This window comes from Mycolicibacterium sp. TUM20985 (assembly GCF_030295745.1).
Classification (GTDB): Bacteria; Actinomycetota; Actinomycetes; order Mycobacteriales; family Mycobacteriaceae; genus Mycobacterium.
Window position 1 is genome coordinate 689,679 of the sequence record NZ_AP027291.1, and the last position, 57,176, is coordinate 746,854.

The 57,176-nt window shown below is 66.3% G+C and carries 55 protein-coding genes and 1 pseudogene (2 of these 56 cut by a window edge); 34 read left to right on the forward strand and 22 right to left on the reverse strand.

Annotated features, from left to right (window positions below; all coding sequences use genetic code 11):
• The 7 genes from ipdE1 to fadA6 all read left to right on the forward strand — a co-directional run.
• Positions 1–381: the end of an acyl-CoA dehydrogenase IpdE1 gene (gene ipdE1 / locus QUE68_RS03290; protein ID WP_284224507.1), read on the forward strand. 768 nt of this gene lie to the left of the window's left edge; 381 of the gene's 1,149 nt are visible here — the last part of the coding sequence; the start codon falls outside the window, past its left edge; the stop codon is at positions 379–381.
• Positions 381–1,169 carry a (5R,7aS)-5-hydroxy-7a-methyl-1-oxo-2,3,5,6,7,7a-hexahydro-1H-indene-carboxyl-CoA reductase gene (gene ipdF / locus QUE68_RS03295; RefSeq protein ID WP_284224508.1) on the forward strand — a complete coding sequence of 263 codons (789 nt, stop codon included), beginning with the start codon at positions 381–383 and terminating at the stop codon, positions 1,167–1,169. The genes ipdE1 and ipdF overlap by 1 nt, the downstream gene beginning before the upstream one ends.
• A gap of 72 nt (positions 1,170–1,241) precedes the next feature.
• Positions 1,242–1,907, forward strand: coding sequence for a response regulator transcription factor (locus QUE68_RS03300; RefSeq protein ID WP_286275147.1), 666 nt, complete (start codon positions 1,242–1,244; stop codon positions 1,905–1,907).
• Positions 1,904–2,932 carry a HAMP domain-containing sensor histidine kinase gene (locus tag QUE68_RS03305; RefSeq protein ID WP_286275148.1) on the forward strand — a complete coding sequence of 343 codons (1,029 nt, stop codon included), beginning with the start codon at positions 1,904–1,906 and terminating at the stop codon, positions 2,930–2,932. The genes QUE68_RS03300 and QUE68_RS03305 overlap by 4 nt, the downstream gene beginning before the upstream one ends.
• Positions 2,933–2,934: 2 nt before the next feature.
• Positions 2,935–4,479, forward strand: a complete 1,545-nt coding sequence (locus tag QUE68_RS03310; RefSeq protein WP_286275733.1) for a DUF4153 domain-containing protein — start codon at positions 2,935–2,937, stop codon at positions 4,477–4,479.
• A gap of 86 nt (positions 4,480–4,565) precedes the next feature.
• Complete coding sequence (locus tag QUE68_RS03315; protein ID WP_286275734.1) at positions 4,566–5,105, forward strand: TetR/AcrR family transcriptional regulator; 540 nt, start codon at positions 4,566–4,568, stop codon at positions 5,103–5,105.
• Positions 5,106–5,108: 3 nt separating this feature from the next.
• Positions 5,109–6,257 carry a steroid 3-ketoacyl-CoA thiolase FadA6 gene (gene fadA6, locus QUE68_RS03320; RefSeq protein WP_286275149.1) on the forward strand — a complete coding sequence of 383 codons (1,149 nt, stop codon included), beginning with the start codon at positions 5,109–5,111 and terminating at the stop codon, positions 6,255–6,257.
• A 95-nt stretch (positions 6,258–6,352) separates the two neighbouring features.
• Here the strand turns inward: fadA6 and QUE68_RS03325 are convergent, their stop codons facing one another.
• From QUE68_RS03325 to echA20, 7 genes are all read right to left on the reverse strand, one after another.
• Entirely contained in the window at positions 6,353–7,213 is an 861-nt protein-coding gene (locus tag QUE68_RS03325; RefSeq protein ID WP_284224513.1) for an endonuclease domain-containing protein, read from the reverse strand.
• A 118-nt stretch (positions 7,214–7,331) separates the two neighbouring features.
• Positions 7,332–8,072 carry a hypothetical protein gene (locus tag QUE68_RS03330; RefSeq protein ID WP_284224514.1) on the reverse strand — a complete coding sequence of 247 codons (741 nt, stop codon included), beginning with the start codon at positions 8,070–8,072 and terminating at the stop codon, positions 7,332–7,334.
• Positions 8,069–8,716 (reverse strand): SatD family protein, encoded by a 648-nt coding sequence (locus QUE68_RS03335; RefSeq protein WP_286275152.1) that lies wholly within the window; start codon positions 8,714–8,716, stop codon positions 8,069–8,071. The genes QUE68_RS03330 and QUE68_RS03335 overlap by 4 nt, the downstream gene beginning before the upstream one ends.
• Positions 8,717–8,740: 24 nt before the next feature.
• Positions 8,741–9,805: a (3aS,4S,5R,7aS)-5-hydroxy-7a-methyl-1-oxo-octahydro-1H-indene-4-carboxyl-CoA dehydrogenase gene (gene ipdC / locus QUE68_RS03340; RefSeq protein ID WP_284224517.1), complete on the reverse strand. Its 1,065-nt coding sequence runs from the start codon at positions 9,803–9,805 to the stop codon at positions 8,741–8,743.
• Positions 9,802–10,551 (reverse strand): cholesterol ring-cleaving hydrolase subunit IpdB, encoded by a 750-nt coding sequence (gene ipdB, locus QUE68_RS03345; protein WP_284224518.1) that lies wholly within the window; start codon positions 10,549–10,551, stop codon positions 9,802–9,804. The genes ipdC and ipdB overlap by 4 nt, the downstream gene beginning before the upstream one ends.
• Positions 10,548–11,465: a CoA transferase subunit A gene (locus QUE68_RS03350; protein ID WP_284224519.1), complete on the reverse strand. Its 918-nt coding sequence runs from the start codon at positions 11,463–11,465 to the stop codon at positions 10,548–10,550. Before QUE68_RS03350 ends, ipdB begins: the two co-directional genes overlap by 4 nt.
• Positions 11,462–12,220 carry a (7aS)-7a-methyl-1,5-dioxo-2,3,5,6,7,7a-hexahydro-1H-indene-carboxyl-CoA hydrolase gene (gene echA20 / locus QUE68_RS03355; RefSeq protein ID WP_284224520.1) on the reverse strand — a complete coding sequence of 253 codons (759 nt, stop codon included), beginning with the start codon at positions 12,218–12,220 and terminating at the stop codon, positions 11,462–11,464. Before echA20 ends, QUE68_RS03350 begins: the two co-directional genes overlap by 4 nt.
• Positions 12,221–12,273: 53 nt before the next feature.
• On the opposite strand from echA20, the gene QUE68_RS03360 reads away from it, so the two are divergent.
• Both QUE68_RS03360 and QUE68_RS03365 read left to right on the forward strand, forming a co-directional pair.
• Positions 12,274–13,065 (forward strand): SDR family oxidoreductase, encoded by a 792-nt coding sequence (locus tag QUE68_RS03360; RefSeq protein ID WP_454786212.1) that lies wholly within the window; start codon positions 12,274–12,276, stop codon positions 13,063–13,065.
• A 17-nt stretch (positions 13,066–13,082) separates the two neighbouring features.
• Positions 13,083–13,988, forward strand: coding sequence for an SDR family oxidoreductase (locus tag QUE68_RS03365; protein ID WP_284224521.1), 906 nt, complete (start codon positions 13,083–13,085; stop codon positions 13,986–13,988).
• Here the strand turns inward: QUE68_RS03365 and QUE68_RS03370 are convergent.
• The 5 genes from QUE68_RS03370 to QUE68_RS03390 form a co-directional block, all read right to left on the reverse strand.
• Entirely contained in the window at positions 13,976–14,440 is a 465-nt protein-coding gene (locus QUE68_RS03370; RefSeq protein ID WP_284224522.1) for a nitroreductase family deazaflavin-dependent oxidoreductase, read from the reverse strand. The two genes, QUE68_RS03365 and QUE68_RS03370, sit on opposite strands and share 13 nt — an antisense overlap.
• A gap of 39 nt (positions 14,441–14,479) precedes the next feature.
• Positions 14,480–15,151 (reverse strand): mycothiol-dependent nitroreductase Rv2466c family protein, encoded by a 672-nt coding sequence (locus tag QUE68_RS03375; RefSeq protein ID WP_284230632.1) that lies wholly within the window; start codon positions 15,149–15,151, stop codon positions 14,480–14,482.
• Between the two features lie 68 nt (positions 15,152–15,219).
• Complete coding sequence (locus QUE68_RS03380; RefSeq protein WP_284224523.1) at positions 15,220–15,675, reverse strand: nitroreductase family deazaflavin-dependent oxidoreductase; 456 nt, start codon at positions 15,673–15,675, stop codon at positions 15,220–15,222.
• 10 nt (positions 15,676–15,685) lie between these two features.
• Positions 15,686–16,075: a hypothetical protein gene (locus QUE68_RS03385; protein ID WP_284230634.1), complete on the reverse strand. Its 390-nt coding sequence runs from the start codon at positions 16,073–16,075 to the stop codon at positions 15,686–15,688.
• 2 nt (positions 16,076–16,077) lie between these two features.
• Positions 16,078–17,241, reverse strand: coding sequence for a steroid 3-ketoacyl-CoA thiolase (locus QUE68_RS03390; protein ID WP_284224524.1), 1,164 nt, complete (start codon positions 17,239–17,241; stop codon positions 16,078–16,080).
• 121 nt (positions 17,242–17,362) lie between these two features.
• Here QUE68_RS03390 and QUE68_RS03395 point away from each other — a divergent pair, with 121 nt between their 5' ends.
• The 16 genes from QUE68_RS03395 (at position 17,363) to QUE68_RS03470 (ending at position 35,318) form a co-directional block, all read left to right on the forward strand.
• Positions 17,363–18,607: a cytochrome P450 gene (locus tag QUE68_RS03395; protein WP_284232548.1), complete on the forward strand. Its 1,245-nt coding sequence runs from the start codon at positions 17,363–17,365 to the stop codon at positions 18,605–18,607.
• Positions 18,608–18,647: 40 nt separating this feature from the next.
• Entirely contained in the window at positions 18,648–19,664 is a 1,017-nt protein-coding gene (locus QUE68_RS03400) for an acyl-CoA dehydrogenase family protein (protein ID WP_284232549.1), read from the forward strand.
• Position 19,665: 1 nt separating this feature from the next.
• Entirely contained in the window at positions 19,666–20,829 is a 1,164-nt protein-coding gene (gene fadE29, locus QUE68_RS03405; RefSeq protein WP_284224527.1) for an acyl-CoA dehydrogenase FadE29, read from the forward strand.
• Positions 20,830–20,857: 28 nt separating this feature from the next.
• Positions 20,858–21,829, forward strand: coding sequence for a bifunctional MaoC family dehydratase N-terminal/OB-fold nucleic acid binding domain-containing protein (locus QUE68_RS03410; protein ID WP_284232550.1), 972 nt, complete (start codon positions 20,858–20,860; stop codon positions 21,827–21,829).
• Complete coding sequence (locus tag QUE68_RS03415; RefSeq protein ID WP_454786417.1) at positions 21,826–22,230, forward strand: MaoC family dehydratase; 405 nt, start codon at positions 21,826–21,828, stop codon at positions 22,228–22,230. Before QUE68_RS03410 ends, QUE68_RS03415 begins: the two co-directional genes overlap by 4 nt.
• Positions 22,227–23,396 (forward strand): lipid-transfer protein, encoded by a 1,170-nt coding sequence (locus QUE68_RS03420; protein ID WP_284224530.1) that lies wholly within the window; start codon positions 22,227–22,229, stop codon positions 23,394–23,396. Before QUE68_RS03415 ends, QUE68_RS03420 begins: the two co-directional genes overlap by 4 nt.
• A gap of 615 nt (positions 23,397–24,011) precedes the next feature.
• Positions 24,012–25,049 (forward strand): NAD-dependent epimerase/dehydratase family protein, encoded by a 1,038-nt coding sequence (locus QUE68_RS03425; RefSeq protein WP_284232556.1) that lies wholly within the window; start codon positions 24,012–24,014, stop codon positions 25,047–25,049.
• A gap of 5 nt (positions 25,050–25,054) precedes the next feature.
• Entirely contained in the window at positions 25,055–26,230 is a 1,176-nt protein-coding gene (locus QUE68_RS03430; RefSeq protein ID WP_284234667.1) for a DegT/DnrJ/EryC1/StrS family aminotransferase, read from the forward strand.
• Positions 26,230–27,027, forward strand: coding sequence for a glucose-1-phosphate cytidylyltransferase (gene rfbF / locus QUE68_RS03435; RefSeq protein WP_284224532.1), 798 nt, complete (start codon positions 26,230–26,232; stop codon positions 27,025–27,027). The genes QUE68_RS03430 and rfbF overlap by 1 nt, the downstream gene beginning before the upstream one ends.
• Positions 27,028–27,050: 23 nt before the next feature.
• Complete coding sequence (locus QUE68_RS03440; RefSeq protein WP_286275153.1) at positions 27,051–28,256, forward strand: class I SAM-dependent methyltransferase; 1,206 nt, start codon at positions 27,051–27,053, stop codon at positions 28,254–28,256.
• Between the two features lie 38 nt (positions 28,257–28,294).
• The gene (locus tag QUE68_RS03445) at positions 28,295–29,221 is read left to right on the forward strand and encodes a hypothetical protein (RefSeq protein ID WP_284232560.1); all 927 of its coding nucleotides are present in this window, start codon (positions 28,295–28,297) and stop codon (positions 29,219–29,221) included.
• 181 nt (positions 29,222–29,402) lie between these two features.
• Entirely contained in the window at positions 29,403–30,440 is a 1,038-nt protein-coding gene (locus tag QUE68_RS03450; protein WP_286275154.1) for a glycosyltransferase, read from the forward strand.
• Between the two features lie 36 nt (positions 30,441–30,476).
• A complete protein-coding gene (locus tag QUE68_RS03455; RefSeq protein ID WP_284232563.1) occupies positions 30,477–31,829 on the forward strand; it encodes a lipopolysaccharide biosynthesis protein in 1,353 nt (450 codons plus the stop codon).
• Positions 31,830–31,921: 92 nt separating this feature from the next.
• Complete coding sequence (locus QUE68_RS03460) at positions 31,922–33,010, forward strand: hypothetical protein (protein ID WP_284232564.1); 1,089 nt, start codon at positions 31,922–31,924, stop codon at positions 33,008–33,010.
• A 21-nt stretch (positions 33,011–33,031) separates the two neighbouring features.
• On the forward strand, positions 33,032–33,679 hold the full coding sequence (locus QUE68_RS03465) for a hypothetical protein (protein ID WP_284224539.1): 648 nt from the start codon (positions 33,032–33,034) through the stop codon (positions 33,677–33,679).
• Between the two features lie 88 nt (positions 33,680–33,767).
• Positions 33,768–35,318 carry a serine/threonine protein kinase gene (locus QUE68_RS03470; RefSeq protein WP_284232565.1) on the forward strand — a complete coding sequence of 517 codons (1,551 nt, stop codon included), beginning with the start codon at positions 33,768–33,770 and terminating at the stop codon, positions 35,316–35,318.
• 9 nt (positions 35,319–35,327) lie between these two features.
• Here QUE68_RS03470 and QUE68_RS03475 read toward each other — a convergent pair whose 3' ends face one another.
• The 3 genes and pseudogenes from QUE68_RS03475 to kstD form a co-directional block, all read right to left on the reverse strand.
• Positions 35,328–36,167 carry an MPT63 family protein gene (locus tag QUE68_RS03475; protein ID WP_284224575.1) on the reverse strand — a complete coding sequence of 280 codons (840 nt, stop codon included), beginning with the start codon at positions 36,165–36,167 and terminating at the stop codon, positions 35,328–35,330.
• Between the two features lie 75 nt (positions 36,168–36,242).
• Positions 36,243–37,103, reverse strand: a complete 861-nt coding sequence (locus QUE68_RS03480) for a MaoC family dehydratase (RefSeq protein WP_284224576.1) — start codon at positions 37,101–37,103, stop codon at positions 36,243–36,245.
• A 103-nt stretch (positions 37,104–37,206) separates the two neighbouring features.
• Positions 37,207–38,880 (reverse strand): annotated as a pseudogene (kstD, locus tag QUE68_RS03485) (3-oxosteroid 1-dehydrogenase); the annotation flags it as partial.
• Between the two features lie 71 nt (positions 38,881–38,951).
• Between kstD and QUE68_RS03490 the strand changes: the two are divergent.
• From QUE68_RS03490 to dmpG, 3 genes are read left to right on the forward strand one after another with little or no spacing between them, the layout of a single operon-like run.
• Entirely contained in the window at positions 38,952–39,737 is a 786-nt protein-coding gene (locus QUE68_RS03490) for a 2-keto-4-pentenoate hydratase (protein ID WP_284224577.1), read from the forward strand.
• 15 nt (positions 39,738–39,752) lie between these two features.
• Positions 39,753–40,670: an acetaldehyde dehydrogenase (acetylating) gene (locus QUE68_RS03495; protein WP_284224578.1), complete on the forward strand. Its 918-nt coding sequence runs from the start codon at positions 39,753–39,755 to the stop codon at positions 40,668–40,670.
• A complete protein-coding gene (dmpG, locus tag QUE68_RS03500) occupies positions 40,667–41,716 on the forward strand; it encodes a 4-hydroxy-2-oxovalerate aldolase (protein WP_286275155.1) in 1,050 nt (349 codons plus the stop codon). The genes QUE68_RS03495 and dmpG overlap by 4 nt, the downstream gene beginning before the upstream one ends.
• 204 nt (positions 41,717–41,920) lie before the next feature.
• Here dmpG and QUE68_RS03505 read toward each other — a convergent pair whose 3' ends face one another.
• Entirely contained in the window at positions 41,921–43,003 is a 1,083-nt protein-coding gene (locus QUE68_RS03505; RefSeq protein WP_286275156.1) for a hypothetical protein, read from the reverse strand.
• On the opposite strand from QUE68_RS03505, the gene QUE68_RS03510 reads away from it, so the two are divergent.
• The 3 genes from QUE68_RS03510 to QUE68_RS03520 are packed head-to-tail and all read left to right on the forward strand — an operon-like array spanning position 42,987 to position 47,750.
• Positions 42,987–44,393, forward strand: a complete 1,407-nt coding sequence (locus tag QUE68_RS03510) for an Ig-like domain-containing protein (protein ID WP_284224581.1) — start codon at positions 42,987–42,989, stop codon at positions 44,391–44,393. The two genes, QUE68_RS03505 and QUE68_RS03510, sit on opposite strands and share 17 nt — an antisense overlap.
• Positions 44,394–44,438: 45 nt before the next feature.
• The gene (locus tag QUE68_RS03515; protein ID WP_284224582.1) at positions 44,439–45,629 is read left to right on the forward strand and encodes a serine hydrolase domain-containing protein; all 1,191 of its coding nucleotides are present in this window, start codon (positions 44,439–44,441) and stop codon (positions 45,627–45,629) included.
• 30 nt (positions 45,630–45,659) lie between these two features.
• On the forward strand, positions 45,660–47,750 hold the full coding sequence (locus tag QUE68_RS03520) for a RecQ family ATP-dependent DNA helicase (RefSeq protein ID WP_286275157.1): 2,091 nt from the start codon (positions 45,660–45,662) through the stop codon (positions 47,748–47,750).
• Position 47,751: 1 nt separating this feature from the next.
• On the opposite strand, the gene QUE68_RS03525 is transcribed toward QUE68_RS03520, so the two are convergent.
• The 6 genes from QUE68_RS03525 to QUE68_RS03550 form a co-directional block, all read right to left on the reverse strand.
• Positions 47,752–48,417: an HAD family hydrolase gene (locus QUE68_RS03525; protein WP_284224584.1), complete on the reverse strand. Its 666-nt coding sequence runs from the start codon at positions 48,415–48,417 to the stop codon at positions 47,752–47,754.
• A 22-nt stretch (positions 48,418–48,439) separates the two neighbouring features.
• On the reverse strand, positions 48,440–49,927 hold the full coding sequence (locus QUE68_RS03530; protein ID WP_284224585.1) for a xylulokinase: 1,488 nt from the start codon (positions 49,925–49,927) through the stop codon (positions 48,440–48,442).
• Positions 49,928–49,936: 9 nt separating this feature from the next.
• On the reverse strand, positions 49,937–51,043 hold the full coding sequence (gene hisC, locus QUE68_RS03535) for a histidinol-phosphate transaminase (RefSeq protein ID WP_284224586.1): 1,107 nt from the start codon (positions 51,041–51,043) through the stop codon (positions 49,937–49,939).
• The gene (locus QUE68_RS03540; protein WP_284224587.1) at positions 51,040–52,524 is read right to left on the reverse strand and encodes an amino acid permease; all 1,485 of its coding nucleotides are present in this window, start codon (positions 52,522–52,524) and stop codon (positions 51,040–51,042) included. The genes hisC and QUE68_RS03540 overlap by 4 nt, the downstream gene beginning before the upstream one ends.
• A gap of 76 nt (positions 52,525–52,600) precedes the next feature.
• Positions 52,601–53,395 carry a GntR family transcriptional regulator gene (locus tag QUE68_RS03545; RefSeq protein ID WP_284224588.1) on the reverse strand — a complete coding sequence of 265 codons (795 nt, stop codon included), beginning with the start codon at positions 53,393–53,395 and terminating at the stop codon, positions 52,601–52,603.
• A 58-nt stretch (positions 53,396–53,453) separates the two neighbouring features.
• Positions 53,454–54,341: an IclR family transcriptional regulator gene (locus tag QUE68_RS03550; RefSeq protein ID WP_284224589.1), complete on the reverse strand. Its 888-nt coding sequence runs from the start codon at positions 54,339–54,341 to the stop codon at positions 53,454–53,456.
• Positions 54,342–54,467: 126 nt separating this feature from the next.
• On the opposite strand from QUE68_RS03550, the gene QUE68_RS03555 reads away from it, so the two are divergent.
• The 3 genes in view from QUE68_RS03555 to QUE68_RS03565 are tightly spaced (at most 3 nt apart) and all read left to right on the forward strand, a layout consistent with a single transcriptional unit that may run on beyond the window.
• Positions 54,468–55,595, forward strand: coding sequence for a hypothetical protein (locus QUE68_RS03555; protein WP_284224590.1), 1,128 nt, complete (start codon positions 54,468–54,470; stop codon positions 55,593–55,595).
• A gap of 3 nt (positions 55,596–55,598) precedes the next feature.
• Positions 55,599–56,381 (forward strand): SDR family oxidoreductase, encoded by a 783-nt coding sequence (locus tag QUE68_RS03560; protein WP_284224591.1) that lies wholly within the window; start codon positions 55,599–55,601, stop codon positions 56,379–56,381.
• Position 56,382: 1 nt separating this feature from the next.
• Positions 56,383–57,176 carry the 5' portion of a sulfotransferase family protein gene (locus QUE68_RS03565; RefSeq protein WP_284224592.1) on the forward strand. It continues 352 nt past the right edge of the window, so only the first 794 of its 1,146 coding nucleotides appear in the window; the start codon lies at positions 56,383–56,385; its stop codon lies beyond the right edge, outside the window.

Below are 57,176 nucleotides of genomic sequence, written 5' to 3' on the forward strand. Positions count from 1 at the left end.
GCCCGTGAACTGTCCGGCATCGTCGACTTGGCCAAGAACACCGGTGCCATCGACGATCCGCTGATGCGCGAGAAGCTGACTCGGTCATGGGTGGGTCTCAAGACCATGCGGTCCTATGCGCTGGCGACCATGGACGTGGAGCAGCCGGGGCAGGACAACGTGTCGAAGTTGTTGTGGGCCAACTGGCATCGCGAGCTCGGCGAGATCGCGATGGACGTCCAGGGCAAGGCAGCGCTGGTCCTCGACGGCGGCGAGTTCGACGAATGGCAACGGCTGTACCTGTTCTCGCGCTCGGATACCATCTACGGCGGCTCCAACGAGATCCAGCGCAACATCATCGCCGAGCGCGTGCTCGGTCTACCCCGGGAGGCCAAGGGCTAGTGGATCTTTCCATCGCGCCGAAGGAGATCGACGGTCACGGACTGTTGACCGGCAAGATCGTGCTGGTGACCGCGGCCGCGGGTACCGGCATCGGGTCGTCCGCAGCGCGGCGCGCTCTGGCCGAGGGTGCCGACGTCGTGGTGTCCGACTTTCACGAACGGCGCCTCGGCGAGACCCGTGAGGAACTGGCCGGACTCGGTTTGGGTCGGGTGGACGCGGTGGTGTGCGACGTGACGTCGACCGAGGCCGTCGACGCGTTGATCGCCGACACGGTCGCCAAGATGGGACGCCTCGACGTCCTGATCAACAACGCCGGCCTCGGTGGTCAGACACCGGTCGTCGACATGACCGACGATGAGTGGGACCGCGTCCTCAACGTCACGCTGACCTCCGTCATGCGTGCCACCCGCGCGGCGTTGCGGTACTTCCGCGATGCCGGGCACGGCGGTGTGATCGTCAACAACGCCAGCGTGCTCGGCTGGCGGGCGCAGCACTCGCAGTCGCACTACGCCGCGGCGAAGGCCGGTGTGATGGCTCTGACTCGTTGCAGCGCAATCGAAGCCGTCGAGTACGGCGTGCGCATCAACGCGGTCTCGCCGAGTATCGCCCGGCACAAGTTCCTCGAGAAGACCAGTAGCTCCGAGCTCCTCGACCAATTGTCTTCTGACGAGGCGTTCGGTCGCGCCGCCGAGCCGTGGGAAGTGGCCGCCACCATGGCGTTCCTCGCCAGCGACTACTCCAGCTACCTGACCGGCGAAGTGATCTCGGTGTCGAGCCAGCGCGCCTAGCGGTACCTTTCTCCACGCTTTCTTCACATTCACTGCCCGAAAGCGCCACAGCAGGCACCTACAGTCAGGTGCGTGAAGCGAATCCTGGTGGTCGACGACGAGCCGACCATCCTGGCCGCGGTGGCGACCCGTCTGCGCGCTGAGGCATTCGAGGTCGAGACGGCGGTCGACGGACCGTCTGCGGTCGAAGCGTCCGCGGCGACGGAGCCCGACCTCGTGGTGCTCGACGTGATGCTGCCCGGTTTCGACGGACTGGAGGTGTGTCGGCGCATCCAGGCGGATCGGCCGACGCCCATCCTCATGTTGACTGCCCGCAGCGACGAGACGGACATGTTGATCGGCCTGGGTATCGGCGCCGACGACTACCTGACCAAACCGTTCAGCATGCGCGAGCTCGTCGCCCGGGTGCGAGTCCTGTTGCGGCGCGTAGATCGTGCTGCAGAGGTGCAACCGTTGGTGCTCGTTGACCATCGAATCGATCTGCAGGCCCGACGCGTTCACCATGGAACCGAGGAGATCCACCTCACCAGGATCGAGTTCGACCTGCTGGCCTACCTGGTCAGCCGCCCGCGTGTCGCGGTGTCGAGGGAGACCCTGCTCGAGCAGGTCTGGGGGTGGACGTCCGGCGTGGAGACCCGCACGGTGGACAGTCACGTCAAGGCGTTGCGGCGCAAGCTCGGCCCCGGCCTGATCCGCACGGTCCACGGCGTCGGGTACGCGCTGGAGGTCCCGCGATGAGCGGGCGGCTCGCCGCCGTGTGGGACCGGTTGCCCCGGCCGCTGGACCCCTTCGCCTCGTTCAAGGTCAAGATGGGTTTGCTGGTCGGCAGCGCGATCACGTTGGCGGCCTTCACCTTCTGGATCGGCGCCAGTTGGCAGTTCCGCTACGCCCTGCTAGCGGCCTTGGCCACGTCACTGCTGATCACCCAGCTCCTCGCCCACGGTATGACGTCTCCGCTGCGACAGATGACGGCTGCCGCCGGCGCGATGGCGCGCGGTGACTACAGCCGTCGGGTGCGCGCGACGTCACGCGACGAAGTCGGGCAACTGGCCACGGCGTTCAACCAGATGGCGGCCGATCTCGGCGCCGAGGACGAGTATCGACGCGGCCTGATCGCCAACGTGTCGCACGAATTGCGCACGCCAATAACGGCATTGCGCGCTGTCCTCGAGAACGTCGTCGACGGCGTCGCCGATCCCGACGGCGACACCATGCGGATGGCTTTGGCGCAGACCGAACGGCTGGGTGAGCTGGTCGCCAACCTGCTCGACCTGTCACGGTTGGAGAGTGGAGTGGTTCCGCTGGAGCTCAAGGCCTTCCGCGCCGACGACTTCCTCCGTGAGGCCGTAACGCACGCCTCGGTGTCCACCGACGGTGTCGACGTCGTGGTGACGGCCATACCGCCGGACCTGGTGGCCGTGGCGGATCCCGCCCGCCTGCGGCAGGTGGTGGTCAATCTGGTGGACAACGCAATTCGGCACAGCCCGACCGGCGGCCGGGTGTCGGTGATCGCGGGCTCCGCCGAGCCGGCCGGATTGCGGCTGGAGGTCGGCGACGAGGGCCCGGGAATTCCGTCGAGCGAACGCGAACGCGTCTTTCAACGCTTCAGTCGCGGCGCCACCTCGGCGGGTGGTACTGGTCTGGGCCTGGCGATCGCTCGCTGGGTCGTCGAATTGCATGGCGGGACAATCGAAGTCATGAATGTGCGCGCGGGTTGCCGCATCGGCGTCACGATCCCGCAGACGAAGGAGCCGAGCACGTGACGATGACGGATCAGGGCTGGTACGCCCCGCAGGGACCGCCACGGGCGCCCGCCTTGCCGCCGATGCTCGGGCCGTTGCCGCCACGGCACGGCGAAGTGGGCTGGACGATCTGGCCGCACCGGGTGTGGCCGCTCGATCCGCTGGCGCGGGCCCCACGACGCGTCGTCCTCGCCGCGCTCGTGGTCGGCGGTCTCGGTACGGCGCTATGGCGCCCCACGGTGCTGAGCATCGGCTATCTCGTCGTGGGGGTGATGGTGTTCGTCGTCGTGTACGGCACCGGCGCTCGGCGGCCCACCAGGACGGAGTGGCTCGGCATGGAACTGACTCTGGCGCTGCTCGCGGTGCCCGCACTGCTCGCGGCGCAGTGGCTCGGGGTGCTGTGCGTCGCCGCGGCGTGGCTGGTGGCGTGGTGCACCCTGGGCGGCGGCCACACCTGGACCGCCGTGGTCACCGCACCCTTGCTGCCGTGGCTGCTCCCAGCCCGGGTGATGGCGTGGACGCGAAAGTCCTTGTCGGAGTCGACTCGTGATGGCGTCGCGGCACCGAAGTTGGTGCGGATCGTCACCGTGCTGGCGATCACGGTCGCGCTCGTCGCGGTGTTCGGCGGGCTGTTCGCCGCCGCGGACCCGGCGTTCGCGCACGTGATGAGCAACGTCGTGCCGTCGTTCGACGTCGGGGACGTCGTCGCGCGGGTCGTGGTCTTCGGGCTGGTGCTGGCCTTCGCTCTGGGCGGGGCGTACCTCGTGCGGTACGCGCCTCGCTTGGACGCCCTGGCGCCGGCGCCGGCGCGGACCATTCCGAGGTGGGAGTGGGCGGTGCCGCTCGGAGTGCTGGACGCCTTGTTCATCGCCTTCGTCATCGTCCAGGCCGCCGTGCTGTTCGGCGGTCACGATCACGTTCTCGAGACGGAGGGGCTGACGTACGCCGAGTACGCGAGACAGGGCTTTTGGCAGCTGCTCTGGGTGTCGGCGTTGACGCTGTTGGTGATCGGCGTCGTCATCCGCGTGGCCGGACGTCATGCCGCCGCGGACCGGCGATTGTTGCGGTTACTGGTCGGAACGACGTGCGCGACGTCGGTCGTGGTCGTCGTCTCGGCGATCCATCGCATGTGGCTCTATCAGCAGGCGTACGGGTTTAGCGTGCAGCGGGTCATGGTGATCGCGATCGAGTCCTGGCTCGGTGTGGTGTTCGTGCTCGTCGCCGTGGCGGGCATTCGGATGGTCGGCCGCTGGCTGCCTCGCGCCGTACTCGTCGCGGGGGCGCTGACATTGTTGACGGTGGCGGCGACCAACCCCGAACGGTTGATCGCCGAGAGGAACATCGACCGCTACGAGCAGACCGGGTTGCTGGACACCGACTATCTGTTGTCCTTGTCGCCAGACGTCGAGCCGGCCCTGGAGCGCCTGCCCGAAGCGGTGCGGCAGTGCGCGAGATACCGTGACGACGACCGGGACCCCTGGTACGCGTTCAACCTGTCGCGGTCCAACGCTGATCGCGACGGGACGCCGCCGGGCGACGCCTGCGAGTCGTATCGGGTCACCAGCTAGCCAAGCAAGCGCTTGGTCGATATGATGCCGGGGTGGACAAGGCGCTTCCGAGTCGCCGCGACGAGCTGCTCGACCTCGCCGCGGCGATGTTCGCCGAGCGCGGCTTGCGCGCGACCACCGTGCGCGATATCGCGGATTCCGCGGGAATCCTGTCCGGCAGCCTCTACCACCACTTCAAGTCCAAGGAGCAGATGGTCGAGGAGGTCCTGCGCGACTTCCTCGACTGGCTCTTCGGCCGGTACCAGGAGATCGTCGAGGCCGAGACCGACCCATTGAAGCGGGTCGCGGGGCTCTTCATGGCGTCCTTCGAAGCCATCGAGCACCGTCACGCTCAGGTCGTCATCTACCAGGATGAAGCCAAACGACTCTCGCCGCTGCCACAGTTCGCCTTCGTCGACGAGCGCAACCGCGAGCAGCGGACGATGTGGCTGGACGTGCTGAAGCAGGGCATCGCGGAGGGCTGCTTCAGTGCCGACCTCGACGTCGACCTCGTCTACCGCTTCATCCGCGACACGACATGGGTTTCCGTCCGCTGGTATCAACCAGGTGGACCCCTCACGGCCGAGCAGGTGGGCAGGCAGTACCTCGCCATCGTGCTCGGCGGAATCACGACTGAAGGAGTTTGACTCATGGGTGACGCGTACATCATCGACGCTGTACGGACCGCCGTCGGCAAGCGCAATGGATCGCTCTCGGGCGTGCACCCCGTCGACCTGGGTGCCGCCGCCTGGCGTGGCCTCTTCGACCGCAACGACGTCGACCCTGGCGCCGTCACCGACGTGATCGCCGGGTGCGTCGACGCCATCGGCGGACAGGCCGGCAACATCGCCCGGCTGTCGTGGTTGGCGGCGGGCTTCCCCGAAGAGGTGCCCGGTGTCACCGTCGACCGGCAGTGCGGTTCGAGCCAGCAGGCGATTTCCTTTGGGGCGCAGGCGATCATGTCCGGTACGGCCGACCTGATCGTCGCAGGCGGCATGCAGAACATGAGCCAGATTCCGATCAGCTCGGCGATGATCGTCGGTGAGCAGTTCGGCTTCACCTCGCCCACCAACGAGTCGAAGAGTTGGCTGCACCGCTATGGCGATCAGGAGATCTCGCAGTTTCGCGGGTCGGAGATGATCGCCGAGAAGTGGAACCTCTCCCGCGAGGAGATGGAGCAGTTCGCGCTGACGAGTCACCAGCGCGCGCAGGAGGCCATCCGCGCGGGGTACTTCGAGAACGAGATCATCCCCGTAGATGGCTTCGTCACCGACGAGGGCCCTCGGGATACCTCGCTGGAGAAGATGGCCGGGCTGAAGACGCTCGTCGAGGGTGGGCGGTTGACGGCCGCGATGGCGAGCCAGATCTCCGACGGCGCCAGCGCGGTGCTCATTGCGTCCGAGCAGGCCGTCAAGGATCACGGGCTGACGCCGCGTGCCCGCATCCACCACGTCAGTGCCCGCGGCGCCGACCCGGTGTACATGCTGACCGGCCCGATCCCCGCGACGCACTATGCGCTGGAGAAGACCGGGCTGTCGATCGAGGACATCGACACCATCGAGATCAACGAGGCGTTCGCCCCGGTGGTCATGGCGTGGCTGCAGGAGACGAAGGCCGACCCCGCGAAGGTCAACCCGAGCGGCGGCGCGATCGCGCTCGGCCATCCGCTGGGAGCAACGGGCGCCAAGCTGTTCACGACGATGTTGAACACGCTCGAGCGGACGGGTGGCCGCTACGGCCTGCAGACGATGTGCGAGGGCGGCGGCACCGCCAACGTCACGATCATCGAGCGCCTCTAGCCCCGCATCGCGCCCCGCGCCCCATCGCGCCGATTGTGTGGGTTCTGAGTGCAACGCTCAAGAGGCAATGCGAACGAGCCCCACACTCGATGAGCTCATAGTGGGCAGCCCGCGGCGCGGAGCTTGTCGCGGACACGGCGAAGGACGGCGTCCGGATGGGCGAGCATCTCGGCACTGACCCGGACGACGATCCAACCCGACGCCTCCAGCATCGCGAGGCGTTCGATGTCCCACGCCCGCTGCCGACGATCCGTCCAATGCTGCACACCGTCGTACTCGACTGCGACCTTCCATTCGCGCCAGCCCATGTCGACCCGGACTCGCACTTCGCCGAAGCGGTCCCTGAACTCGATCTGGGTCTCCGGTGTCGGGAAGCCGGCGTCGATCAAGGTCAGTCGCAGGCGGGTCTCCTGAGGCGACTCGGCGCCGCCGTCGACGAGTCCGAGCACTGACCGCAGGCGGCGAACTCCGCGGAGCCCGCGGTGGAGATCGGCGAGCGCGAGCACGTCGACCACTTCGACACCCGTCGCCCGGGTCAGTGCATCGAGGTGGACGAGCGCCCGTGGCACCGGCTGCGTGCGACCGATGTCGAAGGCCGTTCGCGCAGGTGTGGTCAGGTTCATGCCGTCGACGGTGACGCATTCCGACGAGTCGAGCGCGTAGGTGTGGCAGACGATGCCGGCCGGGGCGTGGCGGTCGAGCCGGCTGATCTCGGCGGGCTGGTCGGGATCGATCCATTTGGTTCCGTGCACTGCGGCGGCCGACAGCCCGACCAAGACGGCGCCGCCACCCGACCACAGCCAAGCCGCATGTGCCCGCGTCGATGCAGTGATCGGTGTGGTCCGGTGGACGTACACATTTCGGTAGATGGCCAGGTAGTCCTTCTCCAGGCGACGAGCGGTGACGACGCCGCGCCGCACCGCGTCCTGGCCGAGGAAGGGTAGTTGTTCTCGCATGCCCGAATGTTGGGACCGAGGCCGGACACCGACCCTCGACCGTGGGCGTTCTTCGTGCGTCCTCCGAGTGGGGTTGTGGACGAACCCCACACTGGGGATGAACGCACTCGCAGATGCGTCAGTGCACGGCCGCCACTAGCGCGAGACCCGCGAACGCCAGCATCCAGCTGGCCAAGCTGCCGACCAGAAAGTACTCGGTGACGTCGTCGATGCCGACGCGTTCGGGAGTGCCGTTCTTGTCGCGTTTCGCGCTGATCTCCGGGAAGCGAATGATGCTCTTGGCCGCGACGACGGCGGACGCCATGGTCAGCTGGCCGGCCAGCCCCAATCCGACGATCAGCAGACGCTCCATGGGACCGAGCAGCCGACCGCCCTTGAGCTGATCCGACGCCTGCGGCTGACCGACGGGTTTCACCGAGCCGACGGAGCCGAGGACGAGTCGCACCACGGCGTTTGCCGTAGCCAGCTGAGCCAGCATGACGCCGAGGACCATCAGCATGCGGTTCGGGCTGGCGTCCAGGCCCACCCACGTCAACCAGTGCGCGATCAGCCCGGCGACGTCGGATCCCAACGCGGACAACAGAAACAGCGTCACGATGGCGACGCCGAGCACCGTGAGCGGTAACGCCTGGTGTCGTCCCGACCGCTCGGCGCGATCGCACAGCAGCAGCCACGCGACGGCGGCGATCGCGGCGACGACGAGCAGGATGAGGTCGCCGACGTGCCACAGTGCGCCGATCAGCAGGCAGCCCACGATCGTCGACACGGCGACGACGGGCGCCGCCCACCGGGCACTGACGACACGCCGACCCAGGTCGCCCGCTCCCACCGCGATGAGGAAGACGGCCAGGGCGCTCACCGGATCTCCGAAAGCCGTTGCGACGCCGCGACGATGAGATCGAGACCGTCGCGGGCCGCGCGCTGGGACACCGCAGAGGGGCTGATGCCTTCCTCGGCGGCGAGTTCACGCTTGGAGCGCTGGTGCACGAGACCTCTCAGAATGCGAATGGAGCGTTCGTCGAGTGATCCAAGCAGGTGGTCCCGACAGAGGAGGGCGGCGTTGATCGGGTCCGCCGCCGGTCCCTCCGCGTCTGCGGTCCGGTATGACGTGCGGACCAGCGCGAACCCGGCCTGCCGCTGGGTGGCGGCCGTCCACTCGATCGCCTCGCGTGCCGCCCACCAGGCGGGGCCGTCCTGGATGCCGGTGTCGCGGTCGAGCATGGTGGCGTGCCCCCAACCGATGCCGAAGCGGATGTCGATGCCTCCCGCGACGGCCAGGCGAAGGGCGAGCGCGGCACTGATCGCTGCGCCGACGGTCGGGTAGCTGCCTTGGAACTCGTCGCCGACCGTGAACGCCGGGGCGTCGACCGCGTCTGCGGCGATGCCTCGCAGCGCCGTGCTGAGGGTCTGGTGCAGAGCGCGGCGGTCGGCAGCGTCGCGCGACCCGACGACATCGCCGATGACCGTTGCCTTGAATGAAGCTGACGCCTTCACCTTCGCCATATGAAGACTATAGCTTAACGCCGCTCAGTCGACGACGTGGCTCGCGGCCGCCCGCAGGTGCTTCACCGCATCGGCGACGATCGACTCGACGAGTTCGGCGCACGACGGCAGATCATCGAGGATGCCCGCCACCTGGCCCGAGGCCAGCACGCCCGCGTCGGTGTTGCCGTCGACCAGTCCGGCCTTCAGGAGCATGGGGGTGTTGGCTGCCATCACCACCTGCGACCAGGTCAATTCCTTGCCGCGCCGCATCGCCAGACCGTCCTTGACGATCGAACGCCACGTCATACCCGACATCTTCTTGAACTTCTGTGCGTTCAGCACCGCAGCGCTGAAACCGCGCACCGGTGAACCGCTTTCGAGCTTCTCCACCAACCCGGTACGCAGTACGCGGTGCGGCATGCCGTCGACCCGCTTGGACACCACGGTGGCGTCGAAGGCGGAGGCCAGGTAGCGCTGCTTGACCTCGTCGGGCACCGTCGAGTCCGACGTCAGCAGGAACCGGGTGCCCATCGCGACGCCGGCGGCGCCGTAGGACAACGCGGCTGCGAGGCCTCGGCCATCGAAGAAGCCGCCCGCTGCCACCACGGGGATGTCCACCGCGTCGAGCACCGACGGCAAGAGCAGCGTGGTCGCGACGGGCCCGGTGTGGCCTCCACCCTCGCCGCCCTGCACGATCACCGCGTCGGCTCCCCAGGCCGCAACCTTCTTGGCATGCTTGGCCGCGCCGACCGATGGAATGACGACCACGCCAGCGTCTTTGAGCTTCGCGATCAGCTCAGGCTTGGGTGCCAACGCGAACGAGGCGACGCGCACGCCCTCGCGGATCAAGAGATCGACACGTTCGCCGGCGTCACCGGCGTCGGCCCGCATGTTGATGCCGAAAGGCTTGTCGGTGGCCGCCTTGACCTTCGTCACGGCCGTCGACAATTCGTCGAGTGTCATGGTGGCCGACGCGAGGATGCCGAGACCGCCGGCGTTCGACGTCGCCGACACGAGTCGCGCACCGGCCACCCACCCCATGCCGGTCTGCACGACGGGATGGGCGATTCCAAGTAGTTCGGTCAGGGGCGTTCGCAACGAGCTCACGAGCGGACCTCCTTGTCCCGCAGACCCTTCGGATCGATCGTCTGCTGAATCAGCTGCAGCTCATCGCCGGAGGGCAGTCGGGAGCGGGCCGCCGAGTCGAGGCCATGCACCTCGAACGACGTGTTCTCCGCGACCTGCTCCGGTTCCACGCCCGGATGCAGTGAGATTGCTCGCATCTGATGGTCGGGTCCGCCGAAGTCGAAGACGCCGAGGTTGCTGACCACGCGGTAGACGTTGAGGAACCGGTAGGCGGGGTTGTCGGGGTCCACCTTGTTCCAGCCGACCCCCGACACGATGTCGACGGTGTCGCAGAACACCCGCGTGGAGTGATTGCCGACCCAGTAGCTGGTGGCGTGGTTGATGGCATTGCCCGGCGCGCCGCGGACGCCGAACATCTGCCGCGTCGGGTGCTGGATGGGCCCGAACGCCGAGAGGTTCTGATTGCCGTAGCGGTCGATCTGGTTGGCGCCCATCACGACGTGACGCCGGCCCCAGGAGAGCGTCTCGAAGACCCGGTTGAACGGCATCCATCCTTCGATGGCTGCGGCCGCGCCGATGGCGGGAGTGTCCGCGATCAGCCGAGCCTCACCGTCGGTCAACAGGATGTCGGGAGAGAACGTCAGCCGGGCCAGTCGCGCGCCGATCGACACGATCGTCGTCATCGGGCTCACCATGATTTCACCTGCGTCACGGAATAATTCGGCACACGCGACGGCGCACACCTCGGCGCGGGATGCGGAGATCATGCTGAACCTTCCTCGAACTTGCGCACTGCCGCTTGGTAATCGGCTTCACTGCCGGAGAGGTAGGTGTCGACGAACTGTGCCCACGTCTCGTCGGATGCCGCGGCCTCGGCGTAGTGACGTTGAAACTTCTCGTCGCGGCGGTAATCCGGTTCGTTGGTGGTGAAGTGGGCGCCGCCGGGTGCCTCCACGACCGTGTCGACCATCATCCGATTGATCAGCAGTGCCTGCGGTGGCACCGCCGCGATCAGGTCCTCGGTGGACACCACGCGTTCCACGGACAGGAAGCGCTTGTCGGCGGCCATCAGGAAGAGGTCGTCGAAGTAGGGGTCGATCCCGGCGTAGGCGGCGTTGCCGCGGGTGTCCCCGAGGTTCATGTGCACGAACGCGGCGTCCAATGTCAAGGCGGGCATGGCGATCAGCTCTTCGTAAGCGTCTTCCGGCGGGCGGGAGCGAAGTGACCCGGGAATGACAGAGGGAGTGGGGTACGGCGACGTGACCGTCTTGAGCTCGTCACCCCAGAAGGTGCGGACGTCGCTTCCGAGGCCTGCGCGGATGGGCAGGAAGGGCAGCCGCTGCGCCGCCGCCTGCAAACCGCACCGCACCATGCCCTCGTCCATCTCCCGCGCTTCGATCGCACCGGTGGTGCGGGCCTTGGCGAACCAGGGATCGTAGAAGGGCGGCGAGTCCAGTGATACGAAGCCGTAGTAGACCCGCTTCACCTTGCCCGCCGAGCAGAGCAGCCCGACGTCGGGACCGCCGTAGCTGACCACGGTCAGATCGGTGACGTCGGTGCGCAGCAGGGCCCGGATGAACGCCATCGGCTTGCGCCGCGAACCCCAGCCGCCGACGCCGATCGTCATACCGCTCTGGATCGACGAGACCGCGTCGTCCAAAGTGGCTCTCTTATCGGTCATTTGGTCTCCTTCTTCGACGTCCCCGCGAACGCGTCGCGGTGCTCGTCGGCGACGCCCGCGAGGTTCAGCTCGAACGTAAAGCCCTGCTCCATGCGGTAACTGGCGTTGACCTTCTGTACGTCGATCAGGTTCAACGCCTCCTTCGCCGCCCGGATGACGCGGGTGTCCTTGACGGCGATGTCACGTGCGACGCGCAGCGCCGCCTCGTCGAGATCGGCGCGCGGAACCACCTCGTGCACGGAGCCGAACTGGTGCAGCGTGGCGGCGTCGACGGTGGCGGCGGTGAAGAACAGCCGCCGCATCATGTGCTGCGGGACCAGGCGGGAGAGGTGCGTGGCTGCGCCGAGCGCGCCGCGCTCCACCTCGGGCAGGCCGAACGTGGCGTCGTCGGAGGCGACGATCACGTCGGAATTGCCGACGAGGCCGATGCCGCCGCCGACACAGAATCCGTTGACCGCGGTCACCACGGGCACCTCGCACTCATAGACGGCGCGGAACGCGTGGAAGCAGCCGCGGTTGGCGTCGATGAGCGCGGTGAAGCCCTCGGTGTTCTGCATCTCCTTGATGTCGACACCCGCGTTGAAGCCGCGTCCCTCGGCGCGGAGGATCACCACGTGGGTGTCCATGTCGCGCCCGGCGGCGGTGATCGCGTCGCCGAGTTCGAACCAGCCGCGCGACGGGATCGCGTTCACCGGTGGGTAATCGACGGTGACCGAGACGATGCCCGGCTCCACGGTCTTGGTGGTGATCGTCATCCGAACTCCTGAGATGGCTACCTAAGCAAGCACTTGCTTGGTACGCTAGCACAGTGATCGACACGGCTGACAGCGCTACGTCCGGTGCCGGGGTGAACCTTCTATTGGCGGGCCGCGTCGTCCTGGTGACCGGTGGCGTGCGCGGTGTCGGCGCCGGCGTCAGCGCCGTGTTCGCCGGTCAGGGCGCCACGGTCGTGACGTGCGCCCGTCGTCCCGTCGACGGCCTGCCGTACGAGTTCTTGCCGTGCGACGTCCGAGACGACGACGCCGTCGCGGCGCTCATAGACACCATCGTGTCTCGGCATGGCCGGCTCGACGTCGTGGTCAACAACGCGGGCGGTTCGCCATACGTGCTCGCCGCGGACGCCTCGGCCAAGTTCAGCACCAAGATCATCGAGCTCAACCTTCTCGGGCCGCTGTCGGTGTCGCAACACGCCAACGCGCAGATGCAGACTCAGGACCGCGGCGGGTCGATCATCAACGTGGCCAGCGTCAGCGGTCGCAGGCCAACGCCCGGCACGGCAGCCTACGGCGCGGCCAAGGCAGGCATCGAAAGTCTCACCGCCACACTGGCCGTCGAGTGGGCCCCCAAGGTGCGGGTCAACTCCCTCGTGGTCGGCATGGTGGAGACCGAGCAGTCCGAGCTCTTCTACGGTGACGCCGAGTCGATCGCCGCCATCTCGGCCAACGTCCCGATGGGCAGGCTCGCCAAGCCCGCCGACGTCGGATGGGCTGCCGCGTTCCTGGCGAGCGACGTCGCGTCCTACATCAGTGGGGCGTCACTCGAGGTACACGGCGGCGGAGAGCCACCGCACTATCTCGCCACGACGAGTGCAATCAAGTAACGAGGGAGACAACGGACATGGGTTTGCTTGACGGCCGGGTGGTCATCGTCACGGGATCGGGCGGTGGGATTGGGCGCGCACACGCGCTGGCCTTCGCCGCCGAGGGCGCACGGGTCGTCGTCAACGACATCGGCGTCGGCCTGGACGGGTCGCCCGCGGGCGGCGGCAGCGCAGCCCAGGGGGTGGTCGACGAAATCGTCTCGGCCGGTGGGGAAGCCGTCACCAGCGGAGCCAACGTCGCCGACTGGACGCAAGCCGAGGGCCTCATCCAGACCGCGGTCGACTCATTCGGCGGCCTCGACGTACTGGTGAACAACGCCGGCATCGTCCGCGACCGGATGTTCGCCAACACCAGCGAAGAGGAGTTCGACGCCGTCACCGCCGTGCACCTGAAGGGGCACTTCGCCACCATGAAGCATGCCGCGGCGTACTGGCGTGCCAGGTCCAAGGCCGGCCAGACGGTGGACGCGCGCATCATCAACACCAGTTCCGGTGCTGGCCTGCAAGGCAGTGTGGGACAAGCGAATTACAGTGCCGCCAAGGCGGGTATCGCCGCCATGACGCTCGTCGCATCGGCCGAGATGGGCCGCTACGGCGTCACCGTCAACGCCATCGCCCCGTCGGCCCGCACCCGGATGACCGAGACGGTGTTCGCCGAGATGATGTCCACTCAGGACGCCGCCTTCGACGCGATGGCGCCGGAGAACGTCTCGCCCCTGGTGGTGTGGCTGGGCAGCGTCGAATCGCGGGACGTCACGGGTCGGGTCTTCGAGGTCGAGGGCGGAGTCATCCGCATCGCCGAGGGCTGGGCGCACGGGCCGCAGATCGACAAGGGCGCCCGCTGGGATCCCACCGAACTCGCGCCCGTGGTAACCGATCTGCTCGCCAAGGCACGGCCGCCGGTACCCGTCTACGGGGCCTGAGCTGGCTCGCACACCACCAGTGGAATCACCCTGTCGGCGGCGTCGCGATAGCCCTTGTACGGCGGATATGTCTTGATGAGCACCGGCCAGTAGCGCCTGCGCTCCTCGTCGGTGGCGTCACGCGCGGTCATGGTCAGGTGCTCGTCTCGAACCTGAACCCGGACTGCGGGATTGGCCTTGAGGTTGAGATACCACAGAGGGTGCTCGTCCCGGCCGCCGAACGACGCGGGAAGGACCACCTTCGCACCGTCGCGCAGGTACAGCGTCGCCGCGGTCCGTGGCGTGCCGGACCTGCGACCGGTCGTGGTGACGAGCGCGGCGGGGAACCAAAGGAGTTTGGCCCCCAGTCGTCCGTTGGTGCGTCGATAGACCGCGATGTGTCCTCGGGCGAACTGCTTCATCGCCCATGCGAGCAGCCCCGAATTGCGGATCCGTTCCGAGACGTCGGCCATGACCACTACTTAGCCGGGTGGAACCGATCGCAAACTCGGCTACTTCTTGGTGCGTCGGCGACCGCCGTGCCAGTCCTCCTGTGCGCCCACGGCCGTGGGGTCGACGCCGAAGCTGGCCAGCTGCGGTCGCTCGCGCAGGCTGCGCTTGAGCTCGGCGAAACCCGGAAACGACGCCAGACCGACGACGTGATCCCACAGGGCGCCGGCATCGTCCTCGTCGGGCAACCGGCTGATCACCGGGCCGAAGAACGCGGTGCCCCCGGGCGGCCGGAAGTGCAGGATCGGCGTGCCGACGTCCCGGCCGGTCAGGGCGAGTGCCCCATCGGTCTCGGCGCGGATCTCGTCGTCCAGCGTCGTGTCGTCGAGGGCGTCGGCCAGGGCGGTCGGCAGGCCGAGCGACGCGAGCAGCGGCTCGAGGACGTGCCGGGCACCCTGGTCGGACGCGGACAGCGGATCGACCGTGCGCGACGTGTCGAAGATGCGCGTGCCGAGCGCCTCGTACAAGGGGCCGACCGCGGACCGCCCGTGCTCGGCGCGCACCTTCGCGGCCACCCGCAACAGGCGCAGCCCTGCGGTATGGCCCGCCTCGTACTCCGGCGGGAAGTGCGCGTCATAGTCGATGTGCGCGTTGAGGATTCGCAGCGAGATGAATCGCCAGTCGACCCGGTATTCGCGCTGGGCCGCGACCATCCGCACCCACTTGCTGGTCATCCAGGCGAACGGGCACACCGGGTCGAAGTAGAAGTGCAGATCGTCGGCCACGAGCGGCTCCCCGGCCGCTATTCGGGATCGCAGATGACGATCGGGATCACCCGGTCGGTGTAGGTGCGGTAGCTCGCGAAGTCCTTGTACATGGCGTCCAGTTTGGGCCAGTACTCCGTGCGTTCGGCCTCGGTGGCGTCCCGCGCGGTGAGCGCGAGCGTCTCGGCCCGGATCTGGAACGTCACCTTGGGGTTGGCCTTGAGGTTGAGGTACCAGGGCGGGTTCTTCTCGCGGCCGCCGGACGAGGCCACCAGGATCACCCGTTGGCCCTCCCGCAGATAGAGCAGCGGCACGTCCCTCGGTTCGCCGGTCTTGCGGCCGATCGTGGTGAGGATGCCGACGGCAGCACCGCGGAGGAACTTGTCGGCGAACTTGCCGCCGCTCTTCTTGTAGACCCAGGTCTGCGCGCGCGACATCCACTTGATGACGGCGTCGGTCGGCTTGGAGTTGAGTGCGCGGGGCGCATTGGCCATGGCTGAGAACCTAACCCTTGTGCAGGAACGGGTGGAATCGGACCCGGATGTGGTGAATTTCGTTGCGCCCATTGACCGGCGCCGCAGGGATGACGAACGTCTCGTCGACGTGCGCGGCGAAACGACGGCCGGCGATCGACACCTTGGTCAGCACGTCGTATCTGGCGCGGACCACGTCGCCGGTGATCGTGTAGTCCGGCGGTGTGGTGGCACCGATGACCTTGTACTGCGGCCCGCCGGTGAGGCTGCGGCGCAGGTGTTTTCCCGAGAAGCCGTTCTTCATGCCCTGCTCGACGCGGGTGCAGTCCGCGGCGAACGGCACGGCGGCGCCGTCATGGCTGACCAGCGCGTCGATGTAGGCCTGCGCGGCGGCGATGCGGTTGGCGTCCGATGCGGTCAGCGTCAGATCCGCTCGATGATGGTGCCGGTCGACAGCGCGCCGCCGGCGCACATGGTGATCAGCGCGGTGCTCTGGTCGGTGCGCTCGAGCTCGTGCAGGGCGGTGGTGATGAGGCGGGCCCCGGTGCTGCCCACGGGGTGACCGAGCGCGATCGCGCCGCCGTTGACGTTGACGCGGTCCATGTCCGGCTCGTGCACGCGAGCCCAGGACAGCACCACTGAGGCAAAGGCCTCGTTGATCTCGACGAGGTCGATGTCGCCCATCTTCATGCCGGCCTTCTCCAGCACCTTGGCCGTCGACTGCACCGGACCGTCGAGGTGGTAGTAGGCCTCGGCTCCGACGTTGGCCTGGCTGATGATGCGCGCCCGCGGCTTCAGGCCGTGCGCCTTCGCGACGTCTTCGTCCATCCAGAGCACCGCGGCCGCACCGTCGGAGATCTGTGACGACGTCCCCGCCGTGTGAATTCCGCCCTCCATCACGGGCTTCAGCTGGGCGAGACCCTCGAGGGTCGTGTCGCGCAGCCCCTGATCCCTGGTGACGGGTGCGAGCTCGGACGTCGGCCGCTTGTTCTCGTCGAGCACGGGCGCGACGATCGCAGAGATCTCCCGATCGAACCGGCCCTCGGCCCAGGCCACCTTGGCCTTCTGCTGCGACGCGAACCCGAAGGCGTCGATCTCCTCGCGGGTGATGCCGCGACGCTTGGCAATTCGCTCGGCGGCGGTGAACTGATCCGGCATGTCGATATCCCACGACGCCGCCCGGATGATGGACCGGTCGGGTCCGGCGTTGGCGCCGAGACCGACGCGGCTCATGGCCTCGATGCCGCAGGCGATGCCGATGTCGATGGCGCCGCCGGCGATGAGCCCGGCGATCATGTGGTTGGCCTGCTGGGCGCTACCGCACTGGCAGTCGACCGTGGTGGCCCCGACGTGCTCGGGCAGTCCGGCGGTCAGCCAGCCGACGCGGGTGATGTTGTTGGACTGCTCGCCGAACTGCGTGACGCAGCCGCCGATCAGTTGCTCGACTTCCCCGGGGTCGATACCGGCCTTCTCCACGACCGCCTTCTGCACCGCCCCGAGAAGTTCGGTGGCGTGCAGACCGGACAGCCAACCATTGCGCTTGCCGATGGGGCTGCGGGTGGCTTCGACGATGACAGGGTTACCCATGGCGGTCAGGCTAGAACACGTTTCATTACTCTGACAAGCGAGGATGCCGTCCTGCCTTTGATCTGCGATGTAGCCGTGTTTTACTGGAACTAGAACACGTTGCAATTGAGGAGAGCCCACCGTGACTTCCCACATCTCACCCGACTTCGACTTCCTGGACCCCGACGTCAACCTCGCCGCGCTGCCCGTGGCCGAATTGGCCGAGCTGCGCAAGTCCGAACCGATCCACTGGGTCGACATTCCCGGCGGGACGGGCGGCTTCGAGGACTACGGCTACTGGCTCGTCACCAAGCATGCCGACGTCAAAGAGGTGTCCCGCCGCAGCGATGTCTTCTCCAACTGGCAGAACGGGGCCATCCCGACCTGGCCGCGCGAAATGAAGCGCGACATGGTCGAGATGCAGCGCAGTGTCATGCTCAACATGGATGCGCCGCACCACACCCGGCTGCGCAAGATCATCTCGCGCGGGTTCACCCCCCGCGCCGTCGGCCGCCTCGAGGAAGAGCTCGCCCAGCGGGCCCAGAACATCGCCAAGACTGCCGCCGCCGAGGGCTCCGGCGACTTCGTCGAGCAGGTGTCGTGCGAGCTGCCCCTGCAGGCCATCGCGGGTTTGCTGGGCGTTCCGCAGGAGGACCGCGACAAGCTGTTCCGCTGGTCCAACGAGATGACCGGCGGTGAGGATCCCGAGTTCGCCGACGTCGATCCCGCGCAGTCCTCGATGGAACTGATCATGTACGCGATGGCGATGGCCGACGAGCGGGGCAAGAACCCGACCGAGGACATCGTGACGACGCTGATCCAGGCCGATCTCGACGGCGAGAAGCTCTCCGATGACGAGTTCGGCTTCTTCGTCATCATGCTGGCGGTCGCAGGCAACGAGACCACCAGGAACTCGATCACCCACGGGATGATCGCCTTGGCCGACAACCCGGACCAATGGGAGCTCTACAAGCGGGAACGTCCGTCGACGGCCGCTGACGAGATCGTCCGCTGGGCCACGCCGGTGTCGGCGTTCCAGCGCACCGCACTCGAGGACGTCGAGCTGAGCGGCGTTCGGGTCGAGAAGGGCCAGCGGTTGGTGATGTCCTACCGCTCGGCCAACTTCGACGAGGACGTCTTCGACGATCCCTACTCGTTCAACATCCTGCGCGACCCGAACCCGCACGTCGGTTTCGGTGGCACCGGTGCGCACTACTGCATCGGCGCCAACCTCGCCCGGATGACGATCAACCTCATCTTCAACGCGGTCGCCGATCACATGCCGGATCTGCGCCCCGTCGGTGAACCCGAGCGGCTACGGTCGGGGTGGCTCAACGGAATCAAGCATTGGCAGGTCGACTACACCGGCGCCAGCGCCGCATCGTAAGTTCCCGCGCAGCAGCGCAATCGGATCAAGGAGGATTCGGGTGGACTTCAGTCTCGACGAAGGACAGCAGGCCGTCGCCGATGTGGTGACCTCTGCTCTCGAGCGGGACAACAGCTGGGACGCGCTCGTCTCCGGCGGCGTCGTTGCCTTCGGCGTCCCCGAACGACTCGGTGGTGACGGACTGGGGCTGCCCGAGATCACGACCTCCCTGACCGAGATTGGCAGGCACGGCACGGTGAGCCCCGCTCTGGCCACGCTCGGCTTCGGCCTCATCCCGCTACTCGACCTCGCCTCAGACGAGCAGCAGGACCGCTTCCTGGCCGGGGTGGCCAAGGGTGGCGTGCTGACCGCAGCGTTGAACGAGCCGGGATCGGCACTGCAGGAGCGGCCGGCGACCAAACTCTCGGACGGTCGGCTCTCCGGAACCAAGGTCGGCGTTCCGTATGCGGCCCAAGCGGATTGGCTCGTCGTCAGCACTGACGCCGGTGTCGTTGTGGTGTCTCCGAAGGCCGACGGAGTGACGTTGGTACAGACGCTTGCCGCCAACGGCTCCGACGAGTACGTCGTCACCTTCGCCGACGTGGCCGTGCCCCAGTCGGACGTGCTGCCCGGCTCGGCGGGGACCGACCCCGTGCACCGCCTCAATCAGTTGGTGCTGGCGTCGATCGGCGCCTTCGCGGCGGGACTCGTCGCCGGCGCCCTGCGGTTGACCGCCGACTACGTGGCCAAGCGTGAGCAGTTCGGCAGGCCACTGTCCACCTTCCAGACCGTCGCGGCTCAGCTCGCGGAGGTCTATATCGCCTCGCGCACAATCGCATTGGCGTCGACCTCGGTGATCTGGCGGCTCAGCGAGGGTCGTGATGCCGACGCCGATCTCGAGGTACTCGGCTACTGGCTGACGTCGCAGGCGCCGCCGAACATGCAGACCTGTCACCACTTGCACGGCGGAATGGGCATGGACATCACCTACCCGATGAACCGCTACTACTCCACAGTCAAGGACCTGACCCGCTTCCTGGGTGGTCCTGCTTATCGTCTCGACCTGGTGGGAGCCTGAAATGTTCATCGAGTTGACCCCCGAGCAGCGGCAGCTGCAGGCCGAGATGCGGCAATACTTCAGCAATCTCATCTCGCCGGAAGAGGCGAAGGAGATGGAGGTCGACCGGCACGGCAAGGCCTACCGGGCGATCATCAAGCGGATGGGCTCCGACGGAAAGTTGGGCGTCGGCTGGCCAAAGGAGTTCGGCGGCCACGGCTTCGGACCCATCGAACAGCAGATCTTCGTCAACGAGGCGGCCCGCGCCGACGTGCCGCTGCCCGCGGTGACGCTGCAAACGGTCGGGCCCACGCTGCAGGTGTACGGGACGGAACTGCAGAAGAAGAAGTTCCTCCCCGCGATCCTCGCCGGTGACGTCCACTTCGCGATTGGGTATTCCGAGCCAGAAGCCGGCACCGATCTCGCGGCGCTGCGGACCAGTGCGGTACGGCAGGGCGATGAGTACATCGTCAACGGTCAGAAGATCTGGACCACCGGCGGCCATGATGCCGACTATCTCTGGCTGGCCGTCCGCACCGATCCGGAAGCCGCGAAGCACAAGGGCATTTCGATTCTCATCGTCGACACCACGGACCCCGGGTACTCGTGGACGCCGATCATTTTGTCCGACGGCGCGCACCACACCAATGCGACCTACTTCAACGACGTGCGGGTGCCCGTCGAGATGTTGGTCGGTGAGGAGAACGCGGGGTGGCGGTTGATCACCACGCAGCTGAACCACGAGCGCGTCATGCTCGGCCCCGCAGGCAAGGTGGCCGGCATCTACGACCGCGTCCACACGTGGGCATCGAAGCCGGGCGGCAACGGCGTCACCCCAATCGACCATGACGACGTCAAACGTGCACTCGGTGAGATCCGCGCGATCTGGCGGATCAACGAACTGCTCAACTGGCAGGTGGCCGCCGGTGGCGAGGAGATCAACATCGCCGATGCCGCCGCGACCAAGGTCTTCGGCACCGAGCGGATCCAGCGGGTGGGACGCCTCGCCGAGGAGATCGTCGGAAAGTACGGCAACCCCGCCGAAGCCGATACCGGCGAGTTGCAGGACTGGCTGGACAGTCAGACCAAGCGAAACCTGGTGATCACGTTCGGCGGCGGGGTCAACGAGGTGATGCGCGAGATGATCGCCGCCTCTGGTCTGAGGGTCCCCCGGGTTCCCCGCTGATGAGCGCTCGCGCGAAGAGGAGACGACCGTGAGCGCCATCGACGACATCCGCAGCGCAGCGGAGCGGGTCAGGGCCGAGGGCAAGAGCAAGCCACGGGTCGGACGCCATGCGGTGAACCAGCCCATGATCGACCATTGGCTCGACGCCATCGGCGACCGCAACCCGATCTACGTCGACGGATCGGCGGCCAAGGCAGCAGGGCATCCCGGCATCGTCGCGCCTCCGGCGATGATCCAGGTCTGGACGATGATGGGTCTGGGCGGAGTTCGCCCCGACGACGATCCGCTGGGCAAGATCCTCGAATTGTTCGATGACGCAGGCTATATCGGCGTCGTCGCCACTAACTGCGAGCAGACCTACCACCGCTACCTCCGGCCGGGCGAAGAGGTCAGTGTCGCGGCGGAGCTGACCGACGTCGTCGGCCCCAAGCAGACTGCGCTCGGCGAGGCGTTCTTCATCACCCAGAAGATCACCTGGCAGGTCGGCGATGAGGACGTCGCCGAGATGATGTGGCGCATCATGAAGTTCATCCCCCGGGACGATGCGAACGCCGCCGCCGTCGCGACGTCGGTCCCCGAGGACCTCGACGCCGATTCGGCGATGCGCCCCGCGTCGTCCAAGGACACCAAGTTCTTCTGGGACGGCGTCAGCGCCCACGAGCTGCGCATCCAGAAACGCGCCGACGACAGCCTGCAGCACCCACCGGTGCCCGCACTGTGGCTGGACAAGGAGCAGACGACCGATTACGTCGTCGCCAGTGGCAAGGGCGCGGTGTTCAGCTTCGTCGTGCACCACGCGCCCAAGGTGCCCGGCCGCACCCTGCCGTTCGTCATCGCGCTCGTCGAACTCGAGGAGGGGGTGCGGATGCTCGGTGAGCTCCGCAACGTCGACCCCGCCCGGGTGGAGATCGGAATGCCCGTGCGCGCCATGTACATCGACTTCCCGGCCAACGACGTCGGTCCGGCCTGGACCAATTACGCATGGGAGCCTGCCCAGTGAGCACGCCGGTAATCGAGGTCGGCACCAAGCTGCCCGAACTCAAGCTCTACGGCGACCCCACCTTCATCGTCTCGACGGCCATCGCCACCCGCGACTACCAGGACGTGCACCACGACCGGGACAAGGCGCAAGCCAAGGGATCCAAGGACATCTTCGTCAACATCCTCACCGACACCGGCCTGGTGCAGCGCTACATCACCGACTGGGCGGGGCCGAACGCCGTGATCAAGTCGATCGGCCTGCGCCTCGGCGTGCCGTGGTACGCCTACGACACGGTGACCTTCTCTGGTGAGGTCACCGCGGTCGAGGACGGCGTGACGACCCTGAAGATCGTGGGCGCCAACAGCCTTGGCGATCACGTGATCGCGAACGCCACGCTGACGGTGGGGGCGGCCGGATGAGCGATTCGCTGAGTGGCAAGGCGGCGATCGTCGGGATCGGCGCCACCGACTTCTCGAAGAACTCCGGCCGCAGCGAGTTGCGGCTGGCCGCCGAGGCCGTGCTCGACGCGCTCGACGACGCCGGCCTGACACCTGCCGACGTCGACGGCATGACGACGTTCACGATGGATTCCAACACCGAGGTCGCCGTCGCGCGGGCCACGGGCATCGGTGACCTGAAGTTCTTCTCCAAGATTCACCACGGCGGCGGTGCGGCGTGCGCGACCGTGCAGCAGGCGGCGATGGCCGTCGCCACCGGAATCGCGGACTGCGTGGTGGCGTATCGCGCGTTCAACGAGCGCTCGGGCATGCGGTTCGGTCAGGTGCAGATGCGATTGGTGGAGAACGCCGACTCGACCGGAGTCGACAACTCCTTCTCGTATCCGCACGGATTGTCCACCCCCGCAGCCCAAGTCGCGATGATCGCGAAGCGATACATGCACCTGTCCGGGGCGACGAGCAAGGACTTCGGCGCCATCTCGGTGGCCGACCGCAAGCATGCCGCGAAGAACCCGAAGGCCTACTTCTACGAGAAGCCGATCACCATCTCCGAGCATCAGGCCTCACGGTGGATCGCCGAGCCGCTGCGTCTGCTGGATTGTTGCCAGGAGACCGATGGCGGGGTTGCGCTGGTGATCGTCTCGGCTGAGCGCGCCAAGGACCTGAAGAACCGGCCGGCGGTCATCGAGGCGGCCGCGCAGGGTGCCAGCCCCGACCAATACTCGATGGTCAGCTACTACCGGCCCGAGCTCGACGGGCTGCCCGAGATGGGACTGGTCGGCAAGCAGATGTGGGCGCAATCGGGGCTGAAGCCGACCGACATTCAGACGGCGATCCTCTACGACCACTTCACGCCGTTCACCCTCATTCAGCTGGAGGAGCTGGGCTTCTGCGGTTGGGGTGAGGCGAAGGACTTCATCGCCGACGGCGCCATCGAGATCGGCGGCCGGCTGCCCATCAACACCCACGGTGGCCAACTCGGGGAGGCCTACATCCACGGTATGAACGGCATCGCCGAGGGCGTCCGCCAGTTGCGCGGTACCTCGGTGAACCCCGTCCCGGATGTCGAGCACGTGCTGGTCACCGCGGGTACGGGCGTCCCGACCTCGGGTCTCATCCTCGGTTAGCGAATTCCCGCGACATACTGCCCCGCGCAGACCACTGGGCCCCACCTGCTGGTTCGATAGGGGCCGCTAGTCCCGCGTCGCTTCGGTAGGCCGCTACTTGGTTTCGCGCCGCTCCACTGCGCTTCGGACCTGCTTCGACTCGATTCCGCCGCCTCTCGCTGAAGTGGTGGAGGTGAACCCTTTGCAGCGACACAGAAATTGCGAAGGCCTCAGTAGCGATGTTCGCCTGGTGTCTCATCACGGTTCAAAGCGGGATTGACGCCAACGGGATCCTCACCCAGGGCGGGTTGCTGCAACTAGTGATTCAGCCCATGGCATCGGATCGCAAGCCCCAATCGGCATGGCACTCTCGGGTCAGATGTGAGGAATACCTCCAGTTGGGGGCGTCATACGGTGACGGCGTGCCACGTTCCTGTGAATTTGGGGTCGCTTTCACAGGAACATCGACGGTCGCGTTGCCGGCCCCGGTCCGTCCTGGTAGCGTTTCGGGCAGAAGGTATGATTTTCCGGGATGCGGCTGTTTCAGCGAACGACGATTAATTTGCCGCAGCGTGCGGAGCATCTTTATTTGCACACCGTCCCGGGTCTGGGGAACGGGGGTGAAACGAAGGGTAGATGTCCGTGAAGGTCCTCGTGACCGGTCACCTCGGATACATCGGTGTCGAGATGACGACCTACCTGATCGACCTTGGTTTCGACGTCGTCGGCCTCGACACCGACCTGTTCAACGGTTGCGACTTTCTTGCTCCGCCCGACCCGGTGCCCTCGTTGTGCCGCGACATTCGCGACGTCACAGCGGACGACCTGGTCGGTTTCGACGCCATCGTCCACCTCGCCGCGATGTCGAATGACCCGCTCGCCGATCTCAACCCGTCGTTGACGTACGTCGTCAACCGAGACGCTTCAGTTCATCTGGCGCGGGAGGCGAAGCGGGCCGGGGTCAAGCGCTTTCTCTTCTCTTCATCGTGCAGCCTCTATGGCAAGGGCGGCGATCTGGAATTGGACGAACAGGCTACTTTCAATCCCGTCACGCCCTATGGCGAGTCGAAGGTGCAGGTCGAGCGTGCTCTGTCAGAACTCGCTGACGAGAACTTCTCGCCTGTGTACCTGCGCAACGCCACCGCGTACGGCGTGTCACGGCGACTGCGTGCCGACATCGTCGTCAACAACCTGGTGGGACACGCAGTGACCACGGGCGAAGTGATGATGATGAGCGACGGAACCCCCTGGCGCCCCCTGGTTCACGTGCTCGACATCTCGCACGCATTCGCCCAGGCCCTCGTTGCCCCGCAGGACGCCATCCACGACCAGGCCTTCAACGTCGGACGAACCGGGGAGAACTACCGCGTGCGAGACGTGGCCAACCTCGTCGCCGAAGTGGTGCCGGGATGCAGGGTCACCTTTGCGGCCGGTGCCACCGCGGACATTCGCGACTACCGGGTGGACTTCCGCAAGATCGATCGGGACCTCCCTGGTTACCGACCGCAGTGGACCTTGCGTCGCGGTATCGAACAACTGTGGTCGGCATATGTCAACGGCGGGATGACCACGTCGATCTTCGACGGTCCCGCGTACTTCCGCATCCGAACCGTGAAGGCCTTGATCGAACGCGGCGAAGTCGACGTCGACCTCCGGCAGGTGGCACGCACGTGACCTCCATGGCGCTGAACATCTCCGCCGAGACGGCGGCGTCGTTCGCCAACGGGCGCATCCCGGTCGCCGGCCCGTGGGTGACGGATCTGGAAATTCAGTACGTTGCGGCGGCTGCTGCCAACGACTGGTATGGCCATGCAGCGCAGTCGGTCGGACTATTCGAGACCGAGTTCGCCGACTACCTCGGCGTCGAGCATGCGGCGGCCGTGCCGCACGGAACTTCGGGTCTGCATCTGGCCATGCTTGCCCTGGGCATCGGTCCCGGCGACGAAGTAATCGTGCCCGAGTCGACATGGGTCGCCAGCGCGGCACCGATCCTCTACGAAGGCGCCACCCCCGTCTTCGCAGATGTCGACCCCGACACCTGGTGCCTCGACGCAGCGAGCGTCGAGCGCCGCCTCAGCCCCCAGACCAAGGCCATCGTGGCGGTCGACCTCTACGGCGGCGTGCCCGACATGGATGCGCTCCGCGCCGCTGCGCCCGGCGTTCCGATCGTCGAGGACGCGGCGCAGGCGATCGGAGCGAGCTGGAAGGGAGTGCCGGCTGGCGGGTTGGGTGACATCGGTGTGTTCAGCTTCCACGGAACCAAGACCATGACAACGGGCGAGGGCGGCATGGTGGTCACCGATCGCGGCGACCTCTTCGACCGCATGGCGCGACTGCGTGACCACGGGCGTAGCGCCTCGAACCATCGCTACTTCGTCACCGAGGAGATCGGTTACAAGTATCGGATGAGCAGTCTGGCAGCGGCATTCGGCCGGGCGCAGTTGTCCCGGATCGACGAGCTGGTGGCGAAGAAGATACAGATATTTCGATGGTATGAAGCTCGGCTGGCCGACGTGCCCGGAGTTCGATTGAATGTGGAGCCAACTGGTGTCGGGAACACGTTCTGGATGGTGACCGCGGTCGTCGATGACTCCTACGGGCTCTCGACCAGGCAGATCATGGAGTCCTTCGACCACGTGGGGATCGATACCCGACCGTTCCTCCCGCCGCTGAGCTCTCTGGGTGCGTTCGGTGAATGCGACACCAAATACGTTGGTGCACACAATAATCCGGTCGCCTACGACATCGCCGCGCGAGCGGTGAACCTCCCCTCTGCGCTCGTGCTCGAAGAAGTACACGTCGACCGTGTCTGCACACACTTCCGCGAACTGCTCCTGACAGGAAGGGGTCGATGATGAAGGCCGTCATACTCGCCGGCGGACGTGGGACTCGGATCAGCGAGGAATCTCAAACGCGACCCAAACCCATGGTGGAAATCGGCGGCAAACCGATCCTTTGGCACATCATGAAGACCTACGAGGCCGCGGGCGTCACCGACTTCGTGATTCTGCTCGGCTACAAGGGCTACATGGTCAAGGAGTTCTTCGCGAACTACTACCTCCACACGGCTGACTTCACGATCGACCTGTCCACCGGCACCATCAAGACGCTTCAGTCCCACACCGAACCGTGGTCCGTCACCCTGCTCGACACCGGCGAGGACACCATGACCGGTGGTCGCTTGCTGCGCGCTAGAGATCACATCGGCGACGAGACGTTCTCGTTCACCTACGGTGACGGTGTCACAGATCTCGATGTCCGCAATGTCGTTGACTTTCACCGGCATTCGGGTTCCATCGCCACTGTGACCGCAGTGCAACCACCGGGTCGCTACGGAACGCTCGATCTGCGCGAAGAAGATCGCGCATTCTTCGCCGAAAAGCCCCTCGGCAGCAGCGGCTGGGTCAACGGAGGCTTCTTCGTCGCGGAGCCGTCGATCCTCGACTACATCGACGGCGACGCCACCGTCTTCGAGCAAGCGCCGATGAGCCGGCTGTCCAATGACCGCGAGCTCTCCGCGTACCAGCATTCCGGGTTCTGGCACGGAATGGACACGTTGTGGGACAAGGTCACCCTCAACGAGATGTGGGACAACGGCAAGGCGCCCTGGAAGACCTGGTCCGACGCTCCCGCCATGGAGGAGATTCGATGAGTGTCTCCTGCAGGCACTGCGGATTGCCGGTCAAGCACTCCTTCTGCGATCTCGGCATGTCACCCCTTGCCAACTCCTACCTGACTGAGTATCAAGCCGAGGGGGCAGAGGTCTTCTTCCCCCTGCACGCGCGCGTATGTTCCAATTGTCTGCTGGTCCAGCTCGATGAATTCGAAGCGCCGACAGAGATTTTCGGCGATTACCTCTACTTCTCGTCCTACTCGCAGAGCTGGCTGGAACACGCCCGCGCCTACGCGGAGACGGTGATGGAGCGATTCTCGGTGGACGCCTCGAAGCATGTCATCGAGATCGCAAGCAATGACGGGTATCTGCTGAAGAACTTCGTGGAGGCGGGAATTCCGGCCCTTGGGATCGAGCCCGCCGCGAATGTCGCAGCGGTCGCACGGGCGAACGGTATCCCTACCGAGGTAGCGTTCTTCGGAACGGACCTCGCCCGCCAGTTCGTGGCCGACGGCATGCGCGCCGACTTGCTGATCGGAAACAACGTCCTCGCGCACGTACCGAATTTGAATGACTTCGTCGAGGGCATGTCAGTCGTGCTTGCCCCGACTGGTGTGATCACCATGGAGTTTCCACATCTCATGCGTTTGATCGAGCACAATCAATTCGACACGATCTACCACGAGCACTTCTCGTACTTCTCCCTGCTCACTGCGCAATCGATCTTCGATGCACACGGACTTCGAATCTTCGACGTCGAAGAGCTCTCCACCCACGGCGGATCACTACGGATATACGCCTGCCACAAAGCCTTTGACGGACATCTCGTAACGGACAGCGTGCACGACGTGGCGTACGCCGAGCGCGCCGAAGGCCTCGACAGCCTGGCCGGCTACCTCCGTTTCACGGACCGTGTTCAAAGCGCCAAGCGCAACCTGCTCCGATTCCTGATCGAGGCCCGCGACGCCGGGTTGAGCACGGTGGCGTACGGCGCACCCGCCAAGGGAAACACGCTCCTCAACTACTGTGGCATCAAGACCGACCTCGTCGACTACACCGTCGATCGAAGTCCGCACAAGCAAGGGCACCTTCTGCCTGGCACGCATCTTCCCGTGTACGCGCCGTCGCACATTCGTGAGACCCGTCCTGACTACGTACTCATTCTGCCGTGGAACCTGCAGGACGAGATCAGGAGTGAGATGGCCTTCATTCGCGACTGGGGCGGCAAGTTCGTCGTCCCGATCCCGACCCTGTCGATCCTCGATTGACGAATACGCGCAACTTCACCCAGGAAAGGACGAACACCATGTCAGTAGTGGTCTCGTCTGAGACGGCCTTCACCGACGATGAGCGACGGCAGCGCCTCTACGGAGGCGAGGTGTTCTGCATCCCGCCACGTGACACCGTCAGGGCGTTCACGGACTTCGCCTACGCCATGATCGTTGCCGCCTTCGGCTCTCACGATCCCCTCACCGCCCACCGTGTGCTGCCCGTCGCGGACTACGTGGACATCCTCAAGACACTGAAGCCCGCGTTCACCCACCACCCGCGGGCGAAGGAGCTCTTGCTGGAGATTCTGGTAGATCTCGGCGCAGACCCGACGAAGACCTACTTCGACGTCCCCAAGTTGCGAGTCGTCCCACCTACCGACTATCTCTCCGCCGGGCTTGGGTACAACTACAAGCCGCATCGCGACACGTGGTATTCGGCCCCACAATGCCAAAACAACTGGTGGACACCGATTGCGGGCAACTCCGCAACCACCGGGATGCAGTTCCACCCTGACTTCTGGCAGCAGCCTGTTCCGAATACGAGCGACGGCTTCGATGCCTACGAATGGAACAGGACGTCGAGGCGCGATGCGGCGGTGTACGTCAAGGACGATCCCCGTCCGCATCCGAAGCTTGCCACTGGCGACCCGGGTACCACGCTGCGTGTCGTCGGTGACCCGGGGTCCCTTCTGTCGTTCTCTGGCGCCCAGTTGCATTCAACGGTCCCAAACCAGACCGACGCAGCGCGGTTGAGCGTCGACTTTAGGACCGCTCACATCGACGATCTCGTCGCCCAAGCCGGTCCGGCGAACATCGATTCGCGGAGCACCGGAACGTCGGTTCGCGACTATCTTCGGGCCGACACGCAAGAGGCATTGCCCGAAGAGGTCATCGCGCTCTACGACCTGAACGGCAGCACCGACGGAGTTCTGGTGTTCGAACCATCGGTGTTGGCCAGATGACCGCCATCGCGAACCAATCCGCCCGATGGCCCATGGCCATCCCGATTTCGGCTCGTTCCCACGTCCAGGGTCACGTGATCGTCGTGAAGTACGAGGGGAAGTAATGACAATGGACGGCGGAATGGACACGGGCCTGGAAAGGCAGACGGTGCACTCGGTGGCCGTACCGGAACCCCGGCGCATGGCTGCTTCGAAGAATCTGAAGACTGGCGTCGACGTCTTCATTCCGTCCTACCAGTACGGCGCTTACCTAGCGGAATGCGCGAGAAGTGTTCTGAGCCAGCACATACCGAATCTTCGTCTTTTGATCATCGACAACGCCTCAACCGATGGCAGCCAAGAGATCGTACGAGAGATCGCCGCGACTGATGACCGTGTCACCATCATCCTCAACGAGGAGAACCAGGGCTGGCATCACTCCTTCAACAGGGCGATCGATTGGGCGAGTTCGGATTACTTCACGATCCTTGGCGCGGACGACGTCCTTCCCGCCGGCGCACTGGCGCTCGAAACGCAGTTTCTCGACCAGCATCCCAACGTAGCCTTCGTTTACGGCGTCGAAGCGAGGCTGGCTGATGGGCTCATCGACGCGGGACGCTGTGATGCCGCGACGACTCGGTGGAAGATCGTCAAGGGTGACGACTTCATCCACCGGACATGCTTCGACTCGTACTGCGATGTCGGGTCCGCGGCGTGGTTGATTCGCACCTCCGCCCTCAAGAAAGCCGGCGCTGCGGGGCACTATCGATCGAGCCTGCGTTGCGCCGACTTCGAGATGTACCTTCGCCTCGCGATGGTCGGCGATGTGGCCAACACGAACCGGGTGGTCGGGATCCGGCGAATACATGATGCCGAAATGTCGGCTCCCTACAGCAAGTTCAGGGTCCTGGACTTCAAGGATCACGAGGCGGCATTCGATTCGTTCTTCGCCCACGAGGGCTCGCGACTTCCCGATGCGAAGAGATTGCAGACCCTTTCGCGACGCAAGATGGGGGACTACGCGTACTGGTACGGGATGTGGCAATTGATCCACCGTCGTGCCGACGCACGGGACGCCTTCGAGTTCGCCGCGGAACGCCGCCGGTATGCGGCCTGGGCCCCACCGCTCAGGTTTCTGATGAAGAAGAGATGGCTTCGTAGCACCTGGCGGGCTTGGCGGCGAGTGGTCCACGAGCCGACGCCGCTCGACTCTTCGCTTCAAGTTCCGTCATACCTTTGAGGTTCCTGCGAATCCCCGGACTGTGTTGAGGATGAGTTGAGTACCGATGAAGGCGCGAACAGCGAGGTGCGTCGTAGCTTTGGCTGGCGGGCGTTCGCCGCGGTGGGTGGGATGGCGACCACCTTCTTGTTATCGGTAATCGTCGTTCGGTCACTCGATCTGCAAGAAGCAGCAGCCTTCTTCGCCATTCTTGCGTCGATCTCATTGGGCCCCTTGGTCGGACGACTTGGTTTGGGTTACAACGTCATTCGGCTGATGGGTGCGGAGTCCGACGCGTTGCGGCGGCGGCAGATCGCCGCTACGCATCTCCATGCCACGGCGCTCTTGTCGGTGCTCAGTGCGCCGTTCATCGCGCTCATCGGCTGTGTCGCCCTGATCGGGCATTCGGATTTCGTGCCCGTGATGGTAATGACTGCCCTTCTCATCGCGGTGGAATCAACTCGGCTGATTCTCAGCGACATCTTCGCGGCGACCGGGCGAGTGCGCGCTTCGGTGGCGACAATGCACTACGCCCGCAACATGGCGGCGCTGCCCTTGGTGGCGCTCGTCGTACTCATCGCCCACCGTCCTTCGTTATTAGCCGTGATTGCAACATATTGCGCCGTCAGCGCGACGCAGGTCGTCATCGCACTAGTACATGCCAGACATGAAGTTTCGATATTCAGGTTCTCGTCGGGAGTTGCCACCCTGCGAACGACCATCGGCCAAGGGACGAAACTGTTCAGCCTGGACTTCTCGGAGTTCATGCTGAGGCAGGGAATGGTCTGGCTCGCGACGGCCGCGTTCAGCTCGCTGGCCGCGACCCAGTTTTCGGCGACTGCAACGCTCGCCACGCAGGTGACCCTGCTGGACAGCTTGTTCGCCCTCGCTGTCGCGCCGACGGCTGCACGGCTCTGGGCTGCCGGCCAGAAGTCGCGGGTCATCCGGATACTGTCGGATGCGGCGACCATGAACACCCTCATCGCGATCGTCGTGCTGACGGTGGTCGCGACTCTCGGGCCATTCGTGCTGGAGGTGGCGTATGGACCCGAGATGCGGACTGCCAGTTCGCTACTGCTCATTCTGACGGCGGCCGGAGCCTTTCAGGCGTGTTTCGATGGCAGCATCACCTTGCTGGTCATCAGTGGGAACATCACGGCAGCGTCACGTACGGCAGTGGCGGTGCTCGCAGTGGCGCTCCCGTGCGCCTGCGTCGCAGCGTGGATGGGCGGCCCCATCGCGTTGGCCGTGGTCGTCCTCGCCAGCATCGCGACGAAGTCGATCTGCATGTGGCTAGTCGCACGCAAGGTTGTCGGCGTCGCCCCGTGCGCACACCTCAACCCGATTCGCGCATTCCGGCAGCTGACGAGTGACCGTGACGATGTCGCGGAAACTCGAGCCACTGCGTGATCGCTGGCAGGTCTTCGATTGGTGGCTAGCCGCCGCTACGCCCGCCGGTACTCTTCACATAGACGACCGACGCACGGAAGGGGAGCCGTGTCATGGGTGTTCCGCCCGACAGCAGCCCGTTCGGTTCACAGACGGTGACGGGACCCGGCTGGCCGAACGTCGACGAGGAGGCGCTGGCCGCTGCGGCCGCGTCGTATGAGGCGTTGGCCGCCAAGCTGACTGGGTCGGTGGTCCCTCGACAGCAGGGCCAGCTCATGCAGTTGGCGGACCAGTGGAAGGGCGGCGGGGCGCTGGCCGCCGGCGGTGAAGCCACCACGATCATCGCGGGCCACGAGGCCAACGGGGCGCAGGCCGCCGCCATCGCGGCCAAGCTGCGCAGCATGGAGGTCACGGTCGCCAGGACGAAGGTCCTAGTGAACGCCACCGCGCAGGAGACCCAGCACGAATGCGGGGCCATTTCGGCCATGCCGTTCAGCAACGCCCAGGAACTGGTGCAGAGCCGCGTCAAGCTGGGCCTGTCGCAGAACATCGCCTACATCAACGCCAACTCCGCCGAACTGGCCTCCGGGCTCGGCGTGCCGCCGAACATCCCCAAACCGAGCGCGCCGCCGACGGCGGCCGCGTCACAGGGGGCGGACAAGGGTTCGCAGCAGGCCATGCAGATGATGATGCAGATGGGCCAGATGGCGATGCAGCTCCCGCAGCAGATCGGCGGGATGCTGACACAGGCGCCCCAACAGCTGATGCAGCCGTTGCAGCAGATCATGCAGCCGCTGCAACAGTTGATGTCCGCGGGCGGCAAGGGCGGTTCTGGCGCGGTCGCGTCACCATCGCCCTTCTCGGCGTTCTCCAACCATCCCCTGGCCGGTGGGGCGGGTGCGGGTGCGGGTGGCGGCTTGGTGAAGGCGGTCGGCCTGCCGGGCTCCGGCGGCCTGTCCGCGGCGTCCCCGGCATTGGCCAACCTGGTCGGCAGCTCGGGTGACGTGGCCGTCCGTCCGGCGGGCGCGGGCAGCTCGGCGTTCGGCGGGCTCGCGCCGGTCGGTGCCAGCGGCTCGGGCGTGGGCGGCGGGGGCATGGGCATGATGGGTCAGCGTGGCGAGAGCAGCAGCACCGGTGCCTCGCTCGCGGCGCCGCCACCGCTCGACTACGACCTCGACGAGGACGCCGACGATGACTGGTGAGTCGATGAAGGGTGCCGGCTGATGTCCCTCGATCCGATGCAGACCCCCGGCAACCTGAACTGGGATGCCGCGAGTGTCGACCTGCCCGAGATCCCGATGCTCCCGCCCGGTGAGGACGCGATGAGCATGACGATCTCCGCGGTGCTGCCGACGCTGACGACGCCCATGGCGGCGAGCGTGGCCGCACTGCAGGCGAAGGAGACCATGTTCTCCGGCAAGTTGGGTGCGGCCGAATCCGCGTACCAGAATGCCGACGACTCCGGCGGCCAGTCGGTCGGACAGCTCGGCCAGATGCTGGGTCAACTCGGCCAGGTGGGTCAGATGGCGCAGCAGGCGGGCGCACCCGCGCAGGCCCTCGGCGGGCAGGCGGGACAATTCGGTTCGATGATGCAACAGGCCATGCAGTCGGCCAAGGGCGGTGAGTCCGCGGGTACGGGCGGCCAGGCGTCGGCGGGTCAGGCGCCCGCCGGTCATGGCCCGGCCGGTGCGGGCGCTGCGCCACCGCGCGACGATCGCGACGATCGCGACGAGCGCGAGAACCCGACTGACCGGGACCGGCGGCCGCCGCTGGACGCGGCCGCACCCGGCCCCACCAACCACGAAGCCGGTTCGGTGCCGGTGGCACCGCCGCGTCAGGGAGACGGAGACGACCTCTCCCGCAGGATGTAGCGCGTCGCGGCAAGCGTTCGCCGCTCTGAGCGCGGTCGCCCACTACTGTCGGTATCGAAGTGCGGGTAACTGACTCGGAGGTGCGGGCATGAGTTCGTCACCGCCGCCACTACCGGATGACGAGCTGACACCCGGTCAGAGCTTCGCCGGTTACGAGATCATCGGTCTGCTGGGCTCCGGTGGCATGGGCCGGGTGTATCTCGTCCAGCATCCACGGCTCCCACGTCGTGACGCCTTGAAGCTGCTCCCATCGGATTGGTCGGCCGACACTGAGTACCGCGCCCGCTTCAACCGCGAAGCCGACCTGGCGTCGACGCTCTGGCATCCCAACATCGTCGGCGTGCACGACCGTGGTGAGGCCGACGGGCAGCTGTGGATCTCGATGGACTACGTCGACGGCCTCGACGCCGCCCGTCTGGTCGCCGAACGCTACCCCGCGGGTATGCCCGCCGAGGACGTCGCCCGCATCGTCACCGCGGTCGCGAGCGCACTCGACAGCGCTCACAAGAGAGGACTCCTACACCGCGACGTCAAGCCCGCCAACATCATGCTGACACACCTCGACGATGACGGTGAGCAACGAATCTTGTTGACCGACTTCGGAATAGCGCGCGATCTCAATGACGTCGAGGACGTCACGGCGTCGACCACCGCCATCGGCACGGTGGCCTACTGTGCGCCGGAGCAGCTCAACGGTGACGAGGTCGGTGGCCGCGCGGATCAATACGCGCTCGCGGCGACGGCGTACCACCTGCTGACCGGTGAGCCGCTGTTCCCGAGTTCGGAGCCCGCCGAGGTGATCAGGGACCATCTCAACACCAAGCCGCCTGCGTTGGCCGCCAGGCGACCCGAGTTGTCCGCGCTCGACCCGGTGCTCACCGTCGCCCTGGCCAAGCGGCCCGAAAGTCGTTTCGCCCGTTGCTCCGACTTCGCCCGCGCCCTGACCGAACAGATCGGCGCGCTCGGATCACCACCGGCTCAGGCACCGCCGACGGGCGTCAGGCCGATGCTCGGCGAGCCGCTGACGGTCGATCCGCGGGCGATTGCGCCACGGCCCAACCACCAGCTTCCGGCGGGGCCGATCGCCGCCGCCGCTGCTGCCGGGCTGGCCGTCGTCGCCATCGCGGTGTGGCTGCTGTGGCCCGGCGACGACGGAGCCGATCCGCCGTCGGGGCCCGCACCGGGGACGTCGACCACGCCTAGGGCGGTCAACACCCAAGCGCAACAGCAGCTTCGGGCCGCGTTGCCCCCCGGCTATCCGCCTTCGGCATGCACGTCGCTGGACGTGCCACCGGGAGCCGCGGCCACGCTCGGTTGCACCCAGAACGGGGATGCCGGCGGACCTCCCGCGGCCACCTACACCTTGGCGAGCGACGCGGCCTCGCTCGATTCCGCGTTCGGGGCCGTCGTGGGTGGCATGCGAGTGGTCAACTGCCCTGGCAACATTCAGTCACCGGGCCCTTGGCGCCGCAACGCCACCCCTCAGCAGGTCAGTGGGACGTTGGTGTGCGGCTACCGGGACACCGTTCCCACGCTGGCGTGGACGGACGACGCGAGGCTCCTGCTCAACTCGGTCGACGGCGCCGCCGAAGGGCCCAACCTCGACCAGCTGTACGTGTGGTGGTCGAGCCACTCCTGACGAGGTCGATCAGGCGGGCGGCGGCGGGGCGATCACGGTCGTCGACGGCGCGGCGGACGCGGAGGCGCCCGTCGGCAGTGGCGTGCCCTGGCTTCCGGTGGCCGCAGGTGCCTGCTGGACGGCCGCGGGCTGCGGTGCACCCTCGGTGCCGGCCGCGGGGGCAGGCGTGGCGGGCGCGAGTGGCGTGCCCTGGCTACCGGCCGGAAGCGGGGTGCCCGCACTGCCCGGGGGAAGCGCGGCCGGGGCGCCGGGCACGGCGCCGGGGGTGGGCGTCGGAGTGGGGGTGGTCGGGGCGGTCGTCGTGGTCGGTGTCGAGGGGCTGACGGGCGACGTCGACGAGTAGCTGCCGCCCCCGCGCTGCGCGGGGAGCTGCGGCGGAGGTTGCACCCACACCAGGAGGTCCTGCCCACCGGCGTTGTAGACGACGCTGTCGGGGGTGTCCCCGACGACGTCGAAGTACACCTTGCCGGTGGTCTTCTGGCCTTGGGCCAACGTCGCCGGGCTCACGCCCTGCGGGGTCGCGACGCCGAAGAGGACGCGGTAGGTCGCCCCACTCTTGGTGCGCGCGTTGAGGTTCGACACGATCGGAGTCGCACTGCCCTGGATGGCCTGATCCGTTGCAGTGGCCTCCCACAGCGTGCCCGCGACGGGGTAGGGAATCTGGTCGGTGCTGGCCTTGAGGTCGGTGACGGTCCAACTCTGTACGACGTCCCCGTCGGTCAGCTTCGCCTCGTTGCCGATGGTCGTCGTGGTCAGATCATCGGCTACCGCGATCGGCGTGCCCAGAATGCCGACGGCAGCGGCTGCGGCAACGGCGAACGTGGCGGTCAGAGCGGTGGTGATCCTCACGTCAATGCCCTCCCCAGTAGTTGAATTCGACGCTATCAGCTCGTGCGCGGCCCGCGGTCACCAAAATGAGCACGACTACGCCGGCTTCAACTCCACACCCGAGAGCACCACGGCGTCGTCGCGATCGGGTGCGGTGAGCACGGCCCGCAACGCGCCATCCTCCCGCCAGATGCTGGCCTTCAACGTCTCGCCGGGGAACAACACACCGGCGAATCGGGCGCCGTAGGAACCGACGCGGGCGACGTCACCGTCGAGGAACTCGTCGACGAGTGCCTTGGCGCCGATCCCGTAGGTGCACAACCCGTGCAGGATCGGCTTGGGAAAGCCTGCGGCAGAGGCGAAGGCGGGATCGGAGTGCAGTGGGTTGCGATCCCCGCACAGGCGGTACAGCAGCGCCTGCTGCGGCAAGGTGGGAATCGACAGCTCCACGTCGGGTGGGCGGTTCGGCGGTTCCGACGACGTAGAGGGGCCGCGCTCACCGCCGAAGCCTCCTTCGCCCCTGGCGTAGATCGACCGCCTCTGCGTCCACAGCGGCGCACCGTCCGGCGTGGTGACCGTGGTCTCCGACCAGATCACGGCGGCCTTGCCCTTGTCCCAGATGTCGGTGAAACGCGTGACGGCCCGACCGGTGCCCGCTGGCGGGATCGGGCCGGGAACGGAGACGGCCTCGCTGGCATGCAGGACCTTCGACAGCTCGATGTCGATGCCGGGGAACTTCACCGTCGGCGCCTCGGTCATGTGGAATGTCTGGGCCACGCTGCCGAAGGTGGGCAGCACTTGGGGCGTCTCGTCGATCAGGTAGCGCAACTCGCGTTCGTCGAGCGGGTCCGCTCCAGCGCCGAGACCCAGGTGGTAGAGCTGCACATCGCTACTGCTCCAAGAGAATTCGACCGGCGGGAGCTCCGCACCGATCGCCGCGTCGAGATCGATCGGCATGCGTCTAGGCCTTGCCGGGGTCGGATGTCGCCGCCGGGGCGGCTCCGGGGTCGGATGTCGCCGCCGGGGCGGCTCCGGGGTCGGATGTCGCCGCCGGGGCGGCTCCGGCCAGATGCAGCGCGGCGAGGTAACCGAACGTCATCGCGGGACCGATGGTGCCACCCGGGCCCGGATAGGTGTGGCCCATCACCGGCGTGCTGACGTTGCCGGCGGCGTAGAGCCCCTCGATGACCGACCCGTCGTCGCGCAGTGCCCGGCCGTGCACGTCGGTGCACACGCCGCCCTTGGTCCCGAGGTCGCCCGGCACCATCTTCGCGGCGTAGTACGGTCCGTGGCTGATCTCGCCGAGGTTGGGGTTCGGCTTGATGGTGGGGTCGCCGTAGTAACGGTCGTAGGCACTCTCGCCGCGCTTGAAGTCCTCGTCGACGCCCGATCGGGCGAACCCGTTGAACCGCTCGACGGTCGCCGCCAGCGCGTCCGCGGGCAGGTTGGTCTTGGTCGCGAGCTCCTCGAGCGTATCGGCCTTGACGACCACCCCGGACTCCAGCCACTTCCGCGGAATCTTCTGTCCCGGTTGCAGTCCCGCGAAGATGTAGCGGTCCCGGTACTGCTGGTCGAACACGAGCCAGGCGGGTACGTTCTCGCCGGGACCCGAGCCCTGGCCGTACTCACCGCCGTACATCCGGTGGCAGGCCTCGACGTAGGGCATGGATTCGTTCATGAACCGCTTGCCCGACATGTTGACGATGATCGAGCCGGGGGAGTTGCGCTCGGACAGCGCGAACCACGGTGCGCCCACCAGCGGGACGGTCGGTCCCCACCAGGCGTCGTCCATGAAATCCAGTGCAGCGCCCAGTTTTTCGGCAGCCTGGATGCCGTCGCCGGTGTTGGACGAGGCTCCGACGGTCCACTCGGTCGTGATCGGCGCACGCTGGTACTTGACCCGCATCTGCTCGTTGTGCTCGAATCCGCCGCTGCCGAGGATGACACCGCGGCGGGCTCGGATCAGCCGCGGCTCAGCGCTTTCGGGCTCGTTGGTGTCACGGACGTAGACCCCGCGCACGACACCGTCCTCGACGTACAGGTCGGTCAGAGCGGTGTTCAGCAGGACGGGTACGCCTGCTTTCTGCAGCCCGATCCGCAGCGGCGCGATCAGTGCCCGGCCCATGCCCACGAGGTTCTTGCCCGTGGCCTTGGCCCACATGGTGCGGCCGCCGATCTTCAGGCTGCGCAGCACGCCGCGCGGATGCCGCTTCAGCATGTTCAGGCGCACGTAGTCCTGCTGCATCACCACGACGTTGAGGGGCACCTTGCCGTATGCGGGCTCCAGGCCCTTCTCGTCGGCGCCGAGCTTGCGGGCATCGAACGGCTTCGGTTCGACGGAGCGCCCGGTGGGCTTGCCGCCCGCCGCTTCCGGGTAGTAGTCGGAGTACCCGGGCACCCAGCACAGCTTCAGCGGCGAGTTCTTCAAGACGAACGACAACATCTCCGGACCGCGTTCGAGATAGGTGTCGATGCGTTCCGGTTCGACGACGTCGCCGATGATCGTGTGCAGGTAGGTCCGGGCAGCTTCGGCCGTGTCCTTCACCCCGTCACGCTCGAGCACTTCGTTGTTCGGAATCCAGACGCCGCCACCCGACCGCGCAGTGGAACCTCCGTAGTGCGGAGCCTTCTCGACGACTAATGTCGAGAATCCCTGGTGGGCGGCGGTGAGTGCGGCCACCATGCCCGCGGCGCCGCTCCCGACCACGACGACGTCGTACTCCTGTTGGGTCATGTAGAACACGTTATAGAATTGCCCGGCCGACCCACAACTGTGCCGGTCGACGAAACGAGGGGACTTCACCGATGTTGTCGTCTGCAGCACGCGCCGATCTTGCCGCCGAACTCGCCGAGGCCGAGCGCGGCAAGGTCGCGATGACGCCGTTGACCGACCGGTATTCCGACGTCGACGTGGTCGACGCCTACGAGATCCAGTTGATCAACATCCGGGCGCGGGTGGCCGACGGTGCGCGGGTGATCGGGCACAAGGTGGGTCTGTCGTCGGAGGCCATGCAGAAGATGATGGGCGTCGACGAGCCGGATTACGGTCATCTGCTCGACGACATGGAGGTCTTCGAGGACGTCCCCGTCGAGGCTGGCCGATTTCTGTATCCCCGAGTGGAAGTGGAGGTCGGCTTCATTCTTGCCGATGACCTTCCCGGCGAGGGTTGTACCGAGGACGACGTGCTGGCCGCGACGGCGGCCTTCGCGCCGTCGATCGAGCTGATCGACACCAGGATCACCGACTGGAAGATCAAGTTGTGCGACACGATCGCCGACAATGCGTCCTCGGCCGGGTGGGTGCTTGGCCGCGATCGTGTGTCGCCCAAGGACATCGACATTCGCACCATCGACGCGGTGCTGACCCGCAATGGTGAAGTCGTCGCCGAGGGCCGCAGCGATGCGGTGCTCGGCAATCCGGTGACCGCAGTGGCGTGGTTGGCCCGCAAGGTCGACCAGTTCGGGGTGCGCCTGCGAGCCGGTGACATCGTGCTGCCGGGGTCGTGCACACGTGCGATAGATGCTCGTCCCGGTGACGATTTCGTAGCCGACTTCCTTGGTTTAGGTTCAGTCCACCTGTCTTTCGAGTAGAAGAGGTCACTCAGAATGCCGCAGAAGGCGACGGTTGCGATCGTGGGGTCGGGCAACATCAGCACCGACCTGTTGTACAAGTTGCTGCGTTCGGAGTGGTTGGAGCCGCGGTGGATGATCGGCATCGATCCGGCGAGTGAGGGTTTGGCGCGGGCCCGCACGCTGGGTTTGGAGACGTCGCACGAGGGTGTGGACTGGCTGTTGGCGCTCGACGAGAAGCCCGATCTGGTGTTCGAGGCGACCAGTGCCTACGTGCATCGTGATGCGGCGCCGCGGTATGCCGCGGCGGGTATCCGAGCGATCGACCTGACGCCCGCGGCAGTGGGGCCGGGGGTGATTCCGCCGGCGAATCTGCGTGAGCATCTGGATGCGCCGAACGTGAACATGGTGACCTGTGGCGGGCAGGCGACCATTCCGATGGTGTACGCAGTGTCGCGGGTGGTGGACGTGCCGTATGCGGAGATCGTGGCGTCGGTGTCGTCGGCGTCGGCGGGGCCGGGGACGCGGGCCAACATCGACGAGTTCACCAAGACCACCAGCCGGGGTGTCGAGGTGATCGGTGGCGCGAAGCGCGGTAAGGCGATCATCATCTTGAATCCGGCGGATCCGCCGATGATCATGCGCGACACCATCTTCTGCGCGATTCCAGAGGACGCCGATCAGGAGGCGATCACCGCGTCGATCAAGGAGGTGGTGGCGCAGGTGCAGACCTACGTGCCCGGGTACCGGTTGCTCAACGAGCCGCAGTTCGATCCACCGTCGGTGTACTCGGGTGGGCACGCGTTGGTGACGACGTTCGTCGAGGTCGAGGGTGCGGGGGACTACCTGCCGCCGTATGCGGGGAATTTGGACATCATGACCGCCGCGGCGACGAAGGTCGGCGAGGAGATCGCCAAGGAAGTACTCGCCGCCACGACCGGAGGGCACGCATGAGCGACATCTTCTTCAATCCCATCTGGGACGTCCGGATGACGGATACCTCGCTGCGGGACGGGTCGCATCACAAGCGGCATCAGTTCACCGCCGAGGAGGTGGGGTCGATCGTCGCGGCGTTGGATGCGGCGGGGGTGCCGGTCATCGAGGTCACCCACGGTGATGGGTTGGGTGGGTCGTCGTTCAACTACGGCTTCTCCAAGACCCCGGAGCAGGAGTTGATCAAGTTGGCCGCCGAGACGGCCAAGGAAGCCAAGATCGCGTTCCTGATGTTGCCGGGCGTGGGCACCAAGGAGGACATCAAGGAGGCACAGAACAACGGCGGCTCGATCTGCCGCATCGCCACTCACTGCACCGAGGCCGACGTCTCCATCCAGCACTTCGGACTGGCCCGCGAACTCGGCCTGGAGACCGTGGGCTTCCTGATGATGAGCCACACCATCAGTCCGGAGAAGCTGGCTGCTCAGGCCCGGATCATGGCCGATGCGGGGTGTCAGTGCGTGTACGTGGTGGATTCGGCGGGAGCGTTGGTGCTCGAGGGGGTGGCTGACCGGGTCGCGGCGTTGGTCGCCGAGCTCGGTGAGGATGCGCAGGTCGGGTTCCACGGGCACGAGAACCTCGGCCTCGGCGTGGCCAATTCGGTGACCGCGGTGCGGGCTGGCGCAAAGCAGATCGATGGCAGCACCCGGCGTTTCGGTGCGGGTGCGGGCAACGCGCCAGTGGAGGCGATGATCGGGGTGTTCGACAAGATCGGCGTGAAGACGGGAATCGACTTCTTCGAGATCGCCGACGCCGCCGAGGACGTGGTGCGGCCCGCGATGCCTGCGGAGTGTCTGCTGGACCGCAACGCGTTGGTGATGGGCTATTTGGGGGTGTATTCCAGTTTCCTCAAGCACGCCATCCGGCAGTCGGAGCGTTACGGGGTGCCGGCGCATCAGTTGTTGCACCGGGCCGGGCAGCGCAAGCTGATCGGTGGTCAGGAAGATCAACTGATCGACATCGCCCTGGAGATCAAACGCGAACAGGACGCCGCGGCCACCACGTAACCGCCGCCGCGTGGTGTAACCGCTGCCACACCTACGCAGCCGCGGCCGCCACGTAGCCGCCGAGTGCGAAACCGGCAACGCACCGACCGGCTTCACCGTCGCCAGCCGCCCTCTTGCGTACAGCCGGGCTGGTATCCGCCTGCTCACCAGCGGCGGGCGACGCCGATCCCGAGACGCCACCGCGGAATGTTTGCCGAAGGTGCGTCAGTGCGATTCTGGCGAAGACCCCTTTGCCCGGCCGCGGGACCCCTGGTCACTCATTAAAGCGCGCGAATTCATTTGCGGCAAATAAATACTATTTGACGTAATATGTTTTGAAAATGCATTCCCTGACATTTCGTCGATGTCGAAAGAATGCAAATCATCAATTCCGTCATGAAACTCTTTTTTCCCTTTACACTCAGCGACAGCTAATTCATAGCGATATAAGCTGGTCGGAGGGATCGGGATCATGGCCGCTGGAGCATACGTCGGTAGGGTCGGCGCGTTGGCCGTAGCACTCGGCATCGGCGCCGGAATATTCGCAGGTAGTGGCGTTGCATGGGCGGATTCATCCGACTCTTCGTCATCGACGTCCAACGAATCATCCGGGTCGAGCGTGTCCGACCCGCCGACGAAGTCAGAGTCAAAAGATACGAATGTGGCAACCTCTGCCACAAGTGGATCGAATATCAAACCAAAGGTATCTTTGAGCTCCGAACCGTCCACTTCGAATGTAAAAGAATCATCTGTTTCCAACGCGGTTACATCGAATTCATCAACCGAGGCCGAACCCGAGAAGAGTGAGTCCGCAACGACCACGGACACAGGCACGAGTCCGACCGCGGACACGACTCCGACCACGGACACGACTCCGACCACGGACACGACCACGGCCGCGGAGCCAACGGCGGACACCGACTCGGTTGAGGAGTCGACGGAGCACAAGTCCACGGCGTCGGCGTCGACGTCGAAGAAATCGTCGCCGTCGACCGAAACCGCGACCGCGACGTTCGCCGCCGCCTCAAAACCCGCCACCACGGCCACGGTGACGAAGGAGGCCCCGATTGCGGAGTCGGGCGTCGCGGCGGTGACGGAACCGACCGCAGCGGCCGCCCCGGCAGCTGCAACCACACCCGTAGTGCTCGCCGTCCAGAGCGCCGCCAGCGTCGCGACGACATCGCCCGCGACGGCGACGATATCGATGGCCGCCGCGGCCGCACCGGCACCGGCGCCTGCGCCAATGAGTCTGATGGACTGGCTGAACTCATTCGCCCTGCAATTCCAAGCCATGTTCTCCAACGCCACGCCGACCGTGTCCTACAAACCGGGGGAGAACACGCTGCAGGGCGACGGCACGATCGTGGGCAAGGTGTACGGATTCGACGCCAACGGTGACCCGTTGATCTACTCGGCGAGCAAGCCGGCCAATGGCACGGTCGTCATCGACTCGGCGGGCAACTTCGTCTACACCCCGAGCTTCGCGGCCTCGTCGGCCGATACGACCGATCAGTTCACCGTCACCGTCACCGAAGCCAATGCCGCCTCGCACTTCCACGGCCTGATGGGCCTGTTCAGCCCGGGCTACGGCTCGACCGCATCGGTCTCCGTGACCGTCAACCGCCCGGCCACGGCTCCCGCGCAGGCATCGACCAAACCGTCACCGCAAATGTCTTCGGTACCGGCGTCGGGGGACACCACTGCGGCACTGCAGGCGATCTTCGATCAGCTGAAGGCCGGTGACACCCTGACGCTGGCCAATCGCACCTACCAGCACAGCGTGCTGAAGATCCGGGTGGCCGGCGTGACCATCAACGGCAACGGCGCCACCCTGCAAGCCACCAACGATGCCACCTCGTCGGTGCAAATCCTGGCCGACAACGTCTCGGTGTCGAATCTCAATCTCACGGCGGCGCTGACCGGTGCCCGCTACTCCGCGCTCGAGCAGCACAAGCTGGTGATCGCCGGGCGGGGTGACACCGTCACCAACGTCTCCATCAACGGCTCGGCAGCCGCCGGAGTCTTCGTCAACGGTGCGAGCTACTTCACCCTGAACCAGGTGCGGGTGTCGAACACCCGCGCCGATGGCATCCACATCACCAACGGCGCCAACAACGGGACCGTGAACAACGCCGTCGTCACCGCTGCTGGTGACGATGGCATCTCGATGATCTCGTACGAGGGTGACGGGGGCCGGATCGTCCACGACATCATCGTCACTGCGCCCGTCATCAACGGCACCACCTGGGGCCGCGGCCTATCGGTCGTGGGCGGCCAGAACATCTCCTACCGGAACGTCACGGTGTCGAACACCAACGCAGCCGCCATCTACATCGCCACCGAGGGAAGCCCGTACTTCACCCAGTCGGTCAACCACGTCGAGGTCATCGGGGGCACCATCACCGGCGCCAACTACAACAGCGGTGTCGTCCACGGGGCGGTGCTGGTGTACTCCGGCAACGCCAAGCAGACCATCAACGACGTCACCATCTCCGGCGTCACCATCACGTCCACCGCCCCCACGGCTCAACGCAACGTCGGGATCGTGGTCGATGCCGGCACCGTCAGCAATGTGAAGTTCACCAACATCTCGCTGAAGAAGACCACCCTGACGCCGCTGATCACTTCCCCGAACGTGCCCAAGAGCAGTTACACCGCCTCCGGATGGACCCTGGACGGAAAGCCGATCATCGTGTGATTCGACGGTGACCGGCCCGCGCGTCGGCGGCTCGACAGTGCTTGGATGGCGGCCGTGGCCGAGTTCCCCGGATTCGCCGACGAGGGTTTCGGTCCCGTCGCCGACGCCTTCGTCGAGAACTTCCGACGGGGCGACGAGATGGGGGCGGCCTGCGCGGTGTACCACCGTGGTCGACTGGTCGTCGACCTGTACGGCGGGACCGCCGACGCCGTCACCGGCAGGCCATGGTCCGCCGACACGCTCACCATCGGTTTCTCGGTCTCCAAGGGGCTGATGGCGCTCTGCGGCTATCTGGCGCACCAGCGCGGACTGCTCGACTTCGACACCCCGGTCGCGGCACTGTGGCCGCGGTTCGCGGCAAACGGCAAGCAGGACATCACTATTCGCGAGGTATTCGCGCACCGGGCCGGGCTGATGGCACTGGACGTCGACCTGACCCTCGATGACGTGCTCGCCTGGGAGCCGGTGATTCGAGCGATCGAAGCCCAGCGACCGCTGTGGGCGCCGGGCACCGCCTTCGCCTATCACGCGCTGACCTTCGGATGGCTCACCGGCGAGATCCTGCGCCGCGCGACGGGGCGAATGCCGGGAGCACTACTCGCCGAGTACCTCACCGATGACCTCGGCGTCGACGCGTGGATCGGGCTGCCCGGCGCGCTGCAGCATCGGGTGGCCCGGATGCATGCACCCCGGTCGCGGCTCCTGCGCGGCAGCTACCGTGCGCTCCCCAAGGTGCTGAGACGCATCGGCAAGGCCCCCGCGGTGCGCACGGTCACCCTGGGTTCGGCCTTCCCGTTCTCGCTGATCGACGGTTGCGCCGGCGACTTCAACACACCCGCCGTGCATGCCGCCCAGATCCCGGCTGCCAACGGCATTCTCGACGCGCGCGCCTTGGCCGCCATCTACGGCGCTGCGGTGTCCCCCGTGCTGGGCGCGCCGCTGCTGACCCCGGCCTCGCTCGCCGATGCCGTCACCGTCCGCTCGGCGGGTGACGGTTGGTCGTCGGCGCTCAACGCGCCGGGGATCCGGTTCTCGACGGGGTTCCTGATCAACGGCATCCCGTTCCGTCCGCTGCTGTCGGATTCGTCGTTCGGGCACGACGGCGTCAGCGGCAGCCTCGGCTTCGCCGACGCCGACAGTCAGACCGGCTTCGGGTACGTCAACAACCTCATCGCCCCGCGCGACCACCGCGCCAATGACCTCACCGCGGCGCTTCGACGTTGCCTCGATCGTTAGGCCGTCGGACCAGGCGGGCACGATGGGCGCATGACGCCAACCCGGGAAGACGCCCAGACGATCCTCGAACAGTTGGCCGGACCGCAGGCAGTTCTACGCGACGACCAATGGATTGCGATCGAGGCGCTCGTCGTGCAGCGCCGTCGAGCGCTCGTCGTGCAACGGACCGGCTGGGGCAAGTCGGCGGTCTACTTCATCGCCGCGAAGCTGCTCCGCGCCGCCGGGCACGGACCGACGGTCATCGTCTCGCCGCTCCTGGCGCTGATGCGAAACCAGGTGCAGGCCGCCGACCGGGCTGGCGTGCGGGCGGCCACCATCAACTCGAGCAACGTCACCGACTGGGACGAGATCCACGATCGCGTCCGCAGCGGTGACCTCGATGTCCTCCTGGTCAGCCCGGAACGCCTCAACAACCCCGACTTTCGTGATCAGGTGCTGCCCGCGCTGGCCCACGACGCCGGCCTCGTCGTCGTGGACGAGGCGCACTGCGTGTCCGACTGGGGGCACGACTTCCGGCCCGACTACCGACGCATCCGCACGCTGATCGCCGAGCTGGGCACCGACGTTCCCGTGCTCGCCACCACTGCGACCGCCAACGACCGCGTCGTCGAGGACGTCGCGAGCCAGCTGGGCGTGGGCGGCCGCGACACCCTGGTCCTTCGCGGCGGGCTGGACCGCGAGTCGCTGCGACTCTCTGTGGTCCAGGCGGGCAACCCCGCCCAGCGCGCGGCTTGGCTTGCCGCACAACTCGATTCACTGCCAGGGTCGGGCATCGTCTATACGTTGACCGTGGCGCAGGCACACGACGTCGCGGCGCTCCTCCGCGATCAGGGCCACGCCGTCGCGGCCTATACCGGAGCCACCGAGACCGCTGAACGCGAGCAACTGGAGGCCGACCTCCTGGCCAACCGCGTCAAGGCGCTGATCGCCACCTCGGCGCTGGGCATGGGCTTCGACAAGCCCGATCTCGGCTTCGTGGTGCATCTCGGTGCCCCGTCGTCGCCGATCGCGTACTACCAGCAGGTTGGGCGTGCCGGTCGTTCGACGGCCAGCGCCGAGGTGGTGCTGCTCCCCGGCCACGAGGATCAGGACGTCTGGCGCTACTTCTCGTCCGTCGCCTTCCCGTCGGAAGCCATGGTGCGCAACGTGATCGACGCGTTGGAGCCCGAGCGCCCGCAGTCCACGCCCGCGCTCGAACCGCTGGTCGACCTTGGCCGGACGCGTTTGGAGATGGTGCTGAAGGTGCTCGACGTCGACGGGGCGGTGCGCCGCGTCAAGGGTGGCTGGATCGGCACCGGGATGCCATGGGAGTACGACGAGGCCCGCTATCGCAAGCTCGACGAAGCCCGCAAGCGCGAGCAGCGGGCCATGCTCGACTACCAGGCGATCGACGGATGCCGGATGACCTTCCTTCGGGCGCAGCTCGACGATCCGGAACTCGCGGAGGATGAGCGCTGCGGCCGGTGCGACAACTGCACCGGAAATCGCTACGACTCCGACGTCGACGCGTCGTCGGCCGAGGACACCCGGCAACGGCTCATGCGGCCCGGTGTGGAGATCTCGCCGCGCAAGCAGTGGCCGTCCGGCCTGGCCAAGCTCGGTGTGAAGCTCAGCGGCAAGATCGCCGACGGTCCGGCACCGGGACGCGTGATCGGCAGGCTCACCGACCTGGGGTGGGGAGCCCGGCTGCGGCGCCTGCTCGAGGAACCAGACGCTGAGGTGCCCGATGACGTCGTCGGTGCAGCCGTCAAGGTGTTGGCGTCATGGGACTGGAAGACCAGGCCCACCGCGGTGTTGGCGATGGACTCCGGACGGCACCCGCTGTTGGTCGCCTCGTTGGCCCGCGAGCTGGCCAGGCTCGGCCGGCTCACCGACCTGGGCACCCTGCAATACGCACCGGAACGTCGTCCGGTCGCGGCGGCCAACTCGGCCTACCGCGTTGCCGCCCTGCAGGGATCGTGGCTACCACCCGACCCTGCCGTCATCGGCGGGGCGGGCGGGCCGGTCCTGCTGGTCGACGACATGACCGACACCGGCTGGACGTTGACGATGGCCGCGCGCGTCGTGCGGGAGGCCGGGGCGCCGGATGTCCTGCCCTTCGCGCTTGCCAGCACCAGCTGACTCATTCGGCACTGCCATCGAGCAGTCGGACGAGCACCGCGGTCACCTCGTCGAGAGCGTGATAGATCCCCACGGTGCGGCTGGCCGCATCCGCGTCGATGGGGTATTGGTGGTGTTCCATCCCGAGCACCTGCAGCCCCGCGGCCGCGGCGGCTCGAACGCCGTTGCTGGAGTCCTCGACCGCCAGGCTGCCCGAACTGCGCGCACCCAGTCGGGCGATTGCCTCCCGGTAGACATCGGGAGCGGGTTTGCCCGCTGCTACCTCGGCACTCGACACCGTTGCGCCGAAGTACGCGCCGATCGGCGTGGCGGTCATGACCCGGTCGATGATCTCGCGCGGCGCCGACGACGCAAGGGCCACTGGGACTCTCGCTGCCGCGGACTGAACTAGTTCCAAGGCGCCGGTGATCAGCGGCACCTCGCCGCGATCGTAGGCGGCCGCCACCGTGCCAATGACGTCGTCGGCCGCGGTTCGCGGGTCCAACCCGGTGCGGTCGCCGAGATAGCGCGCCCACTCCGGCACGCTCTTGCCCTGACAGGTCCTGGTGTCGTCGGGCAGCCACGAGTAACCGCGGTCGGCGGCGACCGAGTGCCATCCCTGCTCCCACAGGTGCTCGGACATGACCAGCACGCCGTCGAGGTCGAACACCACGCACCGATGCGTCATCGCGGTCGCTCCCTGCCGTCGCTCATGGGTGATAGATGGGATGGAGCGCCTCGTACAGCCTGCGGTAGTGCACGTAGCGTTCGGAGTAGTCCAGCGCGCGCGCCGCGTCCGGCACATGGCAGCGGGTCACCGTCGCGCGGCCAGTCAGAAATGAAAAGTCCGACTGCGCACCGCTTCCCACGATCGCGCACGCCGCCGCGCCGATCGCCGCGGCATCCTGCGGCTGGTCGATGGTCTCGAGTGGGCGTTCCAGGATGTCGGCGATGATCTGTATCCACTCCGACCCCATGGTCCCGCCACCCACTGCTCTGATCCGCGTCACGGCCTGCCCGTAGTCCATGGCGTACTCCAACGCCCACCGCATCTGGAAGGCGACGCCCTCCATCACCGCCCGCAAGACGTGGCCGGGACCATGGTGCAGGCTGAGGCCAACGAACGAGGCCCGGACGGAGTCGTCGAACACGGGTACCCGTTCGCCGCTGAGCCAGGGGGCGAACAACAGGCCGTCCATGTCGTCTGCGCTGTCGCGCACCAACTGCTCCACGCGCGCGTAGTCCACGGGCGGGGGGTCGTCGAGGCCGAGCAGCCGGACGGCCCACGCCAGGGCGGCACCTCCGGTGGCGATCTCCAGCCAGAGGATCCAAAGGTCCGGGTCGGCGTGAGCCAGCGCACCCAGTCGTCCGCGGGGGTCGATCTTGGGTTCGGGCATCACGAGCCCGAAGTACACGGCGGTACCGAGGCTGACGTGGAGATCACCGGGATCGATTGCACCCGAACCGAGTTGGCTCGCCGGAACGTCGCCCACACCGACGTAGACCGGCACGTCGCCCGTGAGGCCGAGCAGTCGCGTGACGTCGGGCCGGAGGTAGCCCGCCACGTCGGTGCCCCCACACACCTTCGGCAGCTTGGCCACGTCGATCCCCGTTGCGTCACAGGCCTCGGCATTCCAGTCGCGTGTCGATTGGTCGTAGAGCCGATAGGCCGAGGCGCCCGCGTGATCGGTGACGGCAACGCCCGTCAAGTGCATGACCACGGCTTCCTTGCAGTCCAGGATCTTGGCACTGGCGGCGTACACGTCGGGCCGTTCATCGCGCAGCCACGAGATCTTCGGGACGATGTCCTTGCCGGAAACCACCGAATGGAGTCGCTTGAATTGCTCGTTGGGCGGCATGATCTTGGCGAGGGCGGCGGCAGCTCCCTCGGCGCGCTGGTCCAGCCAGCTGATCATCGGGGCCAGTGGTCGGCCGCTCACATCGACGGCCACGACGTTGAACATCTGCGCCGTGACGCTGATGCCCGTGATCGCCGTTCCCACTCTGCCGATGACGTCCCGCGCCGCGTCGAGCGCCGCGTCGATGATCGGTCCGAGATCCTGCTCGACGCCGCCATCGGCGACCATCACCAGACCGTAGGGCCGATAAGCGCTTTCCAGCAGCCGGCCGTCCTCATCGACGACGACGACCTTCACGCCGCTGGTTCCGACGTCGAACGCCAAGAAGTGCTGAGTCATGGCGGTGGATCACACATCATGGCCGACGGGAGCCAGGAGCTGTTGCAGCAGCTGCAGATAGCGGTCGTTCTGTTCCACGGTGCCCACCGTCACCCGCACGTGGGATCCCTTCAGCCCGTGCGCGCCCATGGCACGAATCAGGATGTCCTCCGCCAGAAGGGCATCCACGACGACGGAGACCGACCGGCCACTCGCCGAGATGTCGGCCAGGACGAAGTTCCCGTCGGAGGGGTACGACTCGACACCGTCCATCCGTTGCATCGCGGCATGCAGCCGATCGGCCTCCGAGCTGATGAACGCCCTCCGGCGTTCGAGTTCGTGGGGTTCGTCCAGAGCCTGCAGGCAGCCCCAGATCCCCATCAGGCTGATGCTGAACGGGATTCGAACTCGAGTCACGATGTCGATGAGCTCCGGATCGCCGATCAGGTAGCCGACGCGCAGCGCCGCCAAGCCGAACCCCTTCGACATGGTCCGCGCGATGATCAGGTTCGGATGGGATGCGATGAGCGGAGCGAACGATTCGGCGTAACCGCACTCCAGGTAGGCCTGGTCCACCACCACGGGTATCCCGGTGTCCAGCAGGCGAATCAATTGCGCTGTGCTCCAACCTTTTCCGGTCGGATTGTTGGGGCTGCACAGGAAGATGATCGTCGTCCGATCCGTGACCGCGGCCAGCATCGCGTCGACGTCGAGTTCCCACGTCTTCGGGGTCAGCGGCACCGACCGCGGCACGCCGCCGTTGATGCGCGTCTGACTCTCGAAGAACGCGTATGTCGGCGACGCGATGATGGTCTCGTCGCCGGGACCCACCAGCAATCGCACCAGAACGTCGAGCACTTCGGTGGACCCGTTGCCCAGCACGATCGATTCGGGGGCAACCGAGTTGTATCGCGCCAGTGCCGCCACTAGATCCTTGCCCGAGTAGGGGTACAGATGGCCGATGTCGAAGGCCCTGCGAACCGCTGCGCGAACCCCCTCGGACGGTGGTATCGGGCACTCGTTGGACATCATGCGCGCGAGTTGCCGATGCTGCCAGGCGAAGTCGTGGTGTTCGGCGTTGTAGGGCGCCGCATCGCGAAAGCCCTTCTTCACGTAGCCGTCGACGATGTCGCTCATCGGATGGTGCCTCCATTGGGAACGCCGGCTTGGTCTTCTCTGATCCGATGGCGCAGCACCGTCGCGTACCAGATGCCGGCCAGGACGAAGAAGGCGCCGGCCATCAGCGCGGTCTGGTGGTTCAACTCGGGGATGGTGAGGCAGCCCACGACGAACAACGTCCACAGCAGCGCTGCCACCCGGACGGGACCGGCGTAGCTGCCCAGGTCGAAACTGGTCTTCGTGGGCAGCGATCCGTTTCGCGAGGCGATCAACACGGCGACCACGGTCAGGCCGTAGACGGCGTAATAGCCCAAGGCCGCCATGCCGACGATCAGGGCCATGGCTTGTGACGATCCGTAGGTGCCGACGAGGACCAGGGCCAGGCTCATCGCCGAGACGACGAGTAGGGCGGCGCTCGGGGACTTTGTGCTGGGCGAGACCTTCTTCAGCACCGCGGATGCGGGCAACATGTTGTCGCGGGACAGAGAGAACATCAACCGGCTGGCCGCCGCCATGTTGGCCAGTCCGCCCGCGTAGAGGGCGATGATCGCCACGGACTCGAAGATCGCGGCGCCCACCGGCCCGAGGGCCGTGACCAGGATGTGGGAGACGGGCACGTCGGAACCGATTGTGTCGGTGAGGTTGTCGATGTTGATCGTGAGCCCGACGATCATCAGGAAGCCCACGACGATCGCGAACAGCAGGGCCCGCATGACGGCCCGTGGCACGTGCCGGGTGGCCATCTTGGTCTCTTCGGCGAGGTCGGCCGCTCCCTCGAAGCCGGTGAGCACCCACATCGCCAGGAGTCCGGAGAGCAGGATGGCGGTGAAGAAGCCATTGCCGTCGACCGTGGTCGTGGTCAAGAAACTCAGTCCCTGAACGGGATTGGTCACGAAGCCGACGATCAGCAGGATGGCGGTCAGGATGATCGACAGACCGATCTCGACGGCGAAGGCGACGGCGTTGTTGATTCGGGAGGCGACCCGGACCCCGGCCAGGTTGATGGCCAGCTGGGACACCAGGACGACGACGACGACGATGAGTGTCGACGTGGTCGTTATCTCGATGCCGAGCCGGTTCAACAGCACGGGCGCCAGGCCGAAGTTGAGACCGGTGAAACCCGGTATGAACGCCATCAGGCCGGCCCACCCGACGAACCAACCGTAGTGCGAGTTGATCAGCCGTGACGTCCACTGGTAGGCGTATCCGCTGATCGGCATGCGGCCGGCCAACTCGGCGAGCACCAGTGCCACCAGGATCTGTCCGATGGAGACGATCAACCACGTCCAGACGAAGACGGGGCCGACCATGCCGAGGGAGTAGGCGTAGGTGGTGAACACGCCTGCGGTGACACACATGCAGGAGATGGAGATGGAGAACGAACTCCAGGCGCCCATCGAGCGTTCGAGTTGTGGCTCGTAGCCGAAGGCGCGCAACTCGTCTTCGTCAGAGGTTTGTGGCAGCGCCTGCGGGGTGTGCGATAGCTGGTCGTCGGTCACGGCGTTTCTCTCTTTCCTGGTGTGGCAGTCCGCAGCGCCGCGACCTGCATTGTGTTGTCGGAGGGAGGGCAGGGTGTCATCCCTCGTCTGTGGGTGCGCGCCTTCCCGTGAGGTTGGTGCGGTCGCGGCGGAGCCGGTGCACGGTGAGGCTGAAGACGTCGGGTGCGTAGTGCTCCTGGGACAGGAGCACGGGCTGCCCGTCGGCGGACCGCTCCGTCTGCTCGAGCCGCAGAAGGGGGCTGTTGCGGGAGCAATCCAGCATCTTGGCCATTCGGGCGGTGGCCGCCACCGGGGAGATCTCGGCGACACCGCCGACGAGGTGGACGCCGCAGCGGCTCTCGAGGAACTGGTAGACCGAGCCGCCGTCGTAGGCGGGGGAGCCGGCGCGCTCGAGGATCGACAGCGGGATCACGTCGAAGCCGTGCGTCGCGGGCACCCCGTCGACCCGGATGATTCGCTCGATCCTGAACGCCTCAGCGTTCTCGGGAAGCTCGAGCGCATTGGAGATCCATGCTCTGACGGGTCCGATCTTCGCCTCGACGACTTCGACGTTGAGATTCGCCCGTGCGGCAGTGACCGCTTCCGTGACCCCGATGTCGAGGTCGAGGGTGCTGTGCACACGCGTCCGCTTCGGCGTGACGAAGGTGCCGACACCGTGCACCCGGCGGATCAGACCGTCGCGTTCGAGACCACTGAGAATCTCCCGCAGCGTGGGCCGGCTGATGCCGTAGCGCTTGGCGAACTCCGGCTCCGACGGGAGCTTCTCGTTCGGCGCGTACGTGCCGTTCGACAGCTCGTCGGCGAGTTGGCGACGCACCTCTTCCGACAGCAGCTGACGCTGTTCGCGGCCTCGTGTCGCCTCGGGACTCATGAGATGTAAGATGTCAGACAACTCGGTGGGTGTCAACGATCTTCTGAGCTTCGCGTCGTCAACGGCGGGGTTTGACCCCGCCCAACGACGTCGTGAGCGCATCGGCGGTCGCCATCAGGCCGCGCGCCCGCTCGGCGATCTCGCTGCGGGTGAGGGCACGGCCGATCTGCAGCGACACCACCATCACCTGACGCTGGTGATGATCGAAGACCGGCGCGGAGATGACGCTGACGTCCTGGCGCTGCCGGGCGGTCGCCTCGCTGCGCAGGTAGACCCGTTCGCCGACGTCGGACACCAGCTCACCCAGCAGCGCGCGCAGTTCGTCGGGCAACTCGCTGGACATGCCCGCCATCAGGGCATACAGCCGCCGCCCGCCGGGCGTTAGCCGCTCGACCAGATAGCCCTCCGTACGGCACTCGGCAACCACGCGATCGAGACGGTCGGTGTCGGTTCGCAACGGAATCGTCGGCTCCTTGGCCAGCCAGTCTCGCAGCGCCTCGTCGTCCCACAACACGAACATCAGACCGACCGGCGGGGCGAACGGGTAGCTCTGACCGATCCGCACGCCGACCTCGGCACCGGGCGGTCCGACCAGTTCGAGCAGCGTGATGCGGTCGTCGATCACTGCGGAGAGGGCCGCGGTGGTGCCGTAGGCCGAGGAGAGGCGGCGGAGCTCCTCGCGCGCGGCCGGGTTGACTCGCATCGACTCCTGAGCGGTATGGCCGAGCGAGATGAGTCTCGGGCCGAGTCGATACGTCTTGTCCTGGGCGTCGCGGATCAGGTAGTCGGATTCCGTAAGCGTGGTCAGGATGCCGAGACAGGTCGGCTTGCTCACCGCGAGCCGGCGGGCGAGTTCGGACAGCCCGAACCGGTCATGGGGGTGCCGAGCGAGGAAGTCGAGGACCGCGACGACGCGCTGAGTCGGCGGTGATGCCCTGTCCGACATAGGCGCCAGTCCTCCGAAGCACGTTGACTCGAACTAGAACACGTTCTAGTGTCGAAGCGGAATCTACCAGCTCGGTCCAATATTGGACCACTTTGGCCGTCGCAGCACCGGGAGGCAGCAGTCCGCATGTACTCACAACCGTTGGCCGATGCCATCGCCGAGGCCGAGAACCTCGTCGCCGCCGCACCCTTCATCGAGTCCGAGGCTGATCTGCTGGAGGGCCTGCAGTACCTCGCGGGCTGCATCTCGGGCTGCACGCACGTCGCGTTCGACTACGACCGCGACCACCCGTTCCTGCACAGCGGCACCGGTCCCTTCACGAAGATGGGCCTCGACAACCCGGACACCATGTACTTCGGCACTCGTGTGCAACCCGGCCACGAGTACGTCGTCACCGGCACGCGCGGCACCACCACCGACGTGAGCTTCCAACTGCTTGGTGGCGAGTACACCGACTCCGAAGTTCCGGACAGTGCAACGGCTTTCGACGATCGCAAACTCGACGTCGCCAGCGACGGCACCTTCGAATGGCGGTTCACCCCGGCCACGCCCTCCCAGCTGGTGATCCGCGAGGTCTACAACGACTGGTCAGCGCGTCGCGGCACGTTCGCGATCGAGCGCACCGACACCGCGGGGACGGCGCCTCCTCCATTGACCAAAGAGCTCATCGAGAAGCGTTATGCCGTCGCGGGCAAGCAACTCGTTCAGCGGGTCAAGACCTGGCTCCAGTTCCCGCAGTGGTTCTACACGGACAGCCCGGCCAACACGATGGTCCCGCCGCGGCTGACGCCCGGCGGCCTGTCGACGCAGTACTCGTCGGCCGGGCAGTTCGACCTGACGCCGGATCAGGCGCTGATCATCACGTTGCCCGTCACCGACGCGCCGTACCTCGGCTTCCAGCTGGGTAGCCTCTGGTACATCTCACTGGACTACATCAACCACCAGACATCGCTGAACGGCACTCAGGCGCAGGCGGATCCGGACGGGAAGATCCGCATCGTCGTCTCCGACCGGAGCCCCGGGGTGACCAACTGGGTGGAGACGCTCGGCCACGGCAAGGGCTTCCTGCAATTCCGTTGGCAGCGGGTGTCCCGTGAGATGACCGAGGCCGACGGCCCGACGGTCGAGCTGGTGGACATCGACGAGGTGGCGACCGCGCTGCCGCACTACGAATCAAACAAGATTTCCGATGACGACTGGCGAGCACGGATCGCGCTGCGGCAGAGGCAAATCGGCGAGAGGATGGTGGGTTAGCTCATGGCTGGACTACTCGAGAACAAGGTGGTCGTGATCAGTGGCGTCGGTCCGGCGCTGGGTACGACCCTGGCGCGACGATGTGCCGAGGCCGGGGCCGATCTGGTCCTCGCGGCGCGCACCGTCGAACGTCTGGACGACGTGGCGAAGCAGATCACCGGCTTGGGCCGCCGCGCGGTGTCCGTCGGAACCGACATCACCGATGAGGCGCAGGTGAGCCACCTGGTCGAGGAGTCGCTCAAGGCGTACGGCAAGGTCGACGTATTGATCAACAACGCCTTCCGGGTGCCGTCGATGCGCCCGCTGGCTGACACCACCTTCGAGCACATGCGCGATGCGATCGAGCTGACGGTATTCGGGGCGCTGCGGATGATCCAGGGTTTCACGCCCGCGCTTGCCGAGGCCGGCGGGTCGATCGTCAACGTGAACTCGATGGTGGTGCGTCACTCGCAGGCCAAGTACGGTGCCTACAAGATGGCGAAGTCGGCTCTACTGGCGATGTCCCAGTCGCTGGCCACCGAACTCGGTGAACAGGGAATTCGCGTCAATTCCATTCTGCCCGGCTATATCTGGGGTGGCACGCTGCAGGGTTACTTCGAACACCAGGCGAGCAAATACGGCACCAGCGTCGACGACATCTACAAGGCGGCGGCGATCAACAGCGACCTCAAGCGCCTGCCCACCGAGGACGAGGTGGCCTCGGCCATCCTGTTCATGGCGAGCGATCTCTCGAACGGAATCACCGGCCAGGCGCTGGACGTGAACTGCGGGGAGTACAAGGCTTAGCATGAGCACACGTACCAATGTCGGCACCGTCGACGACCTCCATGCGTCTGCCGTAAAGGCCTGTGGCCTGAATGACTTCGGCGTCGATGACGACAACTACCGCGAGGCGCTCGGCGTGCTGCTGGAGTCGTTTGAGCGCGACGCCGACCTGACCGAGTTCGGCAGCAAGATGCAGCGGTTCTTCGTCCGCAACGCCCTGGTGGCCCGGCTGGTGTCGGAGGCCGCGTTCACGCAGTACCCGCAGCACGCCGACGTGACGGTGGAACGGCCGATCTTCGTGACGGGTCTGCCACGCACGGGTACAACCGCCATCCATCGGCTGCTCACCGCCGATCCTCGCCACCAGGGTCTGGAACTCTGGCTGGCGGAGTTCCCACAGCCGCGCCCGCCGCGCGAAAGCTGGTCGCAGAACCCGGTATTCCAACGGATCGACGCCCAGTTCAGCAAGGCCCACGAGGAGAACCCCGACTACACCGGCCTGCACTACATGACCGCCGACGAGGTCGAGGAATGCTGGCAGCTGCTGCGCCAGTCGCTGCACTCGGTGTCCTACGAGACGTTGGCGCACGTTCCGACCTACTCGCAGTGGCTGTCTCGACAGGATTGGACGAAGTCCTACCAGCGGCACCGCAAGAACCTTCAGCTGATCGGGCTCAACGATGTCGAAAAGAGGTGGGTGCTGAAGAACCCCAGCCATCTGTTCGCCCTAGACGCGCTGTTCGCCACCTATCCCGACGCGCTGGTGGTGCAGTGTCACCGGCCCGCCGAGACCATCATGGCGTCGATGTGCTCACT

Coding starts and splice junctions, on each gene's coding strand:
- QUE68_RS03305 (WP_286275148.1), top strand. CDS start 1,904: ATGAGCGGGCGGCTCGCCGCCGTGTGGGACCGGTTGCCCCGGCCGCTG.
- QUE68_RS03310 (WP_286275733.1), top strand. CDS start 2,935: ATGACGGATCAGGGCTGGTACGCCCCGCAGGGACCGCCACGGGCGCCC.
- QUE68_RS03315 (WP_286275734.1), top strand. CDS start 4,566: ATGTTCGCCGAGCGCGGCTTGCGCGCGACCACCGTGCGCGATATCGCG.
- fadA6 (WP_286275149.1), top strand. CDS start 5,109: ATGGGTGACGCGTACATCATCGACGCTGTACGGACCGCCGTCGGCAAG.
- QUE68_RS03325 (WP_284224513.1), bottom strand. CDS start 7,213: ATGCGAGAACAACTACCCTTCCTCGGCCAGGACGCGGTGCGGCGCGGC.
- QUE68_RS03335 (WP_286275152.1), bottom strand. CDS start 8,716: ATGGCGAAGGTGAAGGCGTCAGCTTCATTCAAGGCAACGGTCATCGGC.
- ipdB (WP_284224518.1), bottom strand. CDS start 10,551: ATGATCTCCGCATCCCGCGCCGAGGTGTGCGCCGTCGCGTGTGCCGAA.
- QUE68_RS03350 (WP_284224519.1), bottom strand. CDS start 11,465: ATGACCGATAAGAGAGCCACTTTGGACGACGCGGTCTCGTCGATCCAG.
- echA20 (WP_284224520.1), bottom strand. CDS start 12,220: ATGACGATCACCACCAAGACCGTGGAGCCGGGCATCGTCTCGGTCACC.
- QUE68_RS03365 (WP_284224521.1), top strand. CDS start 13,083: ATGGGTTTGCTTGACGGCCGGGTGGTCATCGTCACGGGATCGGGCGGT.
- QUE68_RS03370 (WP_284224522.1), bottom strand. CDS start 14,440: ATGGCCGACGTCTCGGAACGGATCCGCAATTCGGGGCTGCTCGCATGG.
- QUE68_RS03375 (WP_284230632.1), bottom strand. CDS start 15,151: ATGACCAGCAAGTGGGTGCGGATGGTCGCGGCCCAGCGCGAATACCGG.
- QUE68_RS03380 (WP_284224523.1), bottom strand. CDS start 15,675: ATGGCCAATGCGCCCCGCGCACTCAACTCCAAGCCGACCGACGCCGTC.
- QUE68_RS03390 (WP_284224524.1), bottom strand. CDS start 17,241: ATGGGTAACCCTGTCATCGTCGAAGCCACCCGCAGCCCCATCGGCAAG.
- fadE29 (WP_284224527.1), top strand. CDS start 19,666: ATGTTCATCGAGTTGACCCCCGAGCAGCGGCAGCTGCAGGCCGAGATG.
- QUE68_RS03420 (WP_284224530.1), top strand. CDS start 22,227: ATGAGCGATTCGCTGAGTGGCAAGGCGGCGATCGTCGGGATCGGCGCC.
- QUE68_RS03425 (WP_284232556.1), top strand. CDS start 24,012: ATGTCCGTGAAGGTCCTCGTGACCGGTCACCTCGGATACATCGGTGTC.
- QUE68_RS03430 (WP_284234667.1), top strand. CDS start 25,055: ATGGCGCTGAACATCTCCGCCGAGACGGCGGCGTCGTTCGCCAACGGG.
- rfbF (WP_284224532.1), top strand. CDS start 26,230: ATGAAGGCCGTCATACTCGCCGGCGGACGTGGGACTCGGATCAGCGAG.
- QUE68_RS03445 (WP_284232560.1), top strand. CDS start 28,295: ATGTCAGTAGTGGTCTCGTCTGAGACGGCCTTCACCGACGATGAGCGA.
- QUE68_RS03450 (WP_286275154.1), top strand. CDS start 29,403: ATGGCTGCTTCGAAGAATCTGAAGACTGGCGTCGACGTCTTCATTCCG.
- QUE68_RS03460 (WP_284232564.1), top strand. CDS start 31,922: ATGGGTGTTCCGCCCGACAGCAGCCCGTTCGGTTCACAGACGGTGACG.
- QUE68_RS03465 (WP_284224539.1), top strand. CDS start 33,032: ATGTCCCTCGATCCGATGCAGACCCCCGGCAACCTGAACTGGGATGCC.
- QUE68_RS03470 (WP_284232565.1), top strand. CDS start 33,768: ATGAGTTCGTCACCGCCGCCACTACCGGATGACGAGCTGACACCCGGT.
- QUE68_RS03480 (WP_284224576.1), bottom strand. CDS start 37,103: ATGCCGATCGATCTCGACGCGGCGATCGGTGCGGAGCTCCCGCCGGTC.
- QUE68_RS03490 (WP_284224577.1), top strand. CDS start 38,952: ATGTTGTCGTCTGCAGCACGCGCCGATCTTGCCGCCGAACTCGCCGAG.
- QUE68_RS03495 (WP_284224578.1), top strand. CDS start 39,753: ATGCCGCAGAAGGCGACGGTTGCGATCGTGGGGTCGGGCAACATCAGC.
- dmpG (WP_286275155.1), top strand. CDS start 40,667: ATGAGCGACATCTTCTTCAATCCCATCTGGGACGTCCGGATGACGGAT.
- QUE68_RS03510 (WP_284224581.1), top strand. CDS start 42,987: ATGTTCTCCAACGCCACGCCGACCGTGTCCTACAAACCGGGGGAGAAC.
- QUE68_RS03515 (WP_284224582.1), top strand. CDS start 44,439: ATGGCGGCCGTGGCCGAGTTCCCCGGATTCGCCGACGAGGGTTTCGGT.
- QUE68_RS03520 (WP_286275157.1), top strand. CDS start 45,660: ATGACGCCAACCCGGGAAGACGCCCAGACGATCCTCGAACAGTTGGCC.
- QUE68_RS03525 (WP_284224584.1), bottom strand. CDS start 48,417: ATGACGCATCGGTGCGTGGTGTTCGACCTCGACGGCGTGCTGGTCATG.
- QUE68_RS03530 (WP_284224585.1), bottom strand. CDS start 49,927: ATGACTCAGCACTTCTTGGCGTTCGACGTCGGAACCAGCGGCGTGAAG.
- hisC (WP_284224586.1), bottom strand. CDS start 51,043: ATGAGCGACATCGTCGACGGCTACGTGAAGAAGGGCTTTCGCGATGCG.
- QUE68_RS03545 (WP_284224588.1), bottom strand. CDS start 53,395: ATGAGTCCCGAGGCGACACGAGGCCGCGAACAGCGTCAGCTGCTGTCG.
- QUE68_RS03550 (WP_284224589.1), bottom strand. CDS start 54,341: ATGTCGGACAGGGCATCACCGCCGACTCAGCGCGTCGTCGCGGTCCTC.
- QUE68_RS03555 (WP_284224590.1), top strand. CDS start 54,468: ATGTACTCACAACCGTTGGCCGATGCCATCGCCGAGGCCGAGAACCTC.
- QUE68_RS03560 (WP_284224591.1), top strand. CDS start 55,599: ATGGCTGGACTACTCGAGAACAAGGTGGTCGTGATCAGTGGCGTCGGT.